52 protein-coding genes (1 of these 52 running past the window's edge) are annotated in these 57,671 nt (G+C 37.3%); 48 read left to right on the top strand and 4 right to left on the bottom strand.

The window, feature by feature from the left end; translation table 11 throughout:
• From RVS70_RS11070 to RVS70_RS11055, 4 genes are all read right to left on the bottom strand, one after another.
• On the bottom strand, window positions 1-601 hold the 5' portion of the coding sequence (locus RVS70_RS11070) for an ATP-binding cassette domain-containing protein (RefSeq protein ID WP_205389722.1). It extends 23 nt beyond the left edge of the window; only the first 601 of its 624 coding nucleotides appear in the window; the start codon lies at window positions 599-601; the stop codon falls past the left edge of the window.
• A 105-nt stretch (window positions 602-706) separates the two neighbouring features.
• Complete coding sequence (gene modB / locus RVS70_RS11065) at window positions 707-1,381, bottom strand: molybdate ABC transporter permease subunit (protein ID WP_026680452.1); 675 nt, start codon at window positions 1,379-1,381, stop codon at window positions 707-709.
• Between the two features lie 21 nt (window positions 1,382-1,402).
• Window positions 1,403-2,191 (bottom strand): molybdate ABC transporter substrate-binding protein, encoded by a 789-nt coding sequence (gene modA, locus RVS70_RS11060; protein WP_026680453.1) that lies wholly within the window; start codon window positions 2,189-2,191, stop codon window positions 1,403-1,405.
• Between the two features lie 31 nt (window positions 2,192-2,222).
• A complete protein-coding gene (locus tag RVS70_RS11055) occupies window positions 2,223-2,708 on the bottom strand; it encodes a DUF1189 family protein (protein WP_166530443.1) in 486 nt (161 codons plus the stop codon).
• 291 nt (window positions 2,709-2,999) lie between these two features.
• Between RVS70_RS11055 and RVS70_RS11050 the strand changes: the two genes are divergently transcribed.
• The 48 genes from RVS70_RS11050 to RVS70_RS10815 all read left to right on the top strand — a co-directional run bounded on the left by RVS70_RS11050 (window position 3,000) and on the right by RVS70_RS10815 (window position 57,215).
• On the top strand, window positions 3,000-3,941 hold the full coding sequence (locus RVS70_RS11050) for a YybS family protein (RefSeq protein ID WP_205389366.1): 942 nt from the start codon (window positions 3,000-3,002) through the stop codon (window positions 3,939-3,941).
• A 45-nt stretch (window positions 3,942-3,986) separates the two neighbouring features.
• Window positions 3,987-5,957: a DHH family phosphoesterase gene (locus RVS70_RS11045; RefSeq protein ID WP_121604231.1), complete on the top strand. Its 1,971-nt coding sequence runs from the start codon at window positions 3,987-3,989 to the stop codon at window positions 5,955-5,957.
• A complete protein-coding gene (gene rplI / locus RVS70_RS11040) occupies window positions 5,954-6,400 on the top strand; it encodes a 50S ribosomal protein L9 (protein WP_026680457.1) in 447 nt (148 codons plus the stop codon). Before RVS70_RS11045 ends, rplI begins: the two co-directional genes overlap by 4 nt.
• 74 nt (window positions 6,401-6,474) lie before the next feature.
• Complete coding sequence (gene dnaB, locus RVS70_RS11035) at window positions 6,475-7,842, top strand: replicative DNA helicase (protein ID WP_026680458.1); 1,368 nt, start codon at window positions 6,475-6,477, stop codon at window positions 7,840-7,842.
• Window positions 7,843-8,583: 741 nt separating this feature from the next.
• Window positions 8,584-9,870 carry an adenylosuccinate synthase gene (locus RVS70_RS11030; RefSeq protein ID WP_121604230.1) on the top strand — a complete coding sequence of 429 codons (1,287 nt, stop codon included), beginning with the start codon at window positions 8,584-8,586 and terminating at the stop codon, window positions 9,868-9,870.
• Between the two features lie 755 nt (window positions 9,871-10,625).
• A complete protein-coding gene (locus RVS70_RS11025) occupies window positions 10,626-11,348 on the top strand; it encodes a YveK family protein (RefSeq protein WP_205389365.1) in 723 nt (240 codons plus the stop codon).
• A gap of 16 nt (window positions 11,349-11,364) precedes the next feature.
• The gene (locus RVS70_RS11020; RefSeq protein ID WP_226983594.1) at window positions 11,365-11,997 is read left to right on the top strand and encodes a CpsD/CapB family tyrosine-protein kinase; all 633 of its coding nucleotides are present in this window, start codon (window positions 11,365-11,367) and stop codon (window positions 11,995-11,997) included.
• 198 nt (window positions 11,998-12,195) lie between these two features.
• Window positions 12,196-14,022, top strand: coding sequence for a polysaccharide biosynthesis protein (locus RVS70_RS11015; protein WP_121604228.1), 1,827 nt, complete (start codon window positions 12,196-12,198; stop codon window positions 14,020-14,022).
• A gap of 23 nt (window positions 14,023-14,045) precedes the next feature.
• Complete coding sequence (gene galU, locus RVS70_RS11010; RefSeq protein WP_121604227.1) at window positions 14,046-14,924, top strand: UTP--glucose-1-phosphate uridylyltransferase GalU; 879 nt, start codon at window positions 14,046-14,048, stop codon at window positions 14,922-14,924.
• A 24-nt stretch (window positions 14,925-14,948) separates the two neighbouring features.
• Window positions 14,949-16,103, top strand: coding sequence for a glycosyltransferase family 4 protein (locus tag RVS70_RS11005; protein ID WP_321133289.1), 1,155 nt, complete (start codon window positions 14,949-14,951; stop codon window positions 16,101-16,103).
• Window positions 16,088-17,206 carry a glycosyltransferase family 1 protein gene (locus tag RVS70_RS11000; protein WP_121604225.1) on the top strand — a complete coding sequence of 373 codons (1,119 nt, stop codon included), beginning with the start codon at window positions 16,088-16,090 and terminating at the stop codon, window positions 17,204-17,206. Before RVS70_RS11005 ends, RVS70_RS11000 begins: the two co-directional genes overlap by 16 nt.
• Window positions 17,203-18,105, top strand: a complete 903-nt coding sequence (locus tag RVS70_RS10995) for a glycosyltransferase family 2 protein (RefSeq protein ID WP_321133287.1) — start codon at window positions 17,203-17,205, stop codon at window positions 18,103-18,105. The genes RVS70_RS11000 and RVS70_RS10995 overlap by 4 nt, the downstream gene beginning before the upstream one ends.
• Before the next feature lie 31 nt (window positions 18,106-18,136).
• On the top strand, window positions 18,137-19,234 hold the full coding sequence (locus tag RVS70_RS10990) for an EpsG family protein (RefSeq protein ID WP_321133285.1): 1,098 nt from the start codon (window positions 18,137-18,139) through the stop codon (window positions 19,232-19,234).
• On the top strand, window positions 19,231-20,298 hold the full coding sequence (galE, locus tag RVS70_RS10985; RefSeq protein WP_321133283.1) for a UDP-glucose 4-epimerase GalE: 1,068 nt from the start codon (window positions 19,231-19,233) through the stop codon (window positions 20,296-20,298). Before RVS70_RS10990 ends, galE begins: the two co-directional genes overlap by 4 nt.
• A 370-nt stretch (window positions 20,299-20,668) precedes the next feature.
• A complete protein-coding gene (locus RVS70_RS10980) occupies window positions 20,669-20,884 on the top strand; it encodes a hypothetical protein (RefSeq protein WP_121603973.1) in 216 nt (71 codons plus the stop codon).
• A gap of 323 nt (window positions 20,885-21,207) precedes the next feature.
• Window positions 21,208-21,807: a sugar transferase gene (locus RVS70_RS10975; RefSeq protein ID WP_026680469.1), complete on the top strand. Its 600-nt coding sequence runs from the start codon at window positions 21,208-21,210 to the stop codon at window positions 21,805-21,807.
• Window positions 21,785-22,486 (top strand): acetyltransferase, encoded by a 702-nt coding sequence (locus RVS70_RS10970; RefSeq protein WP_321133282.1) that lies wholly within the window; start codon window positions 21,785-21,787, stop codon window positions 22,484-22,486. The genes RVS70_RS10975 and RVS70_RS10970 overlap by 23 nt, the downstream gene beginning before the upstream one ends.
• A complete protein-coding gene (locus RVS70_RS10965; RefSeq protein WP_321133281.1) occupies window positions 22,437-23,657 on the top strand; it encodes a DegT/DnrJ/EryC1/StrS family aminotransferase in 1,221 nt (406 codons plus the stop codon). The genes RVS70_RS10970 and RVS70_RS10965 overlap by 50 nt, the downstream gene beginning before the upstream one ends.
• A 3-nt stretch (window positions 23,658-23,660) precedes the next feature.
• Window positions 23,661-24,002, top strand: a complete 342-nt coding sequence (locus RVS70_RS10960) for a helix-turn-helix domain-containing protein (RefSeq protein ID WP_121604218.1) — start codon at window positions 23,661-23,663, stop codon at window positions 24,000-24,002.
• A gap of 37 nt (window positions 24,003-24,039) precedes the next feature.
• Window positions 24,040-25,197 (top strand): glycosyltransferase family 1 protein, encoded by a 1,158-nt coding sequence (locus tag RVS70_RS10955; protein WP_121604217.1) that lies wholly within the window; start codon window positions 24,040-24,042, stop codon window positions 25,195-25,197.
• Entirely contained in the window at window positions 25,166-26,377 is a 1,212-nt protein-coding gene (locus RVS70_RS10950; RefSeq protein WP_226983592.1) for a glycosyltransferase, read from the top strand. Before RVS70_RS10955 ends, RVS70_RS10950 begins: the two co-directional genes overlap by 32 nt.
• 6 nt (window positions 26,378-26,383) lie before the next feature.
• A complete protein-coding gene (locus RVS70_RS10945) occupies window positions 26,384-27,394 on the top strand; it encodes a polysaccharide pyruvyl transferase family protein (protein ID WP_121604216.1) in 1,011 nt (336 codons plus the stop codon).
• On the top strand, window positions 27,391-28,656 hold the full coding sequence (locus RVS70_RS10940) for a peptidase (protein ID WP_205389360.1): 1,266 nt from the start codon (window positions 27,391-27,393) through the stop codon (window positions 28,654-28,656). Before RVS70_RS10945 ends, RVS70_RS10940 begins: the two co-directional genes overlap by 4 nt.
• Before the next feature lie 16 nt (window positions 28,657-28,672).
• The gene (locus RVS70_RS10935) at window positions 28,673-30,232 is read left to right on the top strand and encodes a lipopolysaccharide biosynthesis protein (RefSeq protein WP_121604214.1); all 1,560 of its coding nucleotides are present in this window, start codon (window positions 28,673-28,675) and stop codon (window positions 30,230-30,232) included.
• Between the two features lie 299 nt (window positions 30,233-30,531).
• Window positions 30,532-30,729, top strand: coding sequence for a hypothetical protein (locus tag RVS70_RS10930; RefSeq protein ID WP_121603754.1), 198 nt, complete (start codon window positions 30,532-30,534; stop codon window positions 30,727-30,729).
• 110 nt (window positions 30,730-30,839) lie between these two features.
• The gene (locus RVS70_RS10925) at window positions 30,840-32,891 is read left to right on the top strand and encodes a hypothetical protein (RefSeq protein ID WP_205389359.1); all 2,052 of its coding nucleotides are present in this window, start codon (window positions 30,840-30,842) and stop codon (window positions 32,889-32,891) included.
• A 5-nt stretch (window positions 32,892-32,896) separates the two neighbouring features.
• The gene (locus RVS70_RS10920) at window positions 32,897-33,565 is read left to right on the top strand and encodes an HAD family hydrolase (RefSeq protein WP_121604211.1); all 669 of its coding nucleotides are present in this window, start codon (window positions 32,897-32,899) and stop codon (window positions 33,563-33,565) included.
• A gap of 54 nt (window positions 33,566-33,619) precedes the next feature.
• Window positions 33,620-34,696: a class II aldolase/adducin family protein gene (locus RVS70_RS10915; RefSeq protein WP_205389358.1), complete on the top strand. Its 1,077-nt coding sequence runs from the start codon at window positions 33,620-33,622 to the stop codon at window positions 34,694-34,696.
• A gap of 59 nt (window positions 34,697-34,755) precedes the next feature.
• Entirely contained in the window at window positions 34,756-36,399 is a 1,644-nt protein-coding gene (locus RVS70_RS10910; RefSeq protein WP_205389357.1) for an NTP transferase domain-containing protein, read from the top strand.
• Window positions 36,375-36,773, top strand: a complete 399-nt coding sequence (locus RVS70_RS10905; RefSeq protein WP_121604209.1) for a GtrA family protein — start codon at window positions 36,375-36,377, stop codon at window positions 36,771-36,773. Before RVS70_RS10910 ends, RVS70_RS10905 begins: the two co-directional genes overlap by 25 nt.
• The gene (locus RVS70_RS10900) at window positions 36,770-37,477 is read left to right on the top strand and encodes a glycosyltransferase family 2 protein (RefSeq protein WP_034678712.1); all 708 of its coding nucleotides are present in this window, start codon (window positions 36,770-36,772) and stop codon (window positions 37,475-37,477) included. Before RVS70_RS10905 ends, RVS70_RS10900 begins: the two co-directional genes overlap by 4 nt.
• Window positions 37,477-38,067, top strand: coding sequence for a hypothetical protein (locus tag RVS70_RS10895; RefSeq protein ID WP_026680480.1), 591 nt, complete (start codon window positions 37,477-37,479; stop codon window positions 38,065-38,067). The genes RVS70_RS10900 and RVS70_RS10895 overlap by 1 nt, the downstream gene beginning before the upstream one ends.
• Before the next feature lie 21 nt (window positions 38,068-38,088).
• Complete coding sequence (locus tag RVS70_RS10890; protein WP_205389355.1) at window positions 38,089-39,825, top strand: DUF6798 domain-containing protein; 1,737 nt, start codon at window positions 38,089-38,091, stop codon at window positions 39,823-39,825.
• A 57-nt stretch (window positions 39,826-39,882) separates the two neighbouring features.
• Complete coding sequence (locus tag RVS70_RS10885) at window positions 39,883-41,889, top strand: right-handed parallel beta-helix repeat-containing protein (protein ID WP_321133272.1); 2,007 nt, start codon at window positions 39,883-39,885, stop codon at window positions 41,887-41,889.
• 156 nt (window positions 41,890-42,045) lie between these two features.
• Window positions 42,046-42,171 carry a paeninodin family lasso peptide gene (locus tag RVS70_RS10880; RefSeq protein WP_161629264.1) on the top strand — a complete coding sequence of 42 codons (126 nt, stop codon included), beginning with the start codon at window positions 42,046-42,048 and terminating at the stop codon, window positions 42,169-42,171.
• 282 nt (window positions 42,172-42,453) lie between these two features.
• Window positions 42,454-43,419 carry an HPr kinase/phosphorylase gene (locus RVS70_RS10875; RefSeq protein ID WP_205389353.1) on the top strand — a complete coding sequence of 322 codons (966 nt, stop codon included), beginning with the start codon at window positions 42,454-42,456 and terminating at the stop codon, window positions 43,417-43,419.
• On the top strand, window positions 43,379-43,684 hold the full coding sequence (locus RVS70_RS10870; protein WP_121604203.1) for a lasso peptide biosynthesis PqqD family chaperone: 306 nt from the start codon (window positions 43,379-43,381) through the stop codon (window positions 43,682-43,684). Before RVS70_RS10875 ends, RVS70_RS10870 begins: the two co-directional genes overlap by 41 nt.
• An 86-nt stretch (window positions 43,685-43,770) precedes the next feature.
• Window positions 43,771-44,247 (top strand): lasso peptide biosynthesis B2 protein, encoded by a 477-nt coding sequence (locus RVS70_RS10865; RefSeq protein WP_226983591.1) that lies wholly within the window; start codon window positions 43,771-43,773, stop codon window positions 44,245-44,247.
• A complete protein-coding gene (locus RVS70_RS10860) occupies window positions 44,240-45,412 on the top strand; it encodes a nucleotidyltransferase family protein (RefSeq protein WP_226983590.1) in 1,173 nt (390 codons plus the stop codon). The genes RVS70_RS10865 and RVS70_RS10860 overlap by 8 nt, the downstream gene beginning before the upstream one ends.
• Entirely contained in the window at window positions 45,409-47,205 is a 1,797-nt protein-coding gene (locus tag RVS70_RS10855; RefSeq protein WP_121604202.1) for an ABC transporter ATP-binding protein, read from the top strand. The genes RVS70_RS10860 and RVS70_RS10855 overlap by 4 nt, the downstream gene beginning before the upstream one ends.
• 262 nt (window positions 47,206-47,467) lie before the next feature.
• A complete protein-coding gene (locus tag RVS70_RS10850) occupies window positions 47,468-48,457 on the top strand; it encodes a metallophosphoesterase (RefSeq protein ID WP_121604201.1) in 990 nt (329 codons plus the stop codon).
• Window positions 48,458-48,622: 165 nt separating this feature from the next.
• A complete protein-coding gene (locus tag RVS70_RS10845; RefSeq protein WP_121604200.1) occupies window positions 48,623-50,074 on the top strand; it encodes a M23 family metallopeptidase in 1,452 nt (483 codons plus the stop codon).
• A gap of 268 nt (window positions 50,075-50,342) precedes the next feature.
• The gene (yycF, locus tag RVS70_RS10840) at window positions 50,343-51,047 is read left to right on the top strand and encodes a response regulator YycF (protein ID WP_026680489.1); all 705 of its coding nucleotides are present in this window, start codon (window positions 50,343-50,345) and stop codon (window positions 51,045-51,047) included.
• A gap of 6 nt (window positions 51,048-51,053) precedes the next feature.
• A complete protein-coding gene (gene walK / locus RVS70_RS10835) occupies window positions 51,054-52,889 on the top strand; it encodes a cell wall metabolism sensor histidine kinase WalK (RefSeq protein WP_121604199.1) in 1,836 nt (611 codons plus the stop codon).
• Window positions 52,886-54,196: a YycH family regulatory protein gene (locus RVS70_RS10830; protein WP_321133269.1), complete on the top strand. Its 1,311-nt coding sequence runs from the start codon at window positions 52,886-52,888 to the stop codon at window positions 54,194-54,196. Before walK ends, RVS70_RS10830 begins: the two co-directional genes overlap by 4 nt.
• 2 nt (window positions 54,197-54,198) lie before the next feature.
• A complete protein-coding gene (locus RVS70_RS10825; RefSeq protein ID WP_121604197.1) occupies window positions 54,199-55,140 on the top strand; it encodes a two-component system regulatory protein YycI in 942 nt (313 codons plus the stop codon).
• Window positions 55,137-55,922, top strand: a complete 786-nt coding sequence (locus RVS70_RS10820) for an MBL fold metallo-hydrolase (RefSeq protein ID WP_121604196.1) — start codon at window positions 55,137-55,139, stop codon at window positions 55,920-55,922. Before RVS70_RS10825 ends, RVS70_RS10820 begins: the two co-directional genes overlap by 4 nt.
• Before the next feature lie 81 nt (window positions 55,923-56,003).
• On the top strand, window positions 56,004-57,215 hold the full coding sequence (locus tag RVS70_RS10815; RefSeq protein ID WP_121604195.1) for a S1C family serine protease: 1,212 nt from the start codon (window positions 56,004-56,006) through the stop codon (window positions 57,213-57,215).
• The last annotated feature ends 456 nt before the right edge of the window (window positions 57,216-57,671 follow it).

Raw genomic sequence — 57,671 nt, 5'->3', positions numbered from 1 at the left:
CTTTTATATGTAGGATTCGATCTCCCAGGATGTCGGCTTCCTGTTTATCATGTGTAACTAAAATAACAGGTATTTTCCAATAATCATGAAGACGTTTTAATTCATTTTGGCAATCCGCACGCGTTTTCTCGTCTAAAGCGGAAAATGGCTCATCTAATAACAGAGCTTCCGGCTTGGTAGCAAGTGCTCTAACTAATGCTACACGTTGTTTTTCCCCTCCTGATATTTGTTGTGGATATTGCTGGAGTAATGGGCGTATCCGAGTTATATCTATTAATTGTTCAACAAGTAATGGATCTTTCATCCCATAACGAATGTTCTTTTCAACTGACATATGGGGAAACAATGCATAGTCCTGAAATAAATAGCCGATTCTACGTTTATGAATAGGAACGGGCTTTTGCTGCTTATTCTGATATAAAGTTCGCTCTCCAAGGCTGATTTTGCCTTTATCGGGATGAGTTAGCCCAGCTATGCAATTTAAGATCGTTGTTTTACCTGCCCCTGAGGGTCCGAATAGGACAACGATTTCATTATGAATATCGAATGCCGTATTTAATATAAAATGATTTCGTCTTTTTTCGATCGTAACGGAAAGCATCGAACAATTCGCTCCTTTATCAAAAATCAAGCTATAAACGCGACAAATCTATTATTCTAACGTTCTTATTGTCACATTCGTTTATAGACTAGGTCTGGATGTATCTTATTCTTTGGTAAGCTTCAATATATTTCTACCACTCCACCAATTAAGCCAAAGGATTGCAGTAAAGCCGACAATAACAATACCTATAACCCAAAATAGAGCAGTTTGCATATTTCCGGATTCTACAGCAAAGTAAATGGTTAAAGGAATGGTGTTTGTTTGATTAGGTATATAACCAGCGACCATTAAAGTAGCCCCAAATTCCCCAAGAGCCCTTGCAAAGGAAAGCACAAAACCTGCCACCAAACCTGGCCATGCTAAGGGGAAGGAAATTGTCCAAAATACTTTCCATTTAGATGCTCCCATTGTAAGTGCTGCGTGTTCAAGATTTTTCTCATATTTTAGAAATGCAGCAGCAGCACTTTGGTACATCAAGGGAAATGATACAACCACAGCAGCTATTACTGCACCAACCCAAGTAAAGACAATCTGATAATCAAACCACTGGAGTAAAAGACGACCAATTGGGCCGTTTTTACCGAAGATGAATAGAAGCCCAAAACCAACTACAGTCGGCGGAAGAACAAGTGGGAGTAGAAACAATGCTTCTAATAGCCGTTTTCCTGGAAATTGATTTCGCGAAATTAATCGCGCACAACTTACACCAAGCAAAAATACTATACAAGTTGCGATGCCAGCAATTTTAATTGATAAAATTAATGGTGTATAATCCATATCTACTTCAACCTTTGCACATTAATGGATGTTACGGAAGCCATAGGACTTGAAAATAGCCGCAGCCTTATCTTGTTTCAAGAAATGGATAAAGGTCTCTGCATCATGACGGTTTGTACTATATGAAGTAACGCCAGCAGGGTACACAATAGCTGGATATAGCGTCTCATCGACTTCTGTTATTATTCGTATATCATTTGAAATAGCAGCATCAGATGCATAGACAAAACCAAGCTCTGTATTACCTGATTCTACATAAGTAAGTGCTTGACGTACATCTTTTGCATACACAAATTGCTCCTCTAACGACTGCCAAACACCACTATTTTGCAATGCTGTTTTGGCATAAATACCAGCAGGCACACTCTCAGGATTTCCGATTGCAATTTGATCAATTTGCATGTCGGAAAGCTGCTGAAGAGAAGCTATTGACTGTGAAGATTGCTTATTACCAATTAACACCAAATGATTACCGATAACGTCTGTACGTGTATCTTCAGCAATTAATTTCTCTTCTGTAAGCGTATCCATCCATTGTTGATTTGCAGATAAAAATATGTCGACAGGAGCCCCTTGCTGAATTTGTCTCGATAGTTGTCCAGAGCCTCCGTAATTGACGGTTATATTAATGTTAGGATATTCCTCTTCAAAAGCTGTAATAACCTCTGGTAAAGCATCAGCTAAGCTTGCAGCGGCAGAAACTAAGAGTTTATTAGCTTCTGTAGATTTTTGAAATGGTTCCTCTTGATTAAAGAGGGAACAACCTGTTAGCGTAATACAACTAAAGAATAACAGAACGAGGTATTTCATTTAAAAACTCCTTGTCATAAGTTGTGCTCGACTATTTTGTTCGGCGTTTTGGATATACAGATATAATCATAATTAGCAATACAAGGGAATAAACACAAAAAAACCATAAATAATGATCACTAATTGGGGTAGTTAATGCTATTAACGCGTAAAGAAAAAACGGTACCGTCGTAGTAAAGGCAGTCATTTTCCAAATGATCGAGAATTTTAGTTTTCTACCCATTATTTTCGCTAAGTTAGTACCAATATACGCTATAGCAGAAAGTAATATAAAAACGATAATAGCCATTGGCAAATAATAAAAAATGAAAAAGTAAATAATCAAAAAGATAAAGCTAAGATCAGCGCTATGGCTACTAGAATTTGTGATTCGATCAATCAGAGACGGAATAGATATAAGCAGTAATAGAATAAACATGTAAATAATCGTAATGTCCATGCCTATACGATTAAGCTGAAAGATTGCTTTCTTTCTAGGTAATTTGATACTATGTAAAAACGCATTTAGAAAAATCAATATAAGTCATCCTTACATATTAGTTTCATTTACTATTATAAAGGAAACGAAGGACAATTTCTTATTAAGTAGTTGAAAAAAGGATGACATTTATCATAAAAAAGAAAGAAAGCGAGATAATATAACAATTACTTACAATTCTTGTAGAAATATGTACTCCTTTATGGCTTCATTCCGTAATTTATTACCCGGGAAATAATTTTTTCTACGCTTTTCGACAACCATTTGCAACGAAAACATGTTATCATATTATAATGACGTAGTTACAACCAAAGTAAGATGGGGTGCAAAATGAATCATTCAAAACAACTAACTGACGGGGCGCTATTAACACTGGTATTCATGGGATTATTGCTAGTGAGCCTGTTTGTCCCAATTATACCGATAGTATCCATATTTTTATTGCCAATTCCATTTATTATTTATAGTTCAAGGTATGATTGGAAGCCAGCCCTAATCATGTTTGCCTTTTCTATTGTAATGACGATCTTATCTACAACGATCTATACGTTACCAATGACAGTTCTAATGGGGCTAGGCGGGATTATGATTGGTAGCTCTATTTATCGAAACCTCTCTGCTTATGAGACATGGGCAAGGGGGACTTTTGGGTTTATCATCGGATTATTATTTGCATTTGTTTTTACACAATTTGTATTTCAGATAAATGTAATAGATGCAATGGAGCAAATATTTAACGAATCTATGGAGATGTCAACAGGTGTGATCGAACAATTCACTGCTGAAGCGCAGTTGGAAGAAATTGATGAGATCATGCAACAAACGATCCATGCGTTTGTAACTCTGTTTCCATTTTTCTTAGCTACAATTGCTATTTTAATGGCATTTCTCAGTCAATGGTTCAGTTATAAATTTCTAAATCGAATAGAACGGAAAGACTTGCGGTTTCCACCATTTCGTGAATTGCGATTTCCGAATTCAATCATCTTTGTATATGTAATTGCTTTGTTATTTGCATTTATTTTTACGGACCCGGAAAGCTTGCAATATATGGCGACCCAAAACTTATTACTTTTAACACAAATGCTCGTTACGATTCAAGGTTTTTCATTTCTGTTTTTCTATGCTAACTATAAGAAGATAACAAAAGCATTTCCAATAATTTGTGTGGTGATCGGAGTGCTTTTCCCTATGATGTTATTTATTATTCGCTTTATAGGAATATTTGATTTAGGGTTTGGGTTAAGAGATAAGTTAGCAGAGAAGGATTAGCAGATCTATGAAAATAAAGGTAATGCACAGTAGGAGCTGAATGTGATGTCAGATAAACAAAAGAAGCCAACACTGAGAAATCATGTATGGGTCATTTATGTGCTGTCTATAATTCTGCTTAGTGTTATCTGGTATTTCCAGTGGGTAGTAGGACTAATCATGACTGTGCTTTTAGCTGTTTCGCTTTATTATAGTATCCGTTCTGAGCAAACGCTTCAAGATGAAGCGGAGCAATATATAACAACATTATCTCACCGAATTAAAAAAGTGGGAGAAGAAGCATTATTGGAAATGCCGTTTGGTATTATTTTGTTTAGTGAGGATTATAAAATTGAATGGGCAAATCCATATATGAATCAATTTGATGATGACAGTTTAGTTGGGAATTCTCTGCATTCGTTATCAGAGGATTTAATACCAAAAATTAAAGAAAATAAGGATGAAATTTGGTTTGAATTACAGGGTTATGTATTTCAGACAACAGTAAAGAAGGAAGAGAGACTTCTTTATTTATTTGATCGAACGGAGCAATCAGAATTACAAAACCTCTACCGTAATGAACAAACCGTTATATTATTTATTTTCCTTGATAATTATGAGGAAATTACCCAGAACATGGATGATACAAATAAAAGCCATTTGAATTCACAAGTTACCTCTGTTTTAAACAAATGGTCAAAACATCATGGACTATATTTGAAGCGAACATCTCAAGAGCGCTTTATCGCTGTTGGGACAAAAGAGATTTTGGCTCAGCTTGAAAAAGTGAAATTTGAGATACTTGATGAAGTGAGAGAGTTAATTGGTGAAAGAAATACGCCGTTAACATTAAGTATTGGTGTAGGTGTTGGGTATGTGGATTTACCTACGCTCGGTGAGTTAGCACAATCCAGCCTTGATCTTGCACTTGGTCGAGGTGGAGATCAAGTTGCAATAAAAGATGAATCTGGAAAGGTTCGTTTCTATGGTGGGAAAACCAATCCAATGGAAAAACGTACACGAGTTAGGGCTCGTGTGATCTCCCACGCCTTAAAGGAACTGATAAAGGCAAGTGACAATGTCATTATTATGGGACATAAAGCGCCTGATATGGACGCATTAGGGGCTGCTATCGGAATCCTTAATATTGCAATTGCCAACGATGTAGAGGGACATATCGTATTTGACCCAGAAGATATCGATACAGGTGTATATCGCCTTGTCAATGCGATTCGTGAGGAAGAGAGGATATGGCAGCATTTTGTAGATCCAGAGGAAGCAGAATCACTTATCGGTGCGAGAAGTCTAGTTGTAGTAGTTGATACACACCGTCCATCAATGGTAGCTAGTGAAACACTTTTACAGAAGACGGATTATAAGGTGGTCATCGATCACCACAGACGTGGAGAAGAGTTTATCGAAAATCCAACGTTAGTATATATGGAGCCTTATGCATCCTCTACAGCTGAGTTAGTGACAGAGTTATTAGAATATCAACCCAAAAAATTAAAGCTACGAATGCTTGAAGCAACAGCGCTGTTAGCAGGAATCATCGTAGACACAAAAAGCTTTACACTAAGAACAGGTTCACGAACCTTTGATGCAGCATCATATCTTCGAGCAAAAGGGGCTGATACAGTACTCGTTCAGGAATTTTTGAAGGAAGATATTGATGTATATGTGGAACGAAGTAAACTAATCGAGCGATCGAAAGTATATCGAGATAAAATTGCTATTTCTAGTGCAGAAGAAGGGCAAGTTCATGGCCCTGTACTAATTGCTCAAGCAGCTGATATACTTTTAACAATGAGTGGGATTACAGCTTCCTTTGTTATATCAGAGCGGAAGGATGGAAGGGTAGGGATCAGTGCTAGATCCTTAGGAGACGTCAATGTTCAAGTGATTATGGAAAAAATGAATGGTGGTGGCCATTTGACGAATGCAGCCACACAAATAGATAATATGACAATTGTAGAAGCAGAGCGATTATTAAAAGAAATTTTAGATGAATATTATGAGGGGAGCGAATCAGAATGAAAGTAATATTTCTTAAAGATGTAAAGGGAAAAGGAAAAAAAGGCGACGTTAAAAATGTATCTGATGGATATGCGCGTAATTACTTATTAAAGAACAACCTAGCTGAAGAAGCAACGCACGGTAATATGAAAGCATTAGAAGCGAAGAAGCGTAAAGATGAGCAGCTAGAACAGGAAGAAAAGGAAGAAGCAATGGATCTAAAAGATAAGCTTGCGGACTTAACTGTAGAACTAAGTGCTAAGTCTGGGGAAAATGGTAGGTTATTTGGCTCTATAACGAGCAAGCAAATTTCTGAAGCATTGAAGAAAGACTACGGGTATAAAATTGATAAACGTAAAATAGAATTGGACCAACCTATCCGAGCATTAGGTTATACAACTGTTCCGGTTAAGCTACATCCAGAGGTATCAGGTTCAATCAAAGTACATGTTGCAGAAAAATAATACGTTGTAGAAACATCTAGTAAAACAGGCGCCCTGCGCTTAGATTTACATCTTCAGAGAGGGGAAAACAATCAATGAATGAGTCATGGAATGATCGTACTCCACCACATAATATAGAAGCTGAGCAATCCATTATTGGTGCGGTTTTCATTGATCCAGATGCGTTTTCTGCTGCTTCAGAGATACTGGTACCAGAAGATTTCTATCGTGCTAGTCATCAGCGGATATTTGCAAGCATGATTGCCCTTGCTGATCGTGGGGAGCCGATTGATGTTGTCACAGTAACTTCCTATTTGCATAATGCACAGCAGTTAGAAGAAGCTGGTGGCGTTCAGTATTTATCAGAGGTTGCGGAAAGTGTACCTACAGCAGCTAATATCGGTTATTATTGTCGAATTGTAGAGGAAAAGGCATTACTTAGAAGGCTAATACGTTCAGCAACAGACATTGTTACTTCTAGTTTCGAACGACAAGATGAAGTAGAAGATGTTGTTAATGAGGCAGAAAAGAGTATTTTAGATGTCTCTGGAAGGAAAAATTCTGGAGCATTTAAGGCCATCAAGGATGTACTAATTGATGTTTATGACAATATTGAACAACTTCATCATCAAAGTGCTGATGTGACAGGAATACCGACTGGATTCCGAGATTTGGATCGGATTACTTCTGGATTTCAGCGTAATGATCTTATTATTGTCGCTGCCCGTCCATCTGTAGGTAAAACTGCATTTGCGTTGAATGTAGCTCAAAATGTAGCCGTTAATACGGATGAAAATGTAGCTATCTTTAGTTTAGAGATGGGAGCAGATCAATTAGTTCAACGTATGCTTTGTGCAGAAGGAAATATTGACGCACAACGACTACGTAATGGTCAGTTGCAAGCTGATGACTGGAGTAAGCTAACTATGGCAATGGGGAGCTTATCGAATGCTGGGATCTATATAGATGATACACCTGGAGTACGTGTTGCTGATATACGTTCTAAATGTCGTCGTCTCAAGCAGGAGCATGGGCTTGGAATGATATTGATCGATTATTTGCAGCTTATTCAGGGTAGTGCAAATTCCAAGGAAAATAGACAACAGGAAGTATCAGAAATATCCCGTTCTTTAAAAGGTCTAGCTCGGGAATTGAATGTACCACTAATTGCCCTTTCACAGTTATCACGTGGTGTTGAATCACGACAGGATAAGCGCCCAATGATGTCGGACTTACGTGAATCTGGTAGTATTGAGCAAGATGCGGATATCGTCGGTTTCTTATACCGTGATGATTATTATGATTCAGAATCGGAAAAACAAAATATAATCGAAATCATTATTTCTAAACAACGTAATGGTCCAGTAGGAAATGTAGAATTAGCTTTTGTTAAGGAATACAATAAATTCGTTGATTTAGATCATCGTTATCAAGAAAGTGATGTACCACCAGTCCCTGTTTAATTTAGAGAGAGTGAGAAAAAAGAATGAAGAGACAATTAAAACGAACGATAATTAGTTGAAATGATATGCTCCCCTTAAGGTAGACAGATTAAAAAGTAAAAATCTGTTTCTACATTAAGGGGAGTTTTTATGACTCACAAATCATATTCAGTAGAATGGAAATATGAAGTATTGTTGGCTTTTAAGAATGGTTTAACACATAGCCAGTTATTCGCAAAATATCAAGTTACTATGTCTACAGTTTGTCCGAAGATCCACGAGGTAACGTGTTTTTCTTTACCAAGTTAGCGGAGTCCGTGCCCGTGGAAAGCGCGTATATTTTCACGATGTGGCGATGATACTCAGATTGATAATATGATTATTCGTATTTTGAGTAAAGAAGTTGTGTTTTGTGCCAGCCTCTTTTATGTTTAGAAATTATAAAATTAGCGTGTGTGGATAAATAGTGGCGTGTTGAGCCCTCGTCTAGAAACTAGGCGACTTCACAAATTGTCCTAATCTAAGTCATCAGCGGATCGCAAGCTCACCGTAATTTTTTATCTCCGTTGACGTGCTCCAGCCGCTACGTTTTTAAACGGGTGTTTGCGCTTTGATTCTTTTTAATCAACTTTACCGAACAATTACATTAATTTCTATATAAATGTTCGTGTTTTGAATTGACTATCTGATTTTATACTGATAAAATTACTTTTGTGATTAAAGAAAAACGTATAATATATATTAATTCAGTGGAGGTGCACCATGTCATCAGTAGTAGTAGTTGGAACACAATGGGGCGATGAAGGGAAAGGAAAGATTACGGACTTCCTATCGCAAAATGCAGAGGTTGTTGCACGATATCAAGGAGGTAACAATGCAGGGCATACGATTAAATTTGATGACATCACGTATAAATTACATTTAATTCCATCTGGAATATTTTTTAATGAAAAAACATGTGTATTGGGTAATGGTATGGTAATCGATCCAAAGGCATTTGTGGAGGAGATTGCTTATCTACACGAACGTAATGTATCTACAGATAATTTACGGATAAGTAATCGTGCTCACGTCATCTTGCCATATCATTTAAAATTAGATATCTTGCAGGAAGAAGAAAAAGGCGAAAATAAAATTGGAACGACTAAAAAAGGAATTGGTCCAGCATATATGGATAAAGCAGCGAGATGCGGTATCCGCATTGCGGACTTAATGGATAAAGAAACGTTTCGTGCAAAATTAGAGCAAAATTTAAAAGAGAAGAATCGTTTGTTTGAGAAGGTTTATGAGGTAGAACCTATTCAAGTAGAGGATATTCTCGAAGAATATTATGATTATGGGCAACAAATGGCTAAATATGTATGTGATACATCTGTTGTATTAAATGATGCCTTAGACGATGGACGCAGAGTATTATTCGAAGGTGCGCAGGGTGTCATGCTTGATATTGATCAAGGAACCTATCCTTTTGTAACATCTTCTAATCCAATTGCTGGAGGAGTAACCATTGGTTCTGGTGTTGGGCCTACAAAGATTGATCATGTAGTAGGTGTTTCCAAAGCATACACAACGCGTGTAGGTGATGGACCGTTTCCAACGGAGTTACATGATGAGATTGGTGACCAGATTCGTGAGGTTGGTCGTGAATATGGGACAACAACAGGGAGACCGCGTCGTGTTGGCTGGTTTGATAGTGTTGTTGTTCGTCATGCACGTCGTGTAAGTGGTATTACAGATTTATCTTTAAATTCTATCGATGTACTAACAGGTATTGAAACATTGAAGATTTGTGTAGCTTATCGTTATAAAGGGGAAATTATTAAGGAATTTCCAGCAAGTTTAGCGGCACTTGCTGAATGTGAACCAGTCTATGAGGAAATGCCTGGATGGACAGAAGATATCACAAATGTGAAAAGCTTGCACGAGCTCCCTGAGAATGCACGTCATTATTTAGAACGTGTTTCTCAGTTAACGGAGATTCCATTATCCATCTTTTCTGTTGGACCGGATCGCTCGCAAACCAATGTTGTACGAAGTGTATATAGCTAATTTAACAGGTACCAAAAGGTAATTAGTCTGGTAGTAAAAATTAATCTACGTCGTTATAGAAAACGGGACTGTCCCAACAGTCGATTCTAAATGAATTTAATGGGGCAACCCCGTTTTTTTGTTTATATGAGCTTTTCAACTAGGTTTTGATGAGTTGAAGTTATAGGTCCATAAAAACAAATTATTCCTTTCCCATTCTAAACTGAGTCAACTTCAGCAATTAGCTAGTCATATTGAAATATGAAAAAGCTGAATAGTAGAATACTGTTCATTTCCACTACAGTCGGACGCTTTCCACGGGCGGTTCGTGAGCCTTCTCATCGCTTGTCTTCTGCGGGGTCTCACTTGGCCACGCTATTCCGTAGGAGTCGTACCTTTTCATTCCAATCATGGAATCAATGTATTGAATATCATCTCACATAGGAACATAACATATCGAAATATCCATATATGTTATAGCGTCCTTCGCTGTTTTTAAATAATCTGTTCTAAAGTGCATTATTTGCACATATACTGTGGTTGGACTATTGAGCTTTTGTAGTAAATTCATGTATATAAAAACAGGATGATAAAAAATTAATTGTTGACTTGTTCTTTATAAAGAACTAAACTATAAATAACTATTAGACGGTTTACTAATATATCTTGCTTCCTGCTAAAATAGTAATTTTTTTGCTTTAATTGTTCTATATAAAGAATGATAGGGATGTTATTAAGAAAGTAAAGCATTCATAAATAATAGGGGAGGTACCTTCATGGACAATGAAACGATAAATATACAAAAAAAGAAGAAGGATATTAACTTAAAAGAAGTATTTGATTTGTTAAAAAAAAGAGCATGGCTAGTTATTGCCATTACCATTCTTTTTACATCAGCTGGCTATCTATATAACAGTTTTAATAATACCCCTATTTATCAAACGTCGACAAGGGTGATTATTGGCGTGGATAGTGAATATATGAAGACACTCATGGTAATGATTACCGACCCATTAATTATGGATAAAGTGAAAGAAGAATTACAGCTATCACAAACATCTGAAGAGCTTGCCGAACAAATTGAGGTAGCGAGAATAGAAGATTCACAAGTGGTACAGATTTCTGTTAGGGACAGCGACTCTGCTCAAGCTGTTGAAATCGCCAATACGACAGCTACAGCGTTTAAAAGCGAAATTGCCGATATTTTAGATTTTAAAGAGGTGCAATTACTATCTTCTGCGGATGAAAATCATCAAGCTATAAATGGTGGACAGCATAAAATAGTAATTATTTCATTTATATTTGGTGCCATTACTGGTTTAGGATTAATTTTTTTACTTGATTCCTTGGATGGAACAATTCGAAAAGAAAGTGAGTTAGAATTGGTTCTTGGTGTACCGGTAATTGGATCGATATCGAACGTGAATAAGAAAAAGTTTGTAAAAAGAAGAAGACAAAGAGAAATAAACGTAAGGGGTGAGACAGCTGATATTAAGTAAGAGTAAGCGTAAATACATGAAGAAGGGAAATCTTATAACACATGCTTATCCTGATTCGATCATAGCGGATGAATTTAGAACAATTCGATCCAATATGAAGTTTTTAACCAATAATCCAAATCATCGAATATTTCTCTTTACATCGGTAGGAAGCGGGGAAGGCACATCAACAGCTATTTCAAATCTAGCTGTTACGATGGCTAAACAAAATGAAAAGGTACTGTTGATTGATGCTAATTTACGAAGTCCAGCCGTACAGAGTGTTTTTAAAAAAGAAAAAAGCTTAGGGCTAACGAATTTGCTTACAAAAGATTTAACATGGAGCTCTGTTATTAATCAGACGGGAATTGGTGAGCTTGATATTCTTACAAGTGGTTCGAGTATTTTTAACCCTGCTGAAATAGTAGAAAGTGCGAAGATGCAGGAATTATTGAAAGAGTTCAAAACGATATATGATGTTATTCTAATTGATTCTCCAACTATCTTAAAATATACAGAAACAAGGTTACTGGCAAATTATAGTGATGGTGTGGTTTTACTTGTAGGCAGAGGGAAGACGGATTTAGAGGACGTTATCGAGGCTAAAAGAGTGCTTGAATTGGCGAAAGCGAATGTAATGGGAGTTATTATCAATGAAAAATACAAATAAATTTTTTTAAACCAATTGTTCGTTATTAAGAATTAAAACTGGTTTATGGTGATGTCTACTCGCCGTTATCAAGGTAGGCACTCGGTCATGCTGTGGGTTGTCAAACCTTAGACGCTAGTCGTCGATAGTGTGGTGTGAGGATGGGTTAGATGCCCAATCTATTTACATAAGAAAGTTTGTATGAGGGGAGGGAAGTTTGTGACATATCGACAAAGGTTATCATTTTTTATCTGCATTGATTCCTGTATTGTACTTTCTGCCATTTTTATAAGTAGTTTTTTAGTTGGGGAGCCTATTCATGTCGAGAACACATTGTTATGGATAAGTACTATTGCTATTTTATGTAGTCATTATTTCTTTTCATTATCTTATAAACTTTATAAAAAAGTATGGGAATATGCAAGTACAAATGAATTATTGCTACTTTTAAAAATTGTAACTTACGCTGCATTCGTTACAGGTGTTGTTCAATTCATTGCATTACAAGAAATACGACTTAAATTTTTAATGATAACATGGCTGCTACATTTGTTTTTTATTGGTGGTTCACGATTAGTTTGGCGATTGTACCGTGATTCTATTATAAATAGACGAACAACAAAAGTGAGAACTTTGATAGTTGGTGCCGGATCAGCAGGAACAATGGTTGCAAGACAATTATTAAAAAATAGTGAATGTAGATTGCTACCAATTGGCTTTATTGATGATAATAGCAAAAAGAAAAATCTTGATATTTTAGGACTTCCTGTTATAGGTGGCGTAAGGGAGATTGTCGATGTTGTTGAAGAACGTAAAGTAGATAATATTATTATTGCTATTCCTTCTTTACCTGAAAAGGAGCTAAAGCCCATTATTCAGGAATGTGCTAAAACTAAAGCAGAAACAAAGATCTTACCTTTACTGGAGGATCTGATTACGGGGAAAGTTTCTGTAAATCAATTTCGTGATGTCGAAGTGGAGGATCTCTTGGGAAGAGAACCGATAGATATAGATATCGAAAGTATTTCCAAAAATATTCAAGGAAAGAGGGTTCTTGTAACAGGGGCCGGTGGATCGATAGGATCGGAATTATCACGACAACTAATAGAATTTCAGCCAAGTCATTTAATACTGCTAGGTCATGGTGAGAACAGTATTTATACCATTGAGATGGAGTTAAAGGAAAAAAAGCAGAATGATGCAGTTGAAATCACAGCAATTATTGCAGATATTCAAGATAAGGATAAGATGATGGATGTGATAAAAACTCACAAGCCAGATATTATTTATCATGCTGCAGCCCATAAACATGTACCATTAATGGAAAAAAATCCAGAAGAAGCTGTAAAAAATAATATGATAGGAACCATGAATGTAGCAATAGCTGCCAGCGTACATCAGGTGACGACTTTTGTAATGGTTTCAACAGATAAGGCTGTTCATCCAACTAGTGTCATGGGTGCATCAAAAAAACTGGCAGAAATGATTATTCAGGATATGGATAGAAAAAGTGATACAAAGTTTGTCGCTGTTAGGTTTGGAAATGTATTAGGTAGCCGCGGAAGCGTTATACCATTATTTAAAAAGCAAATCGAAAGAGGAGGACCAGTTACCGTAACACATCCAGATATGGTTCGTTATTTCATGACAATTCCTGAAGCCTCAAGGCTAGTTATCCAAGCTGGTGCATTAGCTAATGGGGGTGAAATTTTTGTACTAGATATGGGAGAGCCTATTAAAATCGTTGACCTTGCCAAAAATTTAATCACGCTTTCGGGCTTTACACTTGATGATATAGAGATAACCTATACCGGAGCTAGGCCGGGGGAAAAGCTGTTTGAGGAACTACTTACTGAACAGGAAATAGTAGATCAACAGATTTATCCAAAAATTTATATTGGGAAAACGACAGAGATCCAAATAGAGAGCATTCAAGATATTCTAACAACGTATACGAGTTTAGATTCACACGCTTTAAAGAATCGATTAATAGAGATAGCAAATAGTAAGACAATCCATAAATCTGAATCGGTAGTCACCATATAGAAATGAAGTGGGGGAAACAGAATATGAAGGTTAGGAAAGCTATTATCCCTGCGGCTGGGCTAGGTACTAGATTTTTACCTGCTACAAAGGCGATGCCAAAGGAAATGTTGCCAATTGTTGATAAACCTACTATTCAATATATTGTAGAAGAAGCAGTTGCTTCAGGGATTGAGGATATCATTATTGTAACAGGGAAAGGAAAGCGGGCTATCGAGGATCATTTTGATCATTCCTTTGAGCTGGAGCAAAGTCTTATGAATAAACAGAAATACAACTTGCTACATGCCGTACAACGTTCTTCAACACTCGTGGATATTCATTATATACGGCAAAAAGAACCCAAAGGTTTAGGGCATGCTATCTGGTGTGCACGTAAGTTTATCGGTAATGAACCGTTTGCTGTTTTATTAGGAGACGATATTGTGAAAGCAGAAACACCGTGTTTAAAGCAACTATTGAATCAATTTTATCATTGCCAGTCACCGGTTATTGGTGTGCAGAATGTAAAACGAGAAGATGTATCCAAGTATGGGATTGTAGCTGGACAGTTAATGGAGAATCATCTGTACCAAGTCAAGGATCTAATTGAGAAACCGAAGCAACAAGAGGCTCCATCTACCTTAGCTATTTTAGGTAGGTATATTTTAACTCCAGCCATATTCGAAATTCTCAAGTCACAGGAACCTGGTACAGGAGGGGAAATTCAATTAACGGATGCCATAGCAAAGCTAAATGCATATGAATCTGTTTATGCGTATGCATTTGCTGGTGAACGTTATGATGTTGGTGACCAATTAGGGTTTATGCAAACAATTATTGCTTTTGGATTGCAGCGAGAGAACTTAAGGAAGCCATTATTAGATTATCTTGCAACCGTAGTAGAAACAGAGTTAACTAGGTAGTCTTTAAGAAAAGGTGAATAGAGTATGCCAAAGAAAATCTTATTCTGTGCAACCGTAGATTATCATTTTAAAGCATTTCATCTGCCATATTTAAAGTGGTTTAAGGAGCAGGGCTGGCAAGTCGAGGTTGCTGCTAAAGGTTCAATGGAATTACCTTATGTTGATCATAAATATAATATCGAGATTGACAGATCGCCATTTCGTCTAGCAAATTGGAAAGGCTATAAGCAATTAAAATCATTAATCGAGAAACAACAGTATGCTATCGTCCATTGTCATACACCTATGGGTGGTATGTTAACTAGAATGGCGGCAAGGAGGGGAAGAAAGAAAGGGACGAAGGTTTTGTATACAGCACATGGATTTCATTTTTGTAAAGGAGGATCATGGAAAAGTTGGCTCATCTATTATCCTATTGAGAAGTATCTTGCTCGTTTATCGGATAGCTTAATAGTAATTAATAATGAGGACTATCAATTAGCGGTGAAGCATGGTTTTAAAGCAGGGGAGATCAACAAGGTTAATGGTGTTGGTGTTGATCCAGCTACATTTATCCCGATAGACCAGGCAAAAAAAGCAATACAAAAAAAGTCATTCGGGTTTCAACCAGATGACTTTTTACTATTTCACGCTGGAGAATTTAACAAAAATAAAAATCAGCAATTCCTCATCCATGCTTTAGCTTATTTAAAAGAAGAGCTCCCGAATGTAAAGCTACTCCTTGTTGGGGAGGGTGATCAATTCCATTTTTGTAAGGAGTTAGCTACAAAGCTTGGCGTGGAACATCTTATCCAATTTCTTGGATTTCGTAAGGATGTACATAACCTCTTGCCTATTTGTGATATTGCGTTGGGTTCCAGTTATCGAGAAGGCTTACCCGTAAGTATTATGGAGGCAATGGCATGCGGTATTCCAATAGTCGCTACGAATAATAGAGGATATAGGGAATTAATCAAGTGTAATGAAAATGGTATCGTGCTACCACAAATGGATTCTAGATTGCTTGCTCAACAAATAAAGCTTCTATCTGAAACACCAGCACAAAGGCAATCATTAGGTGAAAATGCTCGTGATACAATTTTACAATATTATAGTCAAAGCTTGGTACTAGAGCAGTTGCATAGCATTTATAAAAGGTATATGAACGAAGGGGAGGAGAAAGTATGGGTAGCCCACTAAGAGTCCTTCATGTTGTCGTAAATATGAACAGAGGGGGAGCAGAAACGCTACTGATGAATTTATATCGAAATATGGACCGAACAAGGGTTCAATTTGATTTTTTAACGTGTAGAGAAGGTGAATTCGATGCAACAATTAAGCAGATGGGTGGACGTATTCATCGGATCCCTTATATTACGGATGTTGGGCATCATGGATTTAGGCGGGGTTTACGACAGTTTTTTCAACAAAATCAAGAATATTCCATTGTTCATTCCCACCTCGATAAGATGAGTGGACTCGTTCTTCGAGAAGCTAAGGCAGCGAATGTACCCATTCGAATATCCCATAGCCACAATACGGAAAGTGAAGGAAGTCTAGCTACAAAACTATACAAGAGCTTTGCAGGCAGCTTTATTACACAGAGTGCTACCCATTATTATGCATGTTCTCAAGCTGCAGCAAATTGGTTGTTTAAAAATAAGGCACAGCAAGCTTTTATTCTAAAGAACGGCATTGAAGCAGATAAATTTCAATTTTCTCAGCAGTTACGCAACGATATGCGGGAAAAGCTGCGTATATCAGAAAATACATTTGTAATAGGTCATGTTGGAAGGTTTACACGACAAAAAAATCATCTATATTTACTAGAATTATTTAAGGAAATACAACGTGAAATACCTAATACCGTCCTATTATTAGTTGGGGATGGACCATTAAAATCAAAAGTGAAAAAAAGAATTAGTGAGTTGAATCTTGAAAGTCATGTGCGTTTACTTGGTATACGAAAGGATATACATCTTTTATTACAGGCGTTTGATACGTTTATCTTTCCATCTTTACATGAGGGGTTACCGGTTACATTGATTGAAGCGCAAAGTGCAGGTTTACCCTGCATCATTGCTAATACGATTACGAAAGAAGTGGATATGGGATTCGGTCTTATAGAATATATAGAACTTAATGCTAAGGATCGTTGGATCAAGCAGATAATGAAATGTCATAAAGCTGCCTTCACTCGTTATATGTATGAAGATGCAGTGTCGCAAAGGGGATATGATATACGAAAAACCGCACGTGAAACCCAAGACGCTTACATCAATTTACGAGAGGAGATTGTATGAAACGTATAACGATATTTACTCCCACGTATAATAGAGCCTATTGTCTTCACCATTGTTACGAAAGCTTAAAAGCACAAACCTCTGAAGATTTTATATGGTTAATTGTGGACGACGGTTCGACGGATCATACGTGGGAATTAGTAGAAAAGTGGAAAGAAGAAGATGTGATACAAATTGATTATTGTTGGCAGCCAAACAAAGGGATGCATGGTGCACATAACACTGCCTATGAACGTATCCAAACAGAATTAAATGTTTGTATCGATTCAGATGATTATATGCCAACGGATGCTGTTGAAAAGATTCTATCATTTTGGGATGACTATGGCAGTGAACAAGTTAGTGGAATTATTGGCCTTGATGCAGATAAGCATAATAAGATTATTGGCACTCCGTTACCACAGCACGTCAGCCAATCAACATTATTTAATCTTTATCACAGATATGGTGTTAAAGGGGATAAGAAGCTTGTCTATCGAACAGCATTAACGCGGAAGTATAACTATCCACTATTTGAAAATGAAAACTATCTAGGACTAGCATATAAATATTTTATGCTAGATAGGGATTATGAGATGTTATTAATGAATCAAGTACTATGCCATGTAGAATATCTACCTGATGGTTCTTCTTATAATATGATAAATCAGTATCGAAATAACCCAAAGGGCTTTTCCTTTTATCGTAAAGAGCTAATGCAGTTACCGTTCGCTAGTACTGCTTTTAAGTTTAGGCAGGCTATCCACTATGTATCAAGCAGTATGCTAAGTAATAATCGTTCATTTCTCAAAGAAACACCAGTAAAAACACTTACAATATTAGCTATACCACTTGGCTTTTTATTGTTCTTATATATTAAGTTTAGATCGACTACTACCACAATGACCTCAGCCCAATAAAGATTTACTTTATCCCGAAAGGAAAAATCATATGGCCTTGCTTTGGTTTAACCTTATACTCGTTTTCTCATTTTCTTTTTTAGCCCGATATGTGGCAACACCAATTACCGTTCCAGGCGTAGTTGATGCGGTTCGACCAAATAAATTATTTGTTTTTGCTTCATTAGTATCTCTTGTAGTCATTTCCGGACTACGATCTAATATTGGAGATACTTTTTTTTACAAATATTCCTATGAGCTTAATAATTTCACATGGGATACAGTAATAGCGCAAAAGGATATCGGTTTTGGTTTGCTACAAATGCTATTAAAAAATTTTATTTCAGAAGATCCGCAAATCTTGATTTTTACAACAGCTCTTATCACAAATGTGTTCATTATTTTTGTTTTATACCATTATTCAAGAATGCTAGAGCTTAGTTTGTATGTCTACATCACAGGTGGTTTATTCCTTGTATCTATGAACGGCATACGGCAAGTATTAGCTGCTGCAATTGCTTTCACAGCAATAAAATATGTAACGGAAGGAAGTTTTATCAAATATGCATTGATTATTTGTTTGGCTTCCTTGTTTCATCAAAGCGCACTTATTCTATTACCTATATATTTTTTAGTGCGATTTAAGGCATGGTCCAAAGCGACTCTTGTATTAATTACGGTATCTTTAGTCATCGTAGTTGGATTTGAACAATTCTCAGCACTATTATTTTCAGCACTAGAGGATACCCAATATGGTCACTATAAAGGCTTTGAGGAAGGTGGGTCGAATATCCTGCGGGTTGCGGTAGGTGCGGTGCCTTTATTTATTGCTTTTCTAGGTAGGAATAAATTAAGGGAATTAACTCCAAATAGTGATTATATTGTAAATATGTCGCTATTAGGATTTATTTTTATGTTGATATCTACGCAGAATTGGATATTCGCTAGAATTTCCATTTATTTTGAGTTATATCAGTTAATTCTTATTTCATGGATTGTAAAGCTATTTCGTGAAAAGGACCAAAAATTTATCTACTTTGGAATTTTAATTTGCTACTTCGCTTATTATTATTATGAAAATGTAATAAGCCTACAAATTTTATATGAAAGTGATTACCTTGTATGGAACACGAAAGGGGGAGAAAAATGACCATTCTCGTTACTGGAGGGGCTGGATATATTGGTAGTCATACCTGTGTGGAGCTACTTAATAAAGGTTATGACATCGTTATTATGGATAGCTTTGAAAATAGTAATCCAAATGTATTAAAGCGGATAACGGAAATTACTGGTAAGCAAGTGAAAGCATATCCTATCCGTTTATTAGATAAAGCGAGTGTTAGCGAGGTGTTCGCTAAGCATAATATAGAAGCGGTCATGCATTTTGCTGGTTATAAAGCAGTGGGTGAGTCTGTTTCATTCCCGCTTAAATATTATCGTAATAATGTCCATAGCACCGTCATTTTATGTGAGGTTATGCGTGAGCATGGGGTCAATAAATTGGTGTTTAGTTCCTCGGCCACAGTATATGGTGCTGTAAATCAAGTTCCGATTGATGAGAATACGGAGCTGAAGCCAGCAAACCCTTACGGACGTACGAAACAAATAATTGAGGGAATGCTGCAAGACTTATACTTTTCAGATCAACGTTGGAGTATAGCCTTATTGCGCTATTTTAATCCAATTGGTGCGCATACTAGTGGCTTGATAGGAGAGGATCCAAATGGTATACCGAATAACCTACTTCCTTATATTTCACAGGTTGCTGTGGGAAAGTTAGATAAGCTTCATGTATTTGGAAATGATTATCCTACGAAAGATGGGACAGGAATAAGAGATTATATTCATGTGGTTGACTTAGCTATTGGTCATTTAAGTGCACTAGAAAACGTACAATCCTCCACAGGTATAAATACATTTAATCTTGGTACTGGTAGAGGATACAGTGTATTAGAAGTAATAGCTGCATTTGAAAAAGCTACTGGTAGAACTATTCCTTATACGATAGAAGCACGAAGATCTGGGGATGCAGCCATTTGTTATGCAAATTGCTCGAAAGCAAAAGAACAACTTGGGTGGCAAGCAACCAGAGGAATTGACGCTATGTGTAAGGATACGTGGAGATGGCAATCTACTAATCTAAATGGCTATGAGGAAGTAACAAAACGGAATAAAACGAATGTATCCCTGATAAAAAATGCAGGGATTTTTTAATGGCTTTTTATCCAACTTTATAATGCTTCTCCTCTTCTACTCAATTAAAAGAAGCCTTAAAAAAGCGCTCTCAGCGCTTTTTTGTAGTGTAAGAAACTATAAAATCAGTGCAATGACTGCGTTAAGCCAAGTAGTTATTTTGAAATGGTTGATGTATATTGGCAATGCTCCGACTAATTACTTCGCTTTCCGCGGGCAACGGCCTTAACTAACTTTGCAAAGAAGAACACGTTGCAAAGTGGATTTTCGGCTCGCGCTAATCCCGCAGGAGTCTACGTAATTAGTCTCCGCTATGAGAAGGTGCACCAATTCTTGTCATAAGTAATAGGTTGACTTTTTTTTACAATGGGTAAAGTGAAAATCGCTATCCGTGAGTATAAAAGCAGCTGTGTTACTTCATGCTAGCGTTGTAGAGCCTGATAATAGCGAAGGCCGGCCACTTCAACTCCTGTGGGAAATGTTTGACCTGAAGATCCACTTTTTTGAGCGGGTTTTGCTAAAAAAGTTAGCTGAAGGACAAACCCCACGGAAAGGGAAGTGGGCAGCCGGAGTGGTGGTCAAGCAAGCAGTAGCTATTATTCCATAATAGCTACTAGAGGAAGCGTAAATCTGAGCATTTAGTGATAAGGACTGAGCGAATTTTGCTCCGTTTTTCTAATCTAGGAAATGAAGGATCTGCCTTGTGGATAAATATGGGCGTGTTGAGCCGTGTTCAGCTCCAGCGCCCAGAAACTAGGCGAGTTCACGAATCCTTCTACGATAAGTCATCATCGGTTCGTAAGCTCACTGTGATTCCTTTATCTCTGCCGACTCACTTCGTTGCTCCGTTTCTAATCAGGCGCTAGCGCTTTTGTTCGTGTATACGGCAGTTTTTATAAGGGAAACGCTTCATAGAAAGGAGTTAAATATATGAAACGATTGGTTGATGTTTTTTTGTCCATTAGTATCCTTATTTTATTTTCTCCTATTTTCCTTATCGTTGCTGGGGGGGTCAGGCTGCAATTGGGAAGTCCTATTATTTTTAAACAACAACGCCCTGGTTTGCATCATAAACCGTTTCAGCTGTATAAGCTCAGAACGATGATAAATGAAAAGGAGAAAAATGGCGTCCTATTAACAGATGAAGAACGTTTAACAGCTTTGGGTAAGTGGATAAGAAAATACAGCTTAGATGAACTTCCACAATTTATTAATGTGCTAAAAGGTGAGATGAGTATTGTTGGTCCTCGACCACTACTGATGGAATACCTTCCATTATATAACGAAGAGCAGTTACTTCGTCATACGGTGAAACCTGGCATAACAGGGTGGGCTCAAGTAAATGGAAGAAATGCAATTACGTGGGAGGAAAAATTTAAATTAGATATTTGGTATGCAAAAAATCAAAATCTCCTATTAGATAGTAGAATCTTAGTTTTAACTTTTATTAAAGTGCTTAAAAGAGAAGGGATAACTCAACAGGGTTCAGCAACAATGACAAAGTTTCATGGCACGAAAGAAGCCCAATAAGATGCGGATCATTATCATAGGAGATGGTGGACATAGCAAGGTTGTACAAGAGATGATATTTGCTAAGGAAAATTATCATGTTGTAGCTATTTTAGATGATAAGTATGAACGTGGATTTCAGATAGAAGGTGTCATTCATGCACCCGTATCTTATCTTATAAAGCTTTTACGTAAAGGAACTAAGGTGGTTATTGCTATTGGTGACAATAAAGTGAGAAAGGAAATTGTGGAGCAACTACCATTGTTACCAAAGCATTATCTATCCATAGCTCACCCGTCAGCTATAGTGAGTAAATCTGCTACCATTGGGTTTGGATCAGTAATTATGCCTCATGCGATAATCAATGCGAATGCTGAAGTAGGAATGTACTCGATTATCAACACATCAGCAATTGTAGAGCACGATAGTATAATAGGTGATTATTCGCATGTTTCACCAAATGCAACATTAGCGGGGAATGTAAGCACGGGTGAGGGAGTTCATGTTGGTTCATCAGCTACTATCATACCAGGAAAGCATCTAGGAAAATGGTCCATTATTGGTGCAGGGTCTACCGTTATTGAGCATATCCCAGCCTATAGTAAAGCTGTTGGTTCCCCTACACGAATTATAGATAGATTCGTCAATAATGATAAAACGAAAAAAGAGGGTGAGCTTATTGACAGAGCCAAGAATTAATCTATCCTTGCCACATATGAGTGGTACAGAAATGGAATATATAGAAGCGGCGTTTGAGATGAATTGGATTGCCCCACTTGGCCCAAATGTAGATAGGTTTGAGCAAGAGATGGCTGAGCGAGTAGGTGTTAAGGATGCGGTTGCGCTAAGCTCGGGAACGGCCGCTATTCATCTAGCGCTGTGTTTGATGAATGTTACGAGAGGAGATACGGTGTTTTGCTCTACGTTAACATTTGTTGCTAGCGCTAATCCCATTTTATATCAAGGGGCAGAACCGGTTTTTATAGATTCAGAGCCTGATTCCTGGAATATGTCACCGCAAGCTTTAAAGCGGGCAATGGAGGATGCTGTCTTACGGGGAAAGCTTCCGAAAGCAGTTATTGTTGTTCATCTCTATGGACAAAGCTCCCAAATGGATGCCATCGTACAGATTTGTAATGCCTATGAAGTCCCTATCATAGAAGATGCAGCGGAGTCCCTAGGTACCACCTATAAAAACAAGGCTTCCGGTACGTTTGGCAAGTATGGAATTTACTCATTTAATGGAAATAAAATTATTACTACATCCGGAGGGGGGATGCTCATCTCAAACGATGTTGAATCTATACAACGAGCGCGTTTTCTTGCGACGCAGGCTCGCGATCAAGCACGACATTATCAACATAGCGAAATCGGATTTAATTACCGAATGAGTAATATTATAGCTGGGATTGGTAGGTCACAATTACGTGTGTTGGAGGAACGTGTTGCTGCAAGAAGGCAGGTGTTCGATAGGTATGAACGATTATTAGGAGATTTACCAGGTATTCAATTTATGCAAGAGCTAAAAAACACAAGATCCAATCGTTGGCTGACTACGTTTACCGTTAGTCCAGAGGCTACGAACACAACAGCAGACGAGGTGTTAAGGACCTTAGAAGAAGCAAATATAGAAGCACGACCAGTTTGGAAGCCTCTTCATTTACAGCCACTTTTTTACGATGCTACGTACTATCCACATCAAGAAAACCTTCACGTAGCCGAACAATTGTTTCAAACAGGGATTTGTCTTCCTTCTGGGTCAAACTTAACGGAAGAGCAGCAGTTTCGAGTTATTACTTGTATTCGAAAGGCGTTTAAGCGTTCTCTCCCAAATGGGAGTTTTTTTATTATAGGAAAACGCGAGGTATAGGAGATGTTGGGAAAAAATATTAAACGTATTCGTAAAAAAAAGGGAATTAGTTTAACAGAATGCGCACAACGTGCAAATATATCGAAATCTTATTTAAGCAGTATGGAAAGGAATGTCAATCATAATCCATCGATCCAAATATTAGAGAAAATCGCAGCTGTGTTGGATGTCGATCTCCGAACGATATTAGGCTTAGATGATAAAGATGCAAAATTGCCAGAGCATGAGTGGATAGATTTTGTAAATGAACTAAAGAGAACAGGCATTGACAAGGGGCAACTTCATGAATATCGCGCAGTGATTGAATTTGCAAAGTGGCAAAAGGAGAAAGATGATTTAGGCTAATAAAATGAACTGTTTAAATTTACAAAGGAGATCATAAATGAAACAGAAGAAGCCGATTAGAGTATTACATGTGGTTGGTGCAATGAATCGTGGTGGAACAGAAACATTGCTTATGAATATCTATCGAAGACTAAACCATCAACAAATACAATTCGATTTTATATCTTACAGTAGTGAAGAAGCGGATTATGATCAGGAAATTAGAAGTTTAGGTGGTAGCGTTATTACGCTTACAAAGACAAATTCAATTCGTGAGATCTATCATGCTATCAAGCACTATGGCCCATATGTGGCCATCCACGCACATACGCTATTTCACTGCGGGGTTGCTATGACAGCCGGTTATCTAGCTGGTGTTAAGCGAAGAATATCGCATGCACATACGACGAAGGATGAAGGCAACAGTATCATTAGAAAAGCCTATAAGCCCACGATGCGATTGCTCATTCAGCTATTTTCCACGCATTTATTAGCATGTAGTAATCATGCTGGTCACTATCTATTCGGCCGAAGAGGGCTATCGAAACAAACGTATGCCTATTTTCCCAATGCAATTGAGTATACGCATTTTTTGTATAAGGATCACAAGCAGGTAGAACAGTTTAAGAGGGAGGAAGGGTTATCAAATCAGCGGATTATTGGTCACATTGGTAGATTCATCGCAGCTAAAAATCATCGATTTCTACTGGAAATCCTAAAAGTTTGTAGACAAAAAGATCCTACAGTCATGCTAATTCTTGTTGGGGAAGGTAAGTTACAAAAAGAGCTTCAGGAAACTGCTAAACAAGAAAAGCTTGATCAGAATATTCGTTTTTTAGGTCTTCGCAAGGATATTCCTACCATTCTGCATACAATGGATGTATTTCTATTTCCATCCATTTATGAAGGGCTGGGTCTTGTGTTACTAGAGGCACAAGCGAGTGGCTTACCATGTATCGTTTCCGAAGCAATTCAACCGGAGGCAGACCTTAAATTAGGACTAATCTCGAGAATTTCTTTGCAGGAAGGGCCACAATATTGGGCAGATAAAATTATGAACATGGTGTATAAGAGAGAAAAGAATACGATGAAAGTGAAAGCTGCTTTCGAAAAAAATGGATATTCGGTTTCCCTAGCTATTGCAAAGCTGATGGGCATTTATATATCCGATAGCGGTGGTGTATATGAAGAAAAAAATATTTATCGCCTCCTTTGATATGGAGGTTGGTGGGGTAGAAAGGAGTCTCCTTAGCTTACTTGAAAATCTAGATTACGATACGTACCATGTCGATTTAATGCTGTATAGACAGCAGGGGGAATTTTTGAAGCTCGTTCCACATAACGTAAATATATTAACTGAAATACCAGCGTATACGACATTTCGTAAGTCCATTCCAACCGTTATAAAAGAACGGCATTACCAGATAGGTTTTTCCAGAATAATGGCGAAGCTACATGCACAAATAAACGGTTTTAAATTAAAAGCTTCGGAGCCAGGCTATTATCAATCACAGCTCATGTGGAAATATACCTTGCCGATGCTACCGACTATAAAAGAGCAGTATGATGTTGCAATTAGTTATTTATGGCCCCATTATTTTGTTGCTGAAAAGGTGAAAGCACATCATAAAATCGCTTGGATACATACAGATTATTCAACAGTGCAGGTTGACAAAGAAATGGATTACGATATGTGGGCTAAATTCGACTCGATTATTGCGGTTTCGGAGGCATGCAGAGAGGCTTTTTTAAACGTATATAAAGGACTTGATGTAAAAGTAGTGGAGAATATGATATCACCTATGTTTGTTAGGAAGATGGCAACAAAAGAAGTAGAAAATCCGATGCTAAACGATACTAGATTTAAGATCGTAACGGTTGCACGTTTATCTCATGCGAAAGGGATTGATATGGCGATAAAAGCATTAAAGCAAATAATAGATAGTGGTTATAAAAACCTTGCTTGGTACGTTGTTGGCTATGGTGGAGATGAGCAAATGCTGTATCGATTGATCGCCAACAATCACCTACAAAATCATTTTTTCTTATTAGGGAAAAAAGTCAATCCGTATCCCTTTATGAAAGCAGCAGATCTTTACGTGCAACCTTCTAGATATGAAGGAAAAGCAGTGACAGTAACAGAAGCGCAAATTTTAGCAAAACCAGTTCTAATTACCAATTATCCAACCGCTGCAAGTCAGCTTAAGCATAACGTAGATGGATGCATTTGTGCTCTCGGAATTGATGGTTTGGTTACCGGCATCAAGCAGCTGATTCATCATACATCCTACCGAGAAAGACTAGTAGAGAATACCAAGCAATTGGATTATAGCAATAAATTAGAAATCAAAAAGCTATATCAGACATTTGAACAAGAAGTCGCAGGGAGGTCATAGTCTTTAATGGATAATATTGTATTATTAGATACATCTGTAGGGTCTCTGAATAAGGGTGATGACATTATTATGAAGTGTGTGAGAGAGCACTTAACGGAAATTACAAAGGAGGATTACGTACTTACCTTACCAACGCATTTAGCTCCATTTCATTGGTATCAAGTGGTTAGAGGCTCTAACCGTGTAAAACTATATAGTAATGCGAAATACAAATTTGTCGGAGGATCCAATTTACTGACAATGGATATGCTAACCCATTTTCCACAATGGAATATTAATCTATTTAATTATCAACCTTTAAAAGGAAGTATTTTGGTTGGAGTTGGTGCAGGAAAAGGAACTAAAATAAAGCGATATACAAAAATGCTTTATAAAAAAGTATTATCGCATGACTATATTCATAGTGTTAGAGACGAACGAACAAAAAGTTTCGTAGAAGATATGGGGCTGAAGGCAATTAATACTGGCTGTGCGACATTATGGTCACTCACGCCAGATTTTTGTTTGCAAATTCCGAAACATAAAGCTACATCGGTGGTTTTTACACTTACTTTTCATGCGAGACATAAAGAATGCGATCAGTTATTAATAAATGTCTTACAAAAAAATTATGAAAAGATCTATTTCTGGATTCAAGATAAAGAGGATCTGCATTACTTTCATACACTCGATAATATAGAAGGGATTCAGATTGTTTCTCCAACGTTAGTAGCGTATGAAAAAATATTGTCTCAAGATATTGATTATATCGGTACACGTTTACATGGAGGAATTTATGCAATGAGACATAAAAAGCGAGCTATTATTATTGGTATTGATGAAAGGGCGCGAGGCATGGGAGAGACATATAACCTTAATCAACTAGACAGAAGAGAAATGAGTCAATTAGAAACCACCATACATTCCGCGATTACTACTGATGTAAAGCTAGATCTCAAGCGAATAAATACGTGGCTACAACAATTTAGGCAAGTGAATACGTCCGATACCGAATTGTCATTTAGAGGTGCTCAATGAAAGCTATTATACTCGATGATGTTGCAGTGAATGGAAAAAGGATTGATATTTCGTTTCGTGTAGACAAGAAACTCCAACGGTATTTTCAACAAGGTAATCATCTCTTTTTTCAATATAATGATGATTTGAAAGATGTCCCGGTTAGTGTAGCAGCTATTCCATTTGTTGCGAACACCGCACCACTTGCTTGGATAACCAATTCATCCATCTATGTTTCTGAATTGGATAAATCCTTTTATGATTGCCTTGCCAACATCAAGAAAGCCTATCAGCGAATGTACCCAGATGTAATTTTTTCAGGTGAAATACATGTGGATCACCTCATAGAGAATAGCTATACCCCTGAACATGAAGCTGCTCAGTTATTTAGTGGGGGACTTGATGCACTTGCTACCTTTATTCGGATCAAGGAAAAGAAGCCCTTACTTATTACCGAATATGGATGGCATCAGCATTCCGTACAACGAAGTAAGGTATGGGATGCCGATAAAAAACACGTGACTCGATTTGCTTGTGACCATAACCTTGATAACATTCTTATTCATTCCAATTATGGGACATTTATTAGCGCTCAAGAAATTGATAGACATTTTCTAAAGAAACTTGGTGATTCTTGGTGGCATGGCTTACATCATAGTTTAGCTATTATTTCTGCGGCTATCCCGATCGCCTATAAGGAGAAAATCAACTGTATATACATTGCTAGCTCTTATTTTAGAGGATATAGGGCAAAGTGTGCATCGGATCCAACGATTGATAATGAGATAAAATTTGCTTCGGGACATGTGTTTCATGACGGTTATGAGATAAATCGGCAGGAAAAAGTGAAATTAGTTGTAGACTATTACGCAAACAAGGAAACGGATGTGAACCTCAGGGTCTGTTTTTTAAATGAAAAAAATTGCTGTCATTGCGAGAAATGTGTTCGTACAATAGTTGGTATTGTTGCGGAGGGTAGCGATCCAAGTGATTTCGGATTTCCTATAACAGGAAGTCTATCTCAACATATAAGCGATTTTTTAAAGGATAACGTGAAGTATTTTACACCGGCGCGAATCATGCAGTGGAACCTATCTAAAGACAGAATGAAAGAGAATCAGGAAAAAATTATGGATCAGGAATTAGTGGCTTGGTTCGTAATGTATGATTTTGCGGCTAAAAGAAAAAAAGCACTTTTAAAATACAGACTAACAAAGTTCGTTCCAATAATTATTCGCAGAGTACGCACTCGGTTAAATCGAATACGAATGCAAAATTTATAAAGTAGAAGGCGTTTATATGAGAATCGAAAACTCAATTAGAAATATGTTCTTTGGGGTTTCAGGACAAGTAATTAGTCTGATCATGGGGATGATTGTTCGCACCGTTTTTATTTATACGCTTGGTATCGAATACGTAGGTGTTGAAGGGCTGTTCAGCAGTGTTCTCTTAATTTTATCACTAACGAATTTAGGCTTTGATACTGCTATGATCTATAGCTTATATAAACCGTTGGCAGAAAAGGATACGATCAAAATTCAAGCGTACATGAATCTATTTAAAAAGGCATATAGAATCATCGGCGCTGCTGTTTGTGTCATCGGACTATTACTATTACCATTTCTGCCATACCTACTAAATGGTGATACACGAATTGATCATTTGCATGCAATCTATCTGTTATTTTTATTGCAATCTGTTATGTCCTATTATTTTGTGCATAAGCAAGCAATTATTATTGCAGATCAACGACATCATATAATATCAAAGATACACAGTGTGTTTATCGTTATGACTAATCTATGTTTGATTGTATTACTATTAACAACTAAAAATTATATTGTCGTTCTTTCTACACAGGTCGCTTTCCGAGTAATGGAGAATGTTTATATAGCACGTAAAGCGAATCAATTGTATCCATTTTTGATGGAAGGAGCACATGCAACGCTACCGAAAAAAGATAGAAAACAATTTTTTAGTAATTTGTATGCTCTCTTTTTATATAAGATTAGCGGTGTTGTTATTCATGGTGCAGACAATATCATTATATCCGTTTTTGCCGGTATCGCCTTTGTAGGGATGTATGCCAATTATTTATTAATTATTAGCACGATTACTACGCTTTTAGGCTATTTATTTCACTCGATAACAGCAAGTGTTGGTAACTTACATGTTGAAGAAAGTGCGGAAAAGAAGTATTTTATATTTCGTGTTATTCGCTTTACTAATTTCTGGATATTTGGCTTCTGTGCTATTTGTCTTTGGAATTTATTTAATCCGTTTATTACCGTTTGGTTAGGCGATCAGTACGTATTAAATATGTTTATCGTATTTGCCATAATCTTAAACTTTTTTACGGCGGGTATGCAAAATGCGACTACTACGTTTAGAGAAACAACGGGTTTATTTAGGAAGGGAAAATATCGACCGATTATAGCAGCAGGAATAAATATTTTAGTTTCCATTATACTAGCAAAGGAAATTGGCTTGGCGGGAGTGTTCATAGGAACGGTTATAAGTAGATGGAGCGTTTATTTTTGGTATGATCCATATATCCTTTTTAGATATGTTTTTTTTCAACCAGTTCGCTTTCACTTTATACGATATATGGTGTATACCTTAATTGTTGTTATAGCTGCTATCATAACGGATTTTATTGCCAGAAGCTTTTTCACCACATATACCATGTGGACAATTTTATTCAGAGGTACTATATGCATAATCATTCCCAATGTATTGTTTTATCTGTTGTTTCGAAAGACAGAAGAGTTTAACTATCTCTATCATGTTGCTAAACGAATCGTAAGCACGAAACTCATGAAGCACCCAGTAGTAGAGAAAACCTTTTCTCATAAATAATCACTTGTTTTTCTTATAAGTTAAGAAAGTATAAAATCAGTGCAATGACTGCGTTAAGCCAAGTAGTTATTTTGAAATGTTTGATGTATATTGGCAATGCTCCGACTAATTACTTCGCTATCCGGGGCACGGCCTCAACTAACTTTGCAAAGAAGAACACGTTGCAAAGTGGATTTTCGGCTCGCGCTAATCCCGCAGGAGTCTACGTAATTAGTCTCCGCTATGCGAAGGTGCAACAATTCTTGTCATAAGTAATAGGTTGACTTTTTTTCCAATGGGTAAAGTGAAAATCGCTATCCGTGAGTATAAAAGCAGCTGTGTTACTTCATGCTAGCGTTGTAGAGCCTGATAATAGCGAAGGCCGGCCACTTCAACTCCTGTGGGAAATGTTTGACCTGAAGATCCACTTTTTTGAGCGGGTTTTGCTAAAAAAGTTAGCTGAAGGACAAACCCCACGGAAAGGGAAGTGGGCAGCCGGAGTGGTGGTCAAGCAGTAGCTATTATTCCATAATAGCTACTAGAGGAAGCGTAAATTTGAGCATGTAGTGATAAGGGCTGAGCGAATTTTGCTCAGTTTTCTTAAGAAAATTCCATAAGGGGGGATGATATGAAGATGGATCGAAGTGACACCTTTCAGAGTAAGTGGTTTATTGGTATAACATGTCTTAAAGTGATCACGATGTATGCTTGGATACCGAAGGATATGTTTGATGTAACAATACCAAGTGTAGACCATTTTATCAGGACATTTAGTGATGCATGGACTAGGTTTTATGAGGGAAAAGAATTTCTTGAGACGTTTCCTTATCCATCAGGAATGCTATTTATATTAGCGCTTTTTTTCTGGCCAGTTGTACTGTTCGGATTGGATGGGCAGCATCTTCAAACGTTTTTTATACAGCTACCAACATTACTAGCAGATATACTTATTTATTATGTACTACTGCGAACGTTTCCGACAAAGCAAAAGCGGGTCATGTTTATCTATTATGGTTCCCCCCTTATTTTTATAGCGAGTTATCTATATCCACATCATGATTTATTACCGATAGCTGCTTTATTGCTATCGGTATTTTATTTACTACGCAAACAGCATGTCGTTGCTGCGGTTTTCTTTGCGGTTGGATTGTCGTTAAAAATGCCAGCAATTTTTGCTTTGCCATTACTTCTTATCTATTTTTTGAAAATGCATCGAACGATTGATGTAATGAGATTCAGTATAATCACACTTGGGACTTGGTTTCTTTTATCAAGCCCTTTTCTATTTTCAAAGGGGTATCAACTATCGGTTTTTTACTATGAAGATCAATTTAAAATGCTCGATATATATTTGGAAATTGACTATCTCAAGATTTATGTAGCACCGCTTGTTATTGCATTAATTTATATTCACTTTTTTCGATTCGATAAAATTAATGCTGATTTATTGTATACCTATTTAGGCATGCTTTATTTTGCATTTGTGCTATTTATTCCACCAATGCCTCATTGGTATGCCTGGTCCTTTGTGTTTGCGTCATTCTTTTTTATTAAGACGTATGAGAATAAACATAATATGTATCAATATTTACTATTAACTACCGCTTATTTAGGTTATTTTATCTTTTTTTATCCCAATACAAATCCAACATTACTTGCTATTTCTGAATTCTTTCATATCGATCAGAATGATAGCTTTGTACCTAATTTGATATTTACGTTATTTGAAGGGATTTTGCTATGTTTAATTTGGATTTTTTATAGGTATGGCATTATTAGTAATTCCTTATACAAAGTGCGGTTAAGGCCAACCGTAATTGGCATAGGCGGCGATAGTGGTGTTGGAAAAACAACACTAACAAAAGGGTTAATGAATTTATTTGGTGCCGAGAGGTTACTTATAGTTGAAGGAGACGGTGATCATAAATGGGAGCGAGGTCATGAGAAGTGGAAAGAGTATACCCATTTAAACCCGAAGGCCAATTTTCTGCATGAACAGGCGTCTACGTTAGAAAGGTTGAAGAATGGTAACTCGGCAAAACGCGTTGAATACGACCATCAAAAGGGGAGCTTTACAAATCCCCAGAAGATAGACCCGAATGATTTTATTGTCATGTGTGGACTACATCCACTTTTATTAGCCAGAACGAGAAAGGTATTAGATCTAAAAATTTATCTGGATACAGATGAACAATTGCGAAGACATTGGAAGATTATACGAGACTGTAACGAACGTGGTTACTCGATAGAGAAGCTAATGAAGCAAATTGACGCTAGGGTGGAAGATGCAAAGAAATATATCTATCCGCAAAAAGAATATGCCGATATTATTATCAAATATTATACAGATAAGCCATTTGCGATCGGGAACCCAGATGAGAATCCTGCAATTCAATTAACAATCACCTGTAATGCGGATGTTTTTCTCGAGCATGTATTGGAGGAAATGGATAATGCAAATATTTCATATACACATGATTATCACGCTAATTTAAAGCATCAGATGATAAAATTACATGCGCCAATTGATCGGCAAACAGTCCATGAATTAGCTAATCTCTGTATTGAAAATTTAAATGAAGTTACTCGAGGCCATATGATTGAGTGGCGGGATGGCTATGAGGCATTTATACAATTAATTATCCTCGTATTTATTAGTGAGAAAATGAAAGGTAGGTAATTGCAATGGATTTTAAAGCAATCCTATTGGACCTTGATGATACACTATATGATTATGAATATGCGCATCAGCAGGGGATGGATGCCGTATTTGCTTATATAGCCTCTCATACATCTAGGAGTTATGCGGAGCTGGAGCAAGTGTTTCAACTAGCAAAGAATTCTGTAAAGGCAGATCTAGGTGCTACTGCAGCTTCCCATAATCGAATGCTTTATTTTCAACGGATGTTTGAATATTTACACGTAAATGCGCAAGTACATACATTAGAAGCGTATCGGTTATATTGGGATACATTTTTACCAGCGATGCGGCTGAAAAAAGGTGTTCATGCTTTTCTAAATAAAACGAAAGAAATACCAATTTGTATCGTAACGGATTTGACGACTCATATTCAGCATCGGAAGCTAGTCTATCTCGGTATTCAAGAACGTATCAACTACATGGTGACGAGTGAAGAAGCAGGTGTAGAAAAACCACATCCGCATATTTTTCAGCTTGCGTTAAACAAATTGGGAATGGAAGCAGGAGAAGTCATTATGATTGGTGATCATTATGAAAAAGATGTCGTAGCAGCATCGACATTAGGAATAACATCTTTTTGGTTGAATCAAAAGGCTGCTCATAAAAACCCACTAGCTATAGGGAACTTTTTGCATGTATACGAAAAAATTTAACAGCACCTCGCCTGCTGTTATAAAACCAGTTTATGGAAGGGAGTGGATAGAAACATGGTTGAGGAGAAGAAGCTATTTGTTGGGCTTTCACGCTTCGCTGGGGAACGGTTCGATTTAATTCAAGCTGGAGGTGGCAATTCCTCTGTTAAGTTAGCGAATGGAAAGATGCTCATTAAAGCCTCGGGACAACTGCTGTCGGATGTAAATGAGACGGATGCCTTTGTAGAAGTTAGCCTTAATAAGATACAGGAAATCCTAGAAAATGAACAAGTCTTACATGAAACAGATAAAAAAAAGCGAGAGCAGCTTGCCGGGAATTTAATGAAAGAAACGGTATATTCGGTTGACCATAGACCATCTATCGAAACATTCCTACATGCTCTGCTTTATAAATATACGCTTCATACGCACCCAATCGTCGTAAATATGTTTACATGTAAACAAAATGGGAGAGACCAACTACAGTTGCTATTTCCTGAAGCTCTATTTATTCCATACGAAACACCCGGGATCGATCTCGCTATCAAATTAAACGAGAGGTGTGTGAACTATCTAGATCAATGGCAGCAATTACCTCAGATTATCTTTTTACAAAATCACGGATTAATTGTTAGCGCGGATGACGCAAATGAAGTGAAGCGATTAACCAATCATGTTGTTATGACCATTGAAAAGCTTCTAGGTGTTTATTTCGATCACTATCGACTTAGCAATGAACTTTCACAACTAATGTACACTGTTGACAGCTCCCCAATCACTGCTTATTTATCGGAGGATCCTTACTTGACACAGATGCTCCAGCATGTGCGAACATTATTTTACAAACCGCCTTTATGTCCAGATACATTTGTGTTTTGTGGTTACTACGCTGTAAATGTAACTAGTAAACAGGACGTAGCAGCATTAAAAGAGTATATGGATATGTATCAAACTCTACCGAAAGTAGTTATTTATAAAGGCTACTTATTTTTTGTGTCTGTAAATCGCAAAAAAGCAAAAGAAACGGAGGAAGTATTCAAAGCACATATTATGACACTTGCATCGTTATATGGTGAAGAACAACCATTAGATAATAACGAGTTACGGTACTTAAGCGATTGGGAAGCAGAGAAATTTAGACAGAGCGTATAAAGTAAACGTTTAACAGTAGAGGTTTTCCTGCGCGTTAATAAGGGATTAGGAGGATGAAAGTGAAAATTATTATACCTATGTCAGGACAAGGCAGTCGATTTGTTCGAGCAGGTTACCAGCAACCAAAGCCATTAATTGAAGTGGATGGCATGCCAATGATTGAGCATGTAGTGAATTTATTTCCCAAAGAAACGGGCTTTATATTTATTTGTAGAGAGGATCACCTGCAAGCCACAAATATGGAAAGTATACTTAGGCGGATTGCTCCAGAGGGAAAAATTATTAGTATATCACCACATAAGCAGGGACCAGTATATGCAGTTACAAGAGCTATGCAGGAAATAAACGATGAGGAAGAGGTCATTATTAATTATTGTGACTTCTCTTGCTACTGGAGCTATGATGATTTTCTAGCACGTACTCGAGAAAGAAATGCTGACGGTGCCATACCGGCGTATAGAGGTTTTCATCCCCATATGTTAGGAACAACCAATTATGCATTTATGCGTCATCAGCATAACTGGATGCTAGAAATAAAAGAAAAACAGCCGTTCACTTCGAATAGAATGGAGGAATTTGCTTCAAGCGGAACCTATTACTTTAAAAAAGGCTTTTTTGTAAAAAAATATTTTACAGAACTTATGGAAAAGAATATCCATGTGAACGGAGAATACTATGTCAGTCTCGTTTATAACCTATTACAAAGGGACGGATTGCATACATTCATTTACGAAATACAACATATGCTTCAATGGGGGACGCCAGAGGATATGGAAGCATACCAACGTTGGTCGAGCTATTTTCATAGGGTTATGGAAGGAAACAAAGCCGAGGAAATATATCCAATGACAACCATACTACCATTAGCTGGTGCGGGGAGTCGCTTTGCTAGAAATGGTTATTCGCTGCCGAAGCCTTTTATAGAGGTTTCTGGGAAACCGATGTTTATACAAGCAAACGCATATTTACCAAAGGCTAACAAACAATTTTTAATGTGCTTGGAAGAACATATGCAGCGCTATGATATAGAACAAGACCTAAGAATGTATGGGGAGTCGGGTGAAATTTTAGTGGTAGAAGAGCTAATGGAAGGGCAGGCGAAAACCTGTGCATTAGCCTTGGATAGAATAAATCTGGATGAATCCTTACTTATTTCAGCCTGTGACCACGGAGCCTTATGGAATGAGGCCGTATATCAACAATTAATGCATGATGATGATATTGATGCCATTATATGGACGTTTCGAAGACATCCTTCTAGTAAAGTAAATCCAGAAATGTATGGATGGGTGAAGGTGGACACACAGAATCGTGTAACAGAGGTATCCGTAAAGCAGCCAATCAGTGATCATCCTTATGATGATCATGCGATTGTTGGGACGTTTTATTTTAGAAAAGCGAGCTATTTTCAACAGGCTATCAACCGGTTATTTGCAAAAAATATACGAGTGAATGGTGAATTTTATATAGATAGCTGTTTCAATGAACTAATCGAGATGGGATTACATGTAAAAGTGCTTGAGGTGGATCATTATATTGGTTGGGGTACACCTACGGATTTAAAAACATTCCAATACTGGCAGAGCTTCTTCCATAAATGTGCTTGGCATCCCTACCGTTTACATTTGGATACATTTATAAATAAAGACAAAATATCTGAGTTGGATGCATTGTATCAATGGAAAAAGCCAGTTTCCCTTTAATGAATAGCCATGTTAGACAGATATTGCGTTTCATCGTAGTAGGAATGTCGGCTGTTGCTGTGGATTGCTTGCTATATTTTATCCTGATTCCAAATTTAGATCCCAATATTGCCAAACTGATTTCATATATTTGCGGAATGATCATTGCCTTTCTTCTCAATAAGTATTGGACGTTTGAAAAAAAACAACATGCTATCATCCAATTTTATAAGTTTACACTTCTGTATGTAAGTACACTTGGAGTTAATGTTGGTGTAAATTTCTTCATCCTGACGTATATAAGCTCGATAACGTTAGTTGGCTTTACGATTGCGACGGCAGCAAGTACAATTATAAATTTTACGGTTCAGAAATGGTGGGTGTTTAAAAAATGATCAAGTATTCCATTGTGATTCCTTGCTATAATGAGGCGAAAAATATCCCAGCTTTATTAGCTAGATGGGAGCAGGTAATGGAACGAAAGGATGTCGAAATTCTCTTAGTCAATAATGGTTCCAAGGATGAAAGCAGCGAAACGTTGCAGCAATGGGTTCCTCAATATTCATTTGCTCAACGCTTAGAAATTGAAGTGAATCGCGGATATGGATATGGTATTTTATACGGTTTAAGTCATGCCAGAGGTGAATTTTTAGGGTGGACCCATGCAGATTTACAAACAGATCCATTAGATGTTATCAAAGCGATGGAGGTAATAGACAATAGTCCCTCACCTCAACATATATTTGTGAAGGGAAATCGAAAAAATAGGCCGTTGTTCGATCAGCTGTTTACAGGCGGAATGAGCTTGTTTGAAAGCTTATATTTAAAGCAAAAGCTCCGTGATATAAATGCGCAGCCAAATGTATTCCATCGTAGCTTTTATTTAAGCTGGTCTAATCCGCCAGATGACTTTTCGCTGGATCTATATGCGTTCTATATGGCTAGGAAGGCCGATTTGGAAATTCATCGGTTTGCTGTCGTATTCCCAGACCGATTACATGGGGAATCAAGCTGGAATAATGGGTTAGCTGCCAAGGTAAAATTTATAAAACGTACCCTAGATTTTAGTACGACCTTAAAAAAGGAGTTAGCTAGATAATGGACTATATTGCTCATCGAATAAATACCGTTGCTCAATTAAATAAGCTACCTAAGCATTATGGGGTTGAGATTGATTTGCGAGATGCAGGAGGACGCATTATTTTGCAACATGATCCTTTTGAGGATGGAGAGGATTTGGAGGAGTTTCTGCAGCATTATCAACATGGTTGTATGATCTTAAATATTAAGAGTGAACGAATTGAGCATAAGGTTCAAACACTATTAAAAAACTATCATATTACGAACTACTTCTTTCTAGATTCTTCCTTTCCGATGATTTATGAACTGACACGTCATGGAGAACGGAATATTGCTATCCGATTTTCCGAGTTCGAAGGGATAGATACGATTCTTGCGATGCAGGGGCGAGTGAATTGGGTTTGGATAGATTGCTTTACCAGACTACCAATTGATAGGAAACGTTTTACGAAATTAAAGCAAGCAGGATTTAAATTATGCTTGGTGTCTCCTGAGTTGCAAGGCAGACCAGAGGATATTACTAATTATCAGGATGATTTACTAGCGAATGCTATACATGTGGATGCAATATGTACAAAACGTGAGTATGTCCATCTATGGGAAGCGTAATGGATCTAGGGGGAGTTTAGGGTGAATGATAATAGGACAAAGAAATATGGATCATTGATCTTCTGCCTTATAATTATTCTCATTAGTTTATTTTCCGTTTACTTTTATCAGGTTGCTTGGGGGTGGCCTGTAGTAGATAGCTTTCCACAAATTGAGAAGCTATTAAATAAGCAGTTTCTGCCAGCTGACTTTTATACAAATACATTTGAAGAATTTTCCCCTAGATTGTACGTTTCCTATTTTTATATTTTTGGAGCAAACGTGTTTCATGTAGATTATACAGTGTTCATTGCATTTGTAAATCTTTTACGGATCTTTCTGCTAAACATTGCAGTTTTCACTTTATTATATGTTCTTAGCAACAAGCAAACGTATATCGCTCTTATTGGAATGTTCTTAGGAGCCATTTCTTTTTATAGTATTCCGAGAACGATTGCCTGGTTTTTCAGTACACCTGTATTCAGTGCAGCGGAATTTTCCTTAGTGTTTATTCTGTTTGGCTTCGTTCTAATTTATCGAGCTAACATCTTTTCATCATGTATGTTATTTGCTATTGCTATGCTGCTTCACCCTGTATTAACATTACATGGATTAGCGATAGCTGGACTGCTTTTCGTTGCTACGTATAATTTCAGTGAAATCAAATCGATGATAAATCGTTGGTCCATTTTAGGTTTGCTTTCGATAATCGGAGCATTTTTCGTTAGCTATATACCATTAAAGCTGTCGGAAAAGGGAGTAGCACTCTTATCGAGTAAGGAATACACAACAATCATTGGTGATCTTAGACATCCCCATCATTATATTCCATCGAAGTTTGGTATCGAAAATTGGTTCATTGCTATCATGTACGCCGTTATCATCATCTATATGATCTATGTAATAAGAAAGAGGCTGCCAGCTTCTATTCTAAGGTTTCTCAAGCTGTATGGGCTTTATATTACGTTCATGATGGCTATTGGTTATCTTTTTGTTGAAGTGGTTCCTATCAAATCGATCGTAACCATAATTCCCTATCGCACGTTTGTATTTGTCCCCGTATTCTATTTATTTATCTTTGCCTATTACATGTATTACAAATTACGAAATAAAGATTATCTTTCATTCCTATTGCTGCATCTTCCGTTTATTCCTGTACTTACACAGGATATAAAGCTCTCTACATTAATGATGGGGGCTGTATTCGTTTATGCAGTATGGAGTGATTGGTTGTTCGCTAAAAAAGGATTGAAGCTTCATATTTATTTAGATCGCTATTTAATGAAACGAATAGGTTTACATTATTTCTATTTGATACTCGTACTATTGGCTTTTGCAGGTAGCTTTTTTGTGTTGGATCGAAAACTAGCTTTTAATATTCCTGATATTTCAGAACCACGGAATGAGCTTTATGCATGGGTGAAGGAAAATACCGCTCAGGATGCACAAATATTAGCAGATATTGATGTGGATCATTTAGTAAATCAAAAACTACGCTTAATTGCAAATCGAAGTGTACCGGTTAGCAAAGACTTTCCATTTAATGAAAAATATTATAAGGAATGGGCGGAACGGTTCATGGATATATATGATGGAAAGTATGATAATGTTGGTCATATCAATGAATTGACGCAAACAGAATTACGGTCTTTAATGAAAAAATACCAGGTTGATATCATTTTAAGAACCGAGAAGTTGGAAGGAACATCTTACTTTTCACTACAGAAAACGATCCCATTAAAGGGAAAAAATGTGTATATATATAAGGCAATGCAATAGAAGTTTAACATAATGTGGGTGCTTGCTAGAATCCAGCTGTCGAGCGAGGTGAAAGAATTGAAGAAGAAGTATTTGCTATTTTTAGGTCTTGTTGTCTTAGGTGCTGTTTTTTTGATAATGAAATTTACAGATGAACAAGGCGGTGGTGATAATGATTCTACGTCGCGTTATACTGTGGATTTGGAACGATGGGGGATCTATAATGATGGTACACATCCAAAGGAAACGACAGAAGGCTTAAACAAAGCGTTACTGTGGGCAAGTAGAAATGATTACAACACGTTTTATATACCGGCTGGAACGTATCTAATAGATAAGGGACAGGAGCCGTCTGATTCGAATGCTCGCCTAAATATGGTAAGCGATCTAACACTAGAACTAGCTGATGAAGCAATTCTAAAAAAGGAAACCAATTCATATGAGAGCTATGAAATTGTATATGTCGGTCCAGAGACGAAGAATGTATCCATTAAAGGTGGGACATTTCAAGGGGATCGCGACACACACGATTATACTGGAAAGGATACGTCTCATAGCCATGGCACCCATGAGTTTGGTATGGGAATATTAGCTCTTGGTACCGATAATTTAAAGATAGAAGATGTAAAGACGATTAATTTCACTGGAGATGGCATTATGGTTGGCGGGAGTTCGAAACAAATAAATAGATTAAAAGAAAGTGATTTTGAATTGGGTGCAATTGGTAAGAAGGGAGAATTGATAGCTGATTCTACGAAGATTCGAACCAAAGGAAATGTAAAGACAAATTTCCAGCATCCCGTTTTTGATGTAAACAGAGTTATTCAGCTCTCGCGCCCAAAAAATATGAATGCCAACACCCCTTATGATATCTTTTTTTATCGTTCAGATGGTACATTTATTCAAAAGGTAGAGAATCAGGAGCTTGATTGGAGTATGGTCAATGTGCCAGAGCAGGCAGCGTACTTTCATGCTGTGTTTGATACAGAAGAGATAGCTGGCGTAGAACTGGAGTATTGGAATAAGGATATATCCAATCACGTTGAAATAAAGCATAGTGAATCAGCAAATAATCGTAGGCAAGGAATAACCGTTGCTGGCGTCTCTAACATGGAGATCACGCAAAATAAGATACATAACATCAAGGGAATCGCCCCTCAATCAGGAATTGATATTGAAGCAGGTTTTTATCCTAATTACAATATCCTTATAAAAGAGAATCGGATATATAATAATGAAAGGTATAATATTATTCTTTATGATGGTCAAGATGTCACGGTTGATGAAAATTATCTTGGGCCGAATAAAGCGAATTCCTCCATTGGTCTCGCGATAGCTACATCGTTTCGGTCTGGTGCTGTTATTAAAAATAATACGTTTGATGCTAGTAAAATTGTGGCAGAAGGCGAAGCAGTCTTTCGCGGTAACCGTATGTCGGACTCGTTAGCAACGATTTTCGGTCCAGATACACTACTTACAGATATGGAATTCACAAATTCACAATTAAGTATTCAAAGTAAAGAGCCATATGGCGTAGAAGTTTCAAATATTACCTTAGCAAATGATAGAAAACAAATCAATTCGCTACAAATCAAGGATCAACCCATAAAATTAAGTGATGTAACGATCACAGGTGAAACGGTCGAACGTAATATAGTCGGTGAAGCAGCTGATGGTAGTATCTTTAATCGCTTGAAAGTTATTGACTATAACGCAACGTATGGACTTGATTTACCTAGAGGAACATATAATGGCTGTGAATTTGCATCATCAGAGCTAGGAAAGGGAAGGATTGATCTGAATAGTTCAGGTAACTATGAATTTAACGATTGTGTATTTAAGCAAATTGGCGATTTACATGTAGATAATACTGGTGCAGAAGCTGTTATTCAATCATCACAATTTGAGTCAGCAACAAAGATCCCCATTATCCGTATTAATAAAGCGAAGGAGGTAGCCATCTTAGATAATGTGATATATACAGAGATTGATTCCACTTCAATCAAAGAATGGATATACATTAATGAAAATACAGCACCACATGTTAAGCAAGAAGGTAATACGATAAAGTATCTAGGAAATTAGCTTGGCTTCATCGCTTTTAGCATTGACAATAGCAGAGAGCCATGGTAAATTAGCACTATATTCTTTATAAAGAACGAAATTGCGAAGAAATTCGCGCTTTTTTATCCATTTAATGTTCTTTATAATGAACGAATGATGATGAAAGGGGGGAACTTCATGAAAAAAGAATGGGAAAAGCCTGTATTAGATCAGCTTAGTGTAAGCCTTACCAAGGGCAAAGGCCATGGTGGCAAATGGTGGGATGATAGTGATGATTCAGGAGACGATAATCTTGGTAGCTAAAGAAAACATCGTTTTGTTAGCGGCTGAACACTTCTTGAATAAGAATTAAAACAGCCATATCACATTACTTACATTAGGGCTTGTCTCATCCAGTAGTTGTAAAAGTAGAGAGCTAAATTTGAGACAGCCCGAACAAATTTAACTTTAATCCGTAGGGGTTTTGTTTATCCCCACGGATGGTTAGTACCACAAGGGTATGACCTAAAGGCCCTGAAACGAATCGGACATTTATTGCTTGAAGTGGTGTCTTACTGCCAGTTATATGCGGGATAAAGAGGGGGAATGAGAGGCGTGGATTATCGGGCATTCGGATTAACGATATCTAGTGATATCGCGTTACCAGAGCTACTGCCTATGTCTTTTGAAAATGAGGGACAAGGACGTGACGTGATCATAACGAGAGCGGATTTAACGGAACAATGGGCAAGGCTATTTCAAGAGGATGAATTTTTTATAATTAAAGAGAATTTTTGTATGTTTAAGGTTGATGGGGTGGCTATCTATGCAATCCAAGGAGGAACTAACATAACTGTTTCGCCATGTGATGGTGCACAGGAAGATCAAGTTCGTTTATTTATCCTAGGTACAAGTATGGGAATACTATTAATGCAGCGGAAAACGCTTCCTTTACACGGGAGTGCGATAGCTGTTGATGGAGCTGCCATTGCCATTGTAGGTTCCTCAGGAGCTGGAAAGTCTACGCTAGCATCTGAATTTTTACAAAGAGGATATCATTTAGTAAGTGATGACCTTATTCCAGTAACCTTCCAGAAGAGTGGCATTCCATATATTAAGCCAGCGTATCCCCAACAAAAATTATGGTTAGAAAGTTTACATCATTTTGGAATGGAGGAAACGAAGTATCGTCCACTTATCGATAGAGCATCAAAATTTGCTATTCCGGTCTTGAACCAATTTGTCTCCGAATGGTTACCTTTGATTGGTGTATATGAATTAGTAAAAAGTGATAAGCAGGATATTCAGGTAAAGCCAATTCACAATCTTGAACGGTTGCAAACGCTGTATAAACATACGTTTCGCAAGTCATTACTGAAAAAATCAGGGTTATTGGAATGGCATTTTCATACGATAGCTAAAATGGTAAATAAACTAGATATCTATCAATTACAACGCCCAACATCCTATTTTACGGCGGAACAGCTTGCAGACGTTATCGAATCAGAATGGATAGCAAGGAGGAATACAAATGATCAAGCAGCAAAAGCTTACCATCCATCAATTAGTTAGCCAAGATACCAATGCAATTGTAAGTGACATGGATGGTGAAAAAGTCATGCTATGTATGGAAAATAGCTCGTATTATAATTTGGGAACAGTGGGAGGGGATATTTGGGAACATATCGAAAAGCCAATATCCATCAAGGCTTTAATCTCATTACTAACTAGTCAATATGATGTAGAGGAGCACGCTTGTGAGGAACAGGTTCTGACTTTTTTGAGGCATTTATTAAACGAGGGATTAATTCAAGTTAATCCGGAATCGCTATCATAGAATATGCTTCAATGTAGCGATGCAAGCAGATAAGAGCCTAATCTTTATTTCCTTTTTAAATGACGTTGGAAAGGAATTAGACATGTATGATGCATAACGTAAAATTATTTATTTTATTGAATTCTGAAGCAAAAATACGTTTATTAGAAGCTTTCTTTTATTTAGGATGGGGAAGGATTCTTAAAGCATTACCCTTCGCAATGGTTTCTCCTTTGTTAGGCAATCAATCGGAAGAAACATCAAGTCAGATCACAGAAACGAATATCCACGTGTTGAAGCACATCTCAGAATCTATTGAAATAATGAGTCGATACACACCATGGGATAGTCAGTGTCTAGTAAAAGCGATTGCTGGACAAAAAATGCTACGTCGACGCCATATGGAAAGCACATTGTATTTAGGAACGGCAAAAGATGCGAATGATGAATTGATCGCTCATTCCTGGCTACGTAGTGGTTCTTATTATGTTACAGGTAAAGCAGGAATGAGAAAATTCACGGTGGTAGCAACATTCGCGATGCGCACAAATTCAGGTAAGTCCGTTGGTGATTATCATGGATAAGTATTTAAACCTTTCTCGCCTACCTAATGAAGTAAAGCTACTTCTTGACCTTATAAATGAAAACAATGAACAAGCTATTTTTGCAGCTATTGATTGGGATAAATGTATAGATCTTATGAAGCATCATCGTATTTATCCATTACTTTATTCGAGGCTTAAAGTGAACAAAGCAATATCGTTACCTTCTGATGTCATACAGTTTTTAAGTAAGGAATATAGACGCAATACAATGGAAATGCTTCATCTTTCAGCAGAAATCGATGAGGTAAGTAATGTTTTTGCCAAACAAGCTATTCCGCTTATTGTTTTAAAAGGGCCAGTGCTTGCACACGAGTTATACGGGGATATTTCTCTACGGACTTCAAGTGATATTGATGTACTTATCCCGCTCGATCGTTTGAAGACAGCAGAGGCATTACTTAAACGCTTTGGATATGAAAAAGATGATTATATCCAAACTATTTTAAATGATTGGAAATGGAGACATCATCATGTTACATATATTCATCCACAAAAACAAATTAAATTGGAATTACATTGGCGATTACATCCAGGCCCTGCCAAAGAACCGTCTTTCACTCAATTATGGGATAGAAGGAGGAAAAGCTCGCTTCATAAGTCACCTGTTTACTTACTTGGATACGAGGACTTGTTTTTGTTTCTTGTTTCACATGGAGCACGTCATGGCTGGTCAAGGTTACGATGGATTATAGATATACAGCAAATGCTGAAATTGCAGAAAATGGACTGGATGAGCTTAAATAAGCATTTAAAAAAGTACGGTTATCATCACATAGGCGGGCAGAGTATTACGTTAGCCCGTGATCTAGTAAACACGACACTTCCCAAGGAATGGAAAACGCTTTGTACAGAACGCTCCCGAGCGTTAGCGCAAGATGCATTATTTTATCTGGAAAGAAAGGTGAATCTCCATGCTTCCCCAGTTCCTGAAGAGGTTTCTCGCTATCATAAATGGCATTTGTTTTCACTCATGGCACCGAAGCAAAAGCTAGTTTTTATATTAAGCTTTTTATATCCGTATCCAGAGGATGGAGAAACATTACCACTGCCGAAAAAACTACATGTTTTATATTTCCCGCTACGCCCTTTTTTATGGCTTTGGAGAAAGACAGTGAGGTATGCAATTAGGGGGAGCACGAGATGAAAGATATTTATTACTTCCTAAGACAAATTCATGAATTTGCTGGGAAAACACTTTACGTAAATTTGCTTGCTATGATATGCATGAGTTTTTTGGAGGGAGCAGGCATATTACTACTCGTCCCAATGATAAGCTTGATGGGGATTGTTGACATAAATACAGAAGAGCTAGCAATAATACAACAGTTTGATTTCTTATCTACCATTCCGAGCTCAATGGGGTTGCCTATTATATTAGGCATTTTTATTTTGCTAGCAATCGTACAGAACCTTCTCCAACGGCGCGTTGCCATTAAAAATGCTATCGTACAGCAGGGCTTCCTAAGGCATTTACGTATACAAACATACAGTCGTTTAATGCAGGCGAATTGGGGCTTTTATCTAAAGCATCGAAAGTCTGACCTGATTAATCTATTAAAGAAAGAAATTTCTCGTACCAGTTCAGGAATAAATTCGATTCTTATGTTTTGTACGTCACTTGTGTTTACGCTCGTGCAAATTGGTTTTGCCTTTATATTATCACCAACTCTTACCATAATGGTATTAATCTGTGGGTTGCTACTCATTTACTTTAATCGAAAGTTCTTAAAGCAATCCCTACAATTAGGTCGTAAAAACTATGAGTTAGGAAGAGATTATCTTGCAGGAATTACGGATCATATAAATGGAATCAAGGATATTAAAAGCAACACACTGGAAGGATCTCGAATAAGGTGGTATCAATCTATAACAGAGCGTATGCAAGCAGAACAAGTTCATTTTACAACATTAAAAATGACATCACAGCTTTACTATAAAATAGCTTCTGCTGTTTTAATCGCTTTTTTTATATTTGTGGCCATTCAGCTTTTACAGGCCGAAGGCAGCCAGCTCATGTTAATTATTATCATCTTTTCCAGACTATGGCCGAGGGTTGTAGATATTCAAGCCTCCATGGAACGAATTGCCACGACTATTCCATCCTTTCAAGCGGTAAAGCATTTGCAACATGAATGTAATCAAGCGATAGAATTTACGTCTCGATCTCATGAAGAAATAAAGCCAATAACTGTAAATGAGGGTATCAAATGCAAAAATGTCTATTTTCGCTATGAAAGTAACAAAGCTGGTTATACGCTACGTAACATATCTCTATTTATTCCAGCAAATAAAATGACCGCATTTGTAGGGAAATCTGGGGCAGGTAAAAGCACGTTAATAGATATTTTAATGGGTTTAAATAAACCAGAAAAGGGCGAGGTCTTTGTAGATGGGATTCCACTTACAAAGGAAAATTTGATCGAGCTAAGGCAAACAGTAAGTTATGTTGCCCAAGATCCATTCTTATTTAATACAAGCATAAGAGAAAATCTGTTGTTAATTAAGCCAGGAGCTACAGAACAGGAACTATGGGAAGCATTAGATTTTGCATCTGCTGCTAAGTTTGTGAGGAATTTAGTGAATGGACTAGATACGGTTATTGGCGATAGGGGTATGAAGCTATCTGGTGGTGAAAAGCAACGGCTAGTATTGGCACGTGCGATCTTAAGAAGTCCAGGAATTCTTGTGTTGGATGAGGCAACTAGTGCGCTGGATAGCGAAAATGAAGGAGAGATTTTATCATCGTTAAACAAATTGAAGGGTAGGATGACACTGATAGTAATTGCCCATCGGTTGTCTACGGTTCATCACGCTGATCAAGTCATTGTGTTAGATAAAGGGGCGGTCAAGCAAATGGGGACTTTTAGACAGTTAGAATCGGACGATCAAGGTATCCTATGTCAGTTATTACAGAAACAGACACAAGCCATTCGCTAATCCATTTATTACGGTTTGAAGTAGAAGGAAAATACATGAAGTACCTTATATACAGTGAAACTTCCATCCGGCTTTTTGTGAAACAAATACGTACAAAGGCTTAAATCGCCACGTCCTGTGGCAACACCTTTGTGACCTACTTCCATGTAGGTCCGAACCAATTGGACTTTTACTGGCAGTAGATCCTCCATTTATCCATATTTTGTTTGCTTGAAGAGGGTTCTTACTTCCGGTTATATGCAGGTTAAAGGAGATTTCCTGAATGATTACTATAGGGAGAAAAAAGATAGCCATGCTCATATTGTGTAGTTTACTTGGATTCGTTACCTATACAATATGGGATAATCATCGATTTGTTGTTGTGGAGCAAGAAATTAAGGTTAATGGTATTCAAGATTCCTTTAAAGATTTTACGATCCTACAAATAACAGATTTACATGAACAACTATTTGGGGAAAATCAACAGCAATTAATCCAAGCTATTAATGGTATTGACTATGATGTGCTTGTTTTTACAGGTGATATGCTCGATAGCATTAGAAGCAAAAATGATTCGGCGTTTTATACGATTATTGATGGGTTGGATAATAAGGAAAATATCCTCTATGTTCCAGGTAATACTGATCCGCTTAGCTATCAGGTTGATTCAACAGTAGAAACAAGTGAATTTATAAACGGATTGAAAAAAAGAAATGTTACGTTCTTAGAATCACTTTATACCATTGATAAAGGGGAATCAGCCATCCATTTTGTTAATTTTGAACTATCTATTATCAAAAATGAACGTGCTCTGGGTAATGTACAAGGGGTAGTTCAGCCTCCATATGCTCAAAATCCTGCTTATTTAAGTTATCAACAGCAGCTGATTAAAGATCTAAAAGTGTTAGAAGATATGGATACATCAGATCTGCTTATTGCCGTAAATCATTATCCTATTGTCGACAAGCGAATAGAAACGATTAAGGCAAGCCCTGATTTAATATGGAGGAAGTATGATCTAATTATTGCTGGACATTATCACGGTGGACAAATCAGGTTACCTATTCTAGGACCTATCTTTGTTCCTGAACCCTGGTATGAACCAAATCGATTTTTTCCTCCTGCTGATCGAATTAAGGGGTTGTGGGAGTATCAAGGAACGAAGCAATATGTGAGTGCCGGCTTAGGGAGTAGCGATGCCGTATCTTTTTTAAATTTTCGTTTGTTCAACTCTCCAGAAATAAATGTATTAAAACTGACTACCAAGCAATAATGAAGCACACTGTTTTGCTATTTCGATAGAATAGTAAAAAATTGTATGCTATTATACATTTTCTTTACAGTTCTGTTATAGCTCTTTCTGAGACTATTATCCTATGTTAGTTTAAAAGAGGATAAAAATGTAGATAGAGAGAAATGCAAGAAGGAGCAACTGTAAGTGTTTACAAAAGGAAATAAAGCTTCATCAAGCTTATACATAAAATTAGGTGTTTTCCTACTAATAGCCACATTCTTTACTGTTTCAACCGTCTATGCAGCAGACGATCTAAAAACGGTTTACCATGTGTATATAGACGGTGAGCACATTGGTAAGGTTGATAATGAGCAAGCGATTCAACAAATGATAGATAAGAAGATAGCTACAGTGGAGCATAATGATGGCAATTTGACGTTACGTCCCAAACAAGATATTTCGCTTATCTCCGAAAAGGTCTTTAATCCAACATTTGATAATGAAAAGGTGTTAGCTGCTGTGCAGGAAAATATAACGATAGAGGCAGAAGCTATCGAGCTAAAAATTGGCGATAAAAGCGTAGGCTTTTTTAAAGATTATGAGACAGCGGAGCAAGTCATAGCAAGCTATAAAGCAGAATATGTCGAGAAACAAGAATGGCAGACATTAGAGGAAAAAATGGCGGTAAATCCAGATAATCAACGCCGAACAAAAATTACCGCGGATGATTTAGAAGTTGGCGATCGTATTGTAACAAGTATTGAGCTTTCAAACCATGTTACATATACAGATGGTGTTATTGATCCGGAGAAGCTATTAACAGTAGAGCAAGGTCTTACTATGATGAAAAAAGGAACATTGGAAGAACAGGTGCATAAGGTGGATGAAGGAGAAGTGCTAGGTGAGATTGCTAGCAAATATAATTTATCTATGGAAGAATTGCTTGAGTTAAACAAGTCGTTAGCTGAGGATAGCGTGCTCCATGTTAATCAAGCGATTCATGTGACTGCTTATCGTCCGTTTGCCGAGGTTGTTGTAAAGGAAGCACATGTAGCAGAAGAAAACGTAAAGCATGAAACGAAAGTGATTAAATCGGATGAGCTTTACAAGGGAGAAGAGAAAGTAAAGCAGCAAGGTAAACATGGTAAAAAAGAAGTCTTGTATGCTATGGAGAAACGTAATGGTGAAGAAATAAATCAAACAGTCATTGATGAAAAAATCATAAAAAAACCACAAAAAGAGATCATTATCAAAGGTACGAAAGTAATCCCTTCTCGTGGAACAGGCAAATTGACATGGCCAGCTGTTGGCGGTCATATATCCAGTCCGATGGGAAAACGCTGGGGAAGCGTTCATAAAGGTATTGATATCGCTGGGCCGAGCAGTCGCACCATTAAAGCAGCTGATAATGGAACCATTGTATCAGCAGGCTACGATAATGGAGGGTATGGTAATAAAATTGTTATCAATCATAACAACGGGATGAAAACCATTTATGCCCACCTAGCCTCGATGGATGTAGAAGCTGGTGAAACCGTAGAAAAAGGTAGTAAAATTGGTGTAATGGGGACGACAGGTAGATCAACTGGTATTCATTTACATTTTGAGTTGTATAAAGATGGGGTACGTAAGGATCCTACCGATTATTTAAAGTAATTATAAAGGACTGATTCAGGAGCTGCTCTTGAATCAGTCTTTTTTATGATATAGAATTAAGATAATAATGAACTCCAAAGAGAATAAATGTAAAAAAATTTAAAATTCCTCTCTCATCTACGTTAAAAACCTCTCATTGCTTTCGAACATATATAAGGTTATAGTAAAAGCAACTTACCTGATAATGAACCCGTATACTAGAAAAGACTTTTGAACAAAAGTAAGATAAAATAAACTTAGGATTGTGAAAGAGAAGGATGTGGCAGATATGAGTCAAAAAATACTTGTAGTAGATGATGAACAGCCAATTGCAGATATAGTAAAATTTAATTTAGAAAAAGAGGGCTATGAAGTTATTGTAGCGAATGATGGTGACGAAGCGATTGAGGCTGCAGAAGCTGAAAAGCCTGACTTAGTCCTCTTGGATATTATGCTACCAAATAAAGATGGCAATGAAGTATGTAGAGAGATTAGAAAAACGCAAACAATGCCGATTATTATGCTGACAGCAAAGGATTCAGAGATAGACAAGGTGCTAGGGCTAGAGCTAGGTGCTGATGATTATGTAACGAAGCCATTTAGTAATCGCGAACTGATTGCTCGTGTGAAGGCAAATCTACGTAGACAGCAGGTAGTTCCAGACGATACTGTGAAGGCAACAAAGGATATTGTAATTGGATCGCTAGTCATCCATCCAGATGCGTATGTTGTTTCCCGTGATGGTGTACAAATAGAACTCACCCATCGCGAATTTGAATTACTTCATTACCTTGCTCGTCATATGGGACAAGTTATGACGCGGGAACATTTATTGGAGACCGTATGGGGTTATGACTACTTTGGTGATGTTCGTACCGTTGACGTTACGGTGAGAAGACTACGTGAGAAAATAGAGGAGAATCCTAGTAATCCAATGTGGATAGTAACCCGAAGAGGTGTAGGGTATTATTTACGAAATCCTGATCAGGAGTAGTTATTCATGAGAAAAGTCGGCTTTTTCCGTTCTATTCAATTAAAATTTATTATTATTTATATTCTTTTATTGCTGGTAGCTATTCAGGTTATCGGCTCATTTTTTACAGTGAAATTAGAGGAGAGCTTAGTAGAGAGCTTTAAAGGATCTATTATGGATCGAGTGGAGCTGTTAAGTCATAATTTAGCTCAGGCTTTTGCACGTGAGCGTGATGAGGACAATCCTGATGAACCAACATTAAATGAGGAAATTCAAAGTATTGTTTCAGAGGTTCAAGCAGATGATATTACAAGTCTACAGGTGATTAGTAATCAAAGTAGAGTGATTGCTACAAGTGACTATACAACACAGGATGATATTGGAAAGAAGACAACCAATAGTTATGTGCAAGGTGCACTTACAAGTAATGCCCCTCAACCTGATATACGAGCAAAGGCAAATGATCGGTTTTATATCCTAGCACAGCCTATTTTAGATAAAGATGATAGTGATATTGTTGTCGGTGTTATTTATTTAGAGGCGTCTTTAGAATCCGTCTATGATCAATTAAGCAATATTAGTAAAATATTCCTTCGTGGCTCGATATTAGCAATTACGGTTTCTGCCTTCATAGGGATATTAGTGGCTCGTACCATTACGAAACCGATTATTGAAATGCGTAGGCAGGCGCAAAACATGGCAACAGGTGACTTTACACAGAAAGTAAATGTATATGGAAGAGATGAAATTGGTCATCTTTCAGAGACATTTAATGATTTAAATAACCGGTTAAAGCATTCGTATGCAACCATTGAGGAGGAGCGTAGAAAGCTTAGCTCGGTTTTGTCAAATATGTCAGATGGTGTAATTGCTACGGACAATTCTGGTTCCGTTACGCTTATGAATGAAGCTGCAGGAAGATTAATTGGGTATAACCCTGATGATATGATCGGAGAATATTTATTGGATGTACTGCAGCTGGACGAAAAAATGGTCGATGTTACAGAATTACAGGATAGTGGCTCGATGATTATTGATTTTAGTGATGAGGAACAAGCGTTTATTGTGCGCGCTAATTTTTCCACAGTGTTTGATGATGAAGATGAAGTAACTGGCTTTATAACAGTGATTAGTGATGTTACGGAGCAAGAAAAGATTGATCAGGAACGTAGAGAATTTGTTTCCAATGTATCACATGAGCTACGCACACCTTTAACGACGATGAAAAGTTATATCGAGGCGTTAACGGACGGTGCTTGGCAGGATAAAGAAATAGCCCCTAAGTTCCTAAGTGTGGCACAAAATGAAACGGAACGAATGATTCGTATGGTTAATGATTTATTACAGCTTTCAAAAATGGATGCAGAGGAGTATCCATTGCAGAAGGAACGAACAGATTTTATTAGCTATTACCACCATATTATTGATCGATTTGAAATGCATATTCCGAAGCATATTGCATTACAACGAGAAATTCCAAACGGAAGCTATCATGTATGGATTGATAAGGATAAGATGACACAGGTATTGGATAATATTATTTCAAATGCGATTAAATATTCTCCTGAAGGTGGTACGATTAAGCTAAAAGCTGAACAAAAACGTCATTATTTATTGATTAGCATCCATGACCAGGGACTAGGTATTGCTTATGATAAACTAGATAAAATATTCGAACGCTTTTACCGTGCAGATAAAGCGAGGACGAGGAAGCTTGGTGGTACAGGACTCGGCTTAGCAATTGCGAAAGAGCTTGTGGAGGCGCATCATGGACAAATTTGGGCAAAGAGCAAAGAAGGTAAAGGGACAACGATCTTCTTTACACTGCCGCTTATGAATCAGAAGCGGAGGGGTGCATCGTGAAGCTAGAAACATTTAAATCATTTGCATTAGTCCTGTTGATAGGCGTAAGCTTATTACTAACATTTGGACTTTGGAGCTACCAGAAAGAGTATAGTCCGTTAGATAAGAATCCTGCGGTAGGAGGAATAGATATTGGTGGGTCAGCTGTGAAAACAAACAGCTTGATTGCACCTCAATCTGTTATTTTTCACGCGACTAATCAGCATCTTGGCTATAAAGATCCCAAGGAAAACCAACGGTTTTTTGAAGAAATGCAATCGTGGATTTTAACGGATTTTTCTATCTATAATGCGAAGCAGAAGTTATCCGATTATGATATAGAATTGATTTTCCCAGAGGAGCTGCCGATTGAATTGGCCAACAGACTCTTCTCGTTTACAGATTCAGAAAGTATGGAAAAGCTACCAACCTGGTCTTTTCAGCGTATGTATATGACATTGAATGCTGATGCATCTACGATAACATTACAAATTCCGGCGTTAAATGGTAGTAAAACAGCACAGGCAGTGATCACGGACTCAGTAATTTATGAGAATCTCAGGCAATTAATTGCTTCACGGGAAGGGTTAACCGAGTTCTTACAAGTTGGTGAAGGACAGCAAGCTTTTTATATTCCAAGTAAACCAACAAATCAGTATAAATATCTGTTTACCATTCAAAAAATATCACCAAATTTATTAGTAGAGACATTATTTAAAAATCCGGATACGGTCAGTAGATCGAATACAGAGCTTAGTTCAGCTAATTATTCAAATGGGATTAGTGAGTTAAGAGTGGAGCAAAACGGTAGAAGAATGGATTACTACAATCCGATTCCTAAGGTGCTATCGAATTTTGGGTTTATGAATTTATTGGAGAAAAGTGTAGATGAAATCAATGAACATAATGGCTGGACAGGCGATTACAAATTGATGAGCGCGGATCTAGCAACAAATAGTATCACCTATCAAATGCATTATAATGGCTATCCTGTTTACAACCAGTTTGGCCTATCATTAATGGAAATGCAGTTCCGTGAACAGGAAATTTTTAGCTATAAACGCTCATTACTGCGCATAAGAAATGAATTGGAAAAAGAGCAATGGGATATCCCCTCTGGTGAAGCGGTTATTTCTCATTTGGAAGATCGCCTTGGTGAGGGTATAAAAAACCTTCAAGGTATTCAATTAGGCTATCAATATAATTATAAGGAAAATGATCCAAACGATTACGTTGAATTGGAGCCGAGCTGGTTTATGAAGTTAAATGGATCTTGGCAGAGAATTAATTTTGAGGAACGACTAAATCCTCAAAAGAAGGAGGATTAGGCATGCAGTGGAATCAAATCAAAACATTATTTATTCTTTGCTTCTTAATCCTCGATGTTTATTTGCTATATCAATTTATCGATAAGCAAGATCGAGCGAATCCCGAGCAATTTAATTATCAGGAGCAGACGCTCGAAGATAAGCTCGCCGCAGAAAGCATTAAAATTAGTGATAAAGAGGTGGATATTACAGAGGATTCGGTTATTAAGGTATCACCCAAAAAGCTGACAGATACTGAAATGGAGAGAATAGCTGGATTAAGTAATCAGGACCCACAAATTATTAATAATTATACGGTTGTTTCAAGGTTCAAAGAGCCTGTTTCGATTCCCAAGCAAGCAAGTGTAACGAGTATTAGTCAGCTTGTCAAAAGCTATGTTGCTTTTTCCGATGAATTTAGCTATTGGGGTTGGAATAAAGACACGAATGTATTAATCTTTTTCCAAAATAAAAATAACCGACCTATCTACTACAATCAATATGGTTTATTACTTGTGTATTTAAATGATGCAAATGAAATGATGTATTACACACAGACGTTACTCGGTGAAGCAGAGCCACAAGGGGAAAAGTTGACCTTAATTAAGGTTAATACGATGTTTAATGAATTATATAAGGAAAACAAATTATATTCGAATGATGAAATTGTTAATATAGAGAATGGTTATTATACGAGAATCAAACGAGATACAGGAGCTCATGTGTTTGCACCAACCTATCTAGTCAGTATTAAGGACGCAGAGGATAACATTAGAAATTATTTCTTTAATGCAGTTGAAAGTTATATTTATCCTAGTGATGACACGAGCTTTATTACTTCAACAATAACCGACAGCCTACCGTTGTATAAACAAATAAACGATGAGGTCGAGTGGAAGACAGGCTTTATTGACTACTTAAATCAATTAGTAGATGATAATAAAAATCGGAGTGAACAGGAATGACCCTACGTTTTAGTGTACTAGCATCCGGAAGTACAGGTAACGCTTTTTTTATAGAAACAGAAAAGGAAAAATTGCTAGTAGATGCAGGATTAAGCGGAAAACAGATGGATCGATTGTTTCAGGAGATTAATATCGACCCAGCAGAATTATCAGCCATATTAGTAACACATGAGCATAGTGACCATATAAAAGGACTTGGCATTATAGCTCGTAAATATAATCTACCAATCTATGCGAATCAAAACACTTGGAAAGCGATGGAAGGATCGATAGGAAAAATCGCAACGGAACAGAAGTTTCTTTTTGGGATGGAAGAGGTGAAGACGTTTGGTGACTTAGATGTAGAGTCATTTGGCGTTTCACACGATGCTGCTGAACCGATGTTTTATACTTTTCATCATCATGGAAAGAAAGTTGCGCTTGTGACGGATTTGGGATATGTATCAGAACGAATAAAAAAGACGGTCGAAAATGCGGACGCCTACATTTTTGAAGCAAACCATGACGTAGGTATGCTGCGAATGGGAAGGTATCCCTGGAATGTAAAACGGCGTATTTTAGGCGATTCAGGACATATTTCTAATGAGGATTGTGGACTCGCCTTAGCTGATATTATAGGAAATAATACACAACGTATTTACTTAGCTCATTTGAGCCTTGACAATAATATGCGAGATCTTGCTCGTATGTCGGTAGATAGTGTATTACGAGAAAGAGGAATATCCTTAAATTTATTGGATACAGATCATAAAAGTCCAACACCACTTTATGAGGTTGTTTAACATTTTGTTTATTTTTTTAATCATTATGGGAATAACTAAGTGTGAAATGTTTTAAACTGTTGATCGTAAGGGGGTAGGTAAATGGGTTATTATGATGAGCACTATCCACCAAATCCATATCGAAAGAGAAAGAAAAATTGGCTTGTACCTGTATTATTAGGCGTAATTATCGGAGTACTGCTAGTGACAATAGCATTACCCGCATTAGTTGATTCGGGAATTATCTCCATAACGGAAGAAAGTCAGCTGCATACAGAATCTGGTAGTACAGATTCCAATGTACCAACGCAAACGCTGAATGTTGATGTATCTACACAGATAACCGATGTGGTGAATCAAGTCACCCCGGCAGTTGTTGGTGTAATTAATATTCAACGGAAAAATGATTTTTGGCAGCAACAGGAAAGTGATAATCAAGCTGGAGAAGGCTCTGGTGTCATTTATAAAAATGAGGATGGCACAGCTTATGTGGTGACAAATCATCATGTCGTTGAGGGTGCGGATACCATAGAAGTTGTATTATTTGATGAAACACATATTGAGGCAGAGTTAATCGGCAGTGATTTGTTTTCAGACTTAGCCGTGTTACGAATGGATGGAGAACAGGTAGATAAGGTTATTGAATTAGGCTCATCTGGTAGTGTGAAGGTAGGAGAGCCAGCCATTGCCATTGGAAATCCACTAGGACTCATGTTTTCTAGTTCTGTAACTCAAGGTGTAATTAGTGGAACGGAGCGAACAATACCACAGGATTTCAACCAAGATGGACGCGCAGATTGGCAAGCTGAAGTTATTCAGACAGACGCTGCGATTAATCCTGGTAATAGTGGTGGTGCATTAATTAACATTAAGGGTCAGTTAATTGGTATTAATTCCATGAAGATTAATGAAACAGCCGTGGAAGGATTAGGATTTGCCATTCCGATTGATTCGGCAATGCCGATTATTACTGAGCTAGAAAGTAAAGGAGAAGTAACGAGACCTTATTTAGGTGTTGAAATCTACTCATTAGATGAGGTGCCGCAATCTGAATGGAATAATACGCTTAATCTGCCGAATGAGATCGAAGGCGGTGTGTATGTGTGGAGTGTAGAACCATTATCACCAGCTGATCAGGCAGGATTGAAGCGATTAGATGTAATAACTGAATTAGATGGTAAACAGGTTATGAACATGATTGATTTACGTAAAATTTTATATCAAGAAAAAGAGGTTGGCGATGACGTTTCCGTCGTTTATTACCGTGATGGGAAGCGCAAAGAAACAACGATTAAATTGGGTACCCAAAAATAAGTGGTCAAAGCCAAAGGGCTGTGGATAATGAAAGAATCCGTTAAATGCTCTCCTTGAAGATGGCACAAGAACTGGAAAAAAAGCTTGCATAGCAGGTTCTATGTGAAATTATACAGAGGATAGTGTTTGTACAGCGCTGTGGAAACATACTTCCGTAAATAGAACAAAGCATGTAGAATTAAACAAAGCCGCACGGATTTCGAAGGCTATTAACATTTTGATGAACAGTTTGGCTTCACCTAGCCCTATAGGCTGTCGAGAACTTCTCGACAGCTTTTTTGGTAAGTTAAGAAAGTATAAAATCAGTGCAATGACTGCGTTAAGCCAATTAGTTATTTTGAAATGTTTGATGTATATTGGCAATGCTCCGACTAATTACTTCGCTTTCCGTGGGCACGGCCTCAACTAACTTTGCAAAGAAGAACACGTTGCAAAGTGGATTTTCGGCTCGCGCTA

It is taken from the genome of Virgibacillus sp. M23 (assembly GCF_034190895.1).
Classification (GTDB): domain Bacteria; phylum Bacillota; class Bacilli; order Bacillales; family Amphibacillaceae; genus Virgibacillus; species Virgibacillus salarius.
This window is presented reverse-complemented; position numbering and strand designations above follow the sequence as displayed.

Excerpts from the sequence above, each read along its gene's own strand:
- RVS70_RS10925 (WP_205389359.1), top strand. The coding sequence starts at position 30,840 with ATGAAGATGGATCGAAGTGACACCTTTCAGAGTAAGTGGTTTATTGGT.
- RVS70_RS11050 (WP_205389366.1), top strand. The coding sequence starts at position 3,000 with ATGAATCATTCAAAACAACTAACTGACGGGGCGCTATTAACACTGGTA.
- RVS70_RS10865 (WP_226983591.1), top strand. The coding sequence starts at position 43,771 with ATGATGCATAACGTAAAATTATTTATTTTATTGAATTCTGAAGCAAAA.
- RVS70_RS10850 (WP_121604201.1), top strand. The coding sequence starts at position 47,468 with ATGATTACTATAGGGAGAAAAAAGATAGCCATGCTCATATTGTGTAGT.
- RVS70_RS10825 (WP_121604197.1), top strand. The coding sequence starts at position 54,199 with ATGCAGTGGAATCAAATCAAAACATTATTTATTCTTTGCTTCTTAATC.
- modA (WP_026680453.1), bottom strand. The coding sequence starts at position 2,191 with ATGAAATACCTCGTTCTGTTATTCTTTAGTTGTATTACGCTAACAGGT.
- RVS70_RS10855 (WP_121604202.1), top strand. The coding sequence starts at position 45,409 with ATGAAAGATATTTATTACTTCCTAAGACAAATTCATGAATTTGCTGGG.
- RVS70_RS10915 (WP_205389358.1), top strand. The coding sequence starts at position 33,620 with ATGGTTGAGGAGAAGAAGCTATTTGTTGGGCTTTCACGCTTCGCTGGG.
- yycF (WP_026680489.1), top strand. The coding sequence starts at position 50,343 with ATGAGTCAAAAAATACTTGTAGTAGATGATGAACAGCCAATTGCAGAT.
- RVS70_RS10970 (WP_321133282.1), top strand. The coding sequence starts at position 21,785 with ATGGCACGAAAGAAGCCCAATAAGATGCGGATCATTATCATAGGAGAT.
- RVS70_RS10940 (WP_205389360.1), top strand. The coding sequence starts at position 27,391 with ATGAAAGCTATTATACTCGATGATGTTGCAGTGAATGGAAAAAGGATT.
- RVS70_RS11000 (WP_121604225.1), top strand. The coding sequence starts at position 16,088 with ATGGGTAGCCCACTAAGAGTCCTTCATGTTGTCGTAAATATGAACAGA.
- RVS70_RS11025 (WP_205389365.1), top strand. The coding sequence starts at position 10,626 with ATGGACAATGAAACGATAAATATACAAAAAAAGAAGAAGGATATTAAC.
- RVS70_RS10935 (WP_121604214.1), top strand. The coding sequence starts at position 28,673 with ATGAGAATCGAAAACTCAATTAGAAATATGTTCTTTGGGGTTTCAGGA.
- RVS70_RS10905 (WP_121604209.1), top strand. The coding sequence starts at position 36,375 with ATGGAAAAAGCCAGTTTCCCTTTAATGAATAGCCATGTTAGACAGATA.
- RVS70_RS10900 (WP_034678712.1), top strand. The coding sequence starts at position 36,770 with ATGATCAAGTATTCCATTGTGATTCCTTGCTATAATGAGGCGAAAAAT.
- RVS70_RS10920 (WP_121604211.1), top strand. The coding sequence starts at position 32,897 with ATGGATTTTAAAGCAATCCTATTGGACCTTGATGATACACTATATGAT.
- RVS70_RS10955 (WP_121604217.1), top strand. The coding sequence starts at position 24,040 with ATGAAACAGAAGAAGCCGATTAGAGTATTACATGTGGTTGGTGCAATG.
- RVS70_RS10860 (WP_226983590.1), top strand. The coding sequence starts at position 44,240 with ATGGATAAGTATTTAAACCTTTCTCGCCTACCTAATGAAGTAAAGCTA.
- dnaB (WP_026680458.1), top strand. The coding sequence starts at position 6,475 with ATGAATGAGTCATGGAATGATCGTACTCCACCACATAATATAGAAGCT.
- RVS70_RS11020 (WP_226983594.1), top strand. The coding sequence starts at position 11,365 with ATGAAGAAGGGAAATCTTATAACACATGCTTATCCTGATTCGATCATA.
- RVS70_RS10990 (WP_321133285.1), top strand. The coding sequence starts at position 18,137 with ATGGCCTTGCTTTGGTTTAACCTTATACTCGTTTTCTCATTTTCTTTT.
- RVS70_RS10995 (WP_321133287.1), top strand. The coding sequence starts at position 17,203 with ATGAAACGTATAACGATATTTACTCCCACGTATAATAGAGCCTATTGT.
- RVS70_RS10950 (WP_226983592.1), top strand. The coding sequence starts at position 25,166 with ATGAAGAAAAAAATATTTATCGCCTCCTTTGATATGGAGGTTGGTGGG.
- RVS70_RS10880 (WP_161629264.1), top strand. The coding sequence starts at position 42,046 with ATGAAAAAAGAATGGGAAAAGCCTGTATTAGATCAGCTTAGTGTAAGC.
- RVS70_RS10815 (WP_121604195.1), top strand. The coding sequence starts at position 56,004 with ATGGGTTATTATGATGAGCACTATCCACCAAATCCATATCGAAAGAGA.
- RVS70_RS10870 (WP_121604203.1), top strand. The coding sequence starts at position 43,379 with ATGATCAAGCAGCAAAAGCTTACCATCCATCAATTAGTTAGCCAAGAT.
- RVS70_RS11045 (WP_121604231.1), top strand. The coding sequence starts at position 3,987 with ATGTCAGATAAACAAAAGAAGCCAACACTGAGAAATCATGTATGGGTC.
- RVS70_RS10945 (WP_121604216.1), top strand. The coding sequence starts at position 26,384 with ATGGATAATATTGTATTATTAGATACATCTGTAGGGTCTCTGAATAAG.
- RVS70_RS10820 (WP_121604196.1), top strand. The coding sequence starts at position 55,137 with ATGACCCTACGTTTTAGTGTACTAGCATCCGGAAGTACAGGTAACGCT.
- RVS70_RS10960 (WP_121604218.1), top strand. The coding sequence starts at position 23,661 with ATGTTGGGAAAAAATATTAAACGTATTCGTAAAAAAAAGGGAATTAGT.
- RVS70_RS10975 (WP_026680469.1), top strand. The coding sequence starts at position 21,208 with ATGAAACGATTGGTTGATGTTTTTTTGTCCATTAGTATCCTTATTTTA.
- galE (WP_321133283.1), top strand. The coding sequence starts at position 19,231 with ATGACCATTCTCGTTACTGGAGGGGCTGGATATATTGGTAGTCATACC.
- rplI (WP_026680457.1), top strand. The coding sequence starts at position 5,954 with ATGAAAGTAATATTTCTTAAAGATGTAAAGGGAAAAGGAAAAAAAGGC.
- RVS70_RS10875 (WP_205389353.1), top strand. The coding sequence starts at position 42,454 with ATGAGAGGCGTGGATTATCGGGCATTCGGATTAACGATATCTAGTGAT.
- galU (WP_121604227.1), top strand. The coding sequence starts at position 14,046 with ATGAAGGTTAGGAAAGCTATTATCCCTGCGGCTGGGCTAGGTACTAGA.
- RVS70_RS10965 (WP_321133281.1), top strand. The coding sequence starts at position 22,437 with ATGATAAAACGAAAAAAGAGGGTGAGCTTATTGACAGAGCCAAGAATT.
- walK (WP_121604199.1), top strand. The coding sequence starts at position 51,054 with ATGAGAAAAGTCGGCTTTTTCCGTTCTATTCAATTAAAATTTATTATT.
- RVS70_RS10895 (WP_026680480.1), top strand. The coding sequence starts at position 37,477 with ATGGACTATATTGCTCATCGAATAAATACCGTTGCTCAATTAAATAAG.
- RVS70_RS11030 (WP_121604230.1), top strand. The coding sequence starts at position 8,584 with ATGTCATCAGTAGTAGTAGTTGGAACACAATGGGGCGATGAAGGGAAA.
- RVS70_RS11005 (WP_321133289.1), top strand. The coding sequence starts at position 14,949 with ATGCCAAAGAAAATCTTATTCTGTGCAACCGTAGATTATCATTTTAAA.
- modB (WP_026680452.1), bottom strand. The coding sequence starts at position 1,381 with ATGGATTATACACCATTAATTTTATCAATTAAAATTGCTGGCATCGCA.